A 56730-nucleotide genomic window follows, 5' to 3' on the forward strand; every position below is an offset into this window, starting at 1 on the left:
GCGCGCGGCGGCCTCGGCGGCGGCGAGCGGGGCGACGGCGGCGGCCAGCTCGTCGGCGCGGTCCCCTCCGGTGGCGGCCGCGGCCGCGGCCTGCTCGGCGCGCACCGCGGCCAGCGCCACGTCGGCCGCGGCGCGGCGCTCGTCGGCCGCGCGGTGGGCGGCCAGGGCGGCGTCCTCGGCCGCGCGGTCGACATGGCCGTCGGCCTGGGGCGTGGGGTCGGGGTGGTCGGGCGAGCCGCACACGGCGCAGGGGCGGCCCGGGACCAGCCCCGCGGCCAGCTCGGCGGCGATGCCGCGCAGCCTGCGCTCCTTGAGGTCGAGCCAGTGGGCGGCGGCGTCGGCGGCCGACTCGCGGGCGCGCAGCAGGCGTTCCTCCGCTTCGGCGACGGCGGCGGCGAGCCGGTCGCGGTGGCGCGCGGCGGCCAGGCGCTCCCGGGCGCGGGCCAGCCTCTCGGCGGCGCGCTCGGCCTCGGCGGTGGCGCGCTCGGCGCGGGCGGCGCGCTCGGTCAGGCGCGCGTGCTCATCGGGCCAGGGCGCCAGGCGCCGCTCGGCGTCGGCGAGCAGCGCGTTGTCGGCGTCGGCCTCGGCGGCGAGCCGGTCGAGCTCTGCGGTGAGGTCGGCGGCGCGCTCCTCGGCGCGGCGGGCGGCGGCGAGGGCGCCGAGCCGTTCGCGCGTGGTGCGTTCGCGCTCGGCGAGGGCGGCGCCCGGGGCCTCGGCCAGCTCGGGCGGCAGCGGGGCGCGGGCGGCGCGCTCGGCGCGTGCCGCCTCGCGGTGCTCGGCCTCGGCGCTCTCGCGCAGCGCGAGGGCGGGGGCGACCGCGTCGGCGGCGCGGGCGCGGGCCAGCAGGGCGCGGGTCTCCTCGCGCTCGGGGGCGCGTCGCGCCAGGGCGTCGGCGCGGCTTCGGGCCTCGGCGTGGGCGCGCTGGAGCCTGGCGCGCTCGGCCGTCGCGTCGTGGTGCGCCTGGGCGGCGGCGTGCCCGTCCTCGGCGGCGCGCAGGGCGAGGGCGGCGATGTCGCAAAACTCCCGCGCGGCGCAACGGGCCTGCGCCGCCCACGCCAGCACCGCGTCCGCCAGGTGCGGGTCGCCGGGGGCCAGGTCGCCGGGGGCCGGGCCGCCCGGCGCCTCGGGCCACGCGCCGCGCGGCGCCGCCTGGTGGACGCGGTGGGCGGTGGCGAGCAGCCGCTCGTCGCCCGCACGCACGCGCTGCGCGGCGGCGGCGCGCAGCTCGGCCAGGTGCGCCTCCGCCGCGGCGAACCTGCGGGTGTCGAAGAGGCGCCCGAGCAGCTTGGCGCGGTCCTCCGCGCCCGCGCGCAGAAAGCGGGCGAAGTCGCCCTGGGGCAGCAGCACGACCTGGCAGAACTGGTCGCGGCTCATGCCGAGCAGGGCGCCGAGCTCCTCGGCGATCTCCTGGTGGCTGCCGCTGAGCGCGCGCCACTCGCCTGTGGCGTGGTCGCGCTCGCGCAGGGCGCTGCGGGCGCGGTCGCGGGTGGTGCCGGTGCCTCGGCGCTTGGGGCGCTCCTGCTCGGGGCGGCGGGTGATCTCGAGCCGCCGCCCGCCGACGGTCAGGTCGAGGACGACCTCGGTGGGGGTGCCGGGGTCCGCGTGGTCGCTGCGCAGCGAGACGGCGCCGCTCTGCCTGGCGCCGGGGACGGAGGCGTAGAGGGCGTAGCAGACGGCGTCGAGGATGGAGGTCTTGCCCGCGCCCGTGGGCCCGTGCAGGAGGAAGAGCCCGGCGGCGGAGAGCCGGTCGAAGTCCACGCGTTCGGTGGCGGCGAACGGTCCGAACGCCGTGAGCGTGAGCCGGTGGAGTCGCATCCCTTCACTCCTCCCGGGGGCGCGCGGCGTGCAGGGCGGCGCGCAGCGCGGCCCGCTCGCGCGGGTCGGGGCCCTGGCCGCCGCGGACGTGGGCGACGAAGTCCTCGGCGATCTGCTGGTCGGTGCGCTCGCTCAGCCGCCGGGCGTAGGTGGCGGGCGCGGTGGGCGGGCGGTCGGGCTCGAAGACCAGGCTGAGGATGTGCGGGAAGCGGGCGGCGAGGCGCGCCATGGGTTCGTCGGGGCGGGCGGGGTCGGTGAGGGTGGCCTCGACCCACGCCGACTCGTGCGGGGCGAGCGCGGGATCGGTCAGCAGGGTGTCGATGCGTCCCCTGAGGCGCGCCAGCGGGCGGGGCACGGGGCAGTCGACGCGCTCGGCCCGCACGGCGCCCGCCCCGTCGAGGTCGACCAGCCACGTGCTCTTGCGGTGCGCGGCCTCGGAGAACGAGAACGCGAGCGGCGAACCGGAGTACCGCACGCGGTCGGTGAGGGTCTGGCAGCCGTGCAGGTGGCCGAGCGCGGCGTAGTGCGCCCCCGCGAACGTCGCCACGGGCACGGCGGCGGCGCCCCCGACGGTGATGTCCCGTTCGCTGTCGGAGCCTTGGCCGCCGGTGACGAACGCGTGGGCCAGCGTGACGGCGCGCGTGCCCTTCGGCCGACCGGCCAGGTCGGCGCGCACGCGGTCCATCGCGGCGCCGACGACGGCGGCGTGCCCCGCGGTCTCGACGCCGAACTCGTCGCGCACCAGCGTCGGTTCGAGATAGGGCAGGCCGTAGACGGCGACATCGCCGTGGCGGTCGGACAGCAGCAGGGGCGCGCCGCACGCGGCCGGGTCGGTGCGCAGATGGATGCCCGCGCGCCCGATGAGCCCGGCGCCGACGCCGAGGCGGCGGGGCGAGTCGTGGTTCCCCGAGATCATCACCGTCGGCACGCCGAGCGCGGCCAGCCGGTGCAGCGCGTCGTCGAACAACTCCACGGCGGCCAGCGGTGGTACGGCCCGGTCGTAGACGTCCCCCGCGACCAGCACCGCGTCGACCGCCTCGGAGCGCGCCGTGTCGATCAGGTGGTCGAGAAAGGCGGCCTGCGCGTCGAGCAGACTGACCCGGTGCAGGGAACGGCCCAAGTGCCAGTCGGAGGTGTGCAGGAAGCGCACCCGAACCCACCCCTCTCAGCCGCTCGCGACGTTGTCGATCAACGACGGCCATCCTGCCACCGCCCTCTGACAACGCCCCCTCAGCCGGGTCCGAACGTCTCCCCGCCCAGCTCGAACCGCGCGCCACCCGCGGTGGCCCCGGCCAACCACGCGGTGAACGCCTCGACTTCGGCCTCGGGCAGCCCGATCTCGATGGTGACATCGGCGCCGTAGGCCACGTCCCGCACGGGCCGCCCGGTCGCGCGCAGGTCGTTCTCCAGGCGCCCCGCCCTCCCGTGGTCCACGGTGATCCTGGCCAGCCGCTGCCGCTCGCGGGCCACCGTGCCGAGCGCGTCCAACGCCTCCCCGACGGCGCCGCCGTAGGCGCGGATCAGGCCGCCCGCGCCCAGCTTGGTGCCGCCGAAGTAGCGGGTGACGACGGCGACGGCGTACCGGACGTCGCGGCGCAGCAGCATCTCCAGCATGGGCAGCCCCGCGGTGCCGCCGGGCTCGCCGTCGTCGCTGCTCTTGCGCACGGCCGCGTCGGCGCCGATGACATAGGCCCAGCAGTGGTGCGACGCGGTGGGGTGCTCGGCCCTGACCCCGGCGATGAAGCCGCGCGCCTCGTCCTCGGTGGCGGCGGGCGCCAGGGCGCACAGGAAGCGCGACCGGTTGACCTCGGTCTCGTGCACGCCCACGCGCGCCACCGTTCGATACCGACCACCACCCATCGGGCCAGACTAAGCGGTCGGTGCCCTTCGGGAATGACCGGGCGGGAACGCTCGTTGACCGGGCATGTATGGAGACGACAAGACGGTCGACAAGATCCTCACCGAGCTGGGCGACACATGGGCGGTGGTGGGCCTCTCATCCAACGCCACCCGCCCGGCCTTCGGCGTCGCGGCGCGCCTCCAGGCGTTCGGCAAGCGGATCGTTCCGGTGCACCCCAAGGCGGAGGCGGTCCACGGCGAACGCGGCTACGCGAAGCTGGCCGACATCCCGTTCCCGGTCGACGTGGTCGACGTCTTCGTGCACAGCGCATGGGCGGGCGCGATCGCCGACGAGGCCGTGGCGATCGGCGCGAAGGCGGTCTGGTTCCAGCTGGACGTGATAGACGAGGCGGCCTACGCCCGCACGCGGGCGGCGGGCCTGGCGATGGTGATGAACCGCTGCCCGGCGATTGAACTTAATTCCCCACGCTACCTGTGACCTGGGACGATGCGGAAGGCTCAAGGGGGCACGCCCAGGGGCCGCCCGGTCGCTTGTTCATCGTGTCGAGCGTCGGCCAGGGAGGACCGTCGTGCAGCGCGCGCAGGAGTTCTTCCCCGAACAGCCTCCCGTTCGGGAACGCGTCGCCACGCTCCCAACGCCACGCCGCGACCATCGCGAGGACGAGCTGTCGGCACTCGTCGAGCAGCCCTTGGTCGACGTTCGGGTAGTGCTCGCAGACCGCGTCGGGAACATGGGCGAGGTCGAACTCGACGGGGCCGCGGCAGCACGTCTCAAGGCCGCAAAGAAGGCGCTGATCCCGTGACCGCCCCCCAGCGGCTGGCCGATGACGTCGCGGACCTGACGGCCACCGTCCACGGCCTGGCCGCCCAGCGACCACCCGCCTCACCGAGTCCGTCAACGGCCAGCCCCCGGCGGCGCGCGGCGTGCTCGCCCGGCACGGGGAGGAGGACGGCGGGTCATGTGGCGGGGAGGGCACGGGAGTTGCCGAGCCCTCCGGCCCCTGACCGGCAGCGGGTGAGCGCCGCACGGGCGCAGGCGTCGGCCTCGCGCAGGACCGCCGAGTCCGTCCGGGCCACCGGCGCGACGATGGTGAAGATCCGCAGCGACTCCACCGGCAGGCCCACCGCGAACAGCCGTCGGTGCGGCGAGCCGTCGGCCCGCACCACCGCGCCCGTCGCGGCGGCCACGTCGAGCCCGGGGCGCGCCAGGCCGCCCACCCGGTGCGGCCGCGCCTCACCCCGCGCGCACAGCGCGTCGAGCGGCGTGCCGGTGCCGCCGCCCAGGCCCGGCGGCGGCAGATGCGCCTCGACCACGGCGTCCACCGCCACCCGGGAGCCGGGCACCGCGTCCGACCAGACCGCCGCGCGGCCATCCGCCGTCTCCACGCGCATGCCCGGGGGCAGCAGGCGGACCACGTCGGCCCGCAGCAGCGCGAGCAGCTGGCGGACCCGGAACGCGGGCGGCACCCCGCACACGGCCCCGGCGAGCCGCAGGAACGGCAGCAGGTCGGCGTCGTAGGAGCGCGCGGTCAGCCGCCCGTCGCCCGCCGCCGCGGGCAGCAGGGGCCGCACCGCGCCGTAGCACGCGAGCGCCGCCTTCAGCGGGCTGTCGGGGCCACGTTCCGCCTCCCGCAGATCGTCCGTCAGGTAGCGCGTCGCCCAGGCCCGGTAAGCGGCCAGGCTCCGCACGTCGGGCACCGGGCGTTCGGCCGCGGCCAGGTCGAGCCGGTCCGCCGCCCTGGGCACCGCCCGGGCCACGGCGTCGCGCAGCGCGCCCTGGTCCGGCGCGTCCGGAGCGGCCAGCTGGCCGAGCAGCGCGCCCCGGTCCTCGGCGAACGCGCCGGGCGAGACGCGGGCCAGCGTCGTGTAGTAGGCGAGGGCCGCGTCGCGGCGCAGCGCAGGGAGCACGGCGGCGCTGAGGTCCGCTTCGGCGGGGGGCAGGGCGGCGATCGCCCGGCGGGTGTGGGGGAGGCCGGGACCGGCCCAAGGGCCGCGCAGCTCCGGCTGGGCGCGGAACGGCAGGCCGCGCCGCGAGCCCGCGTACACGAGCGGCTCGCCGCCCCCGCGCCGGTACACCAGGCCCCCGGCGCCATCCGCGGTGAACGAGCCGCCGCGGCCCTGGGTGAGCAGGATCAGGGTGTCGAAGAAGCTCATGCCGAGCCCCTTCAGCGCGATCGGCGCGCCGGGCGCGATCCGGTCGAGGTCCTGGTCGACGGGGCTGTCCGCGGGCACAAGGCGACCCGTTCCCGCGCGGCCCGCCCCGCCACGTCCGGACGTGCCGAGGTGCCAGCCCAGGGCCAGGATCACCGCGTCGGCCGGGAGCGCGGTGCCGTCGTCGAGCAGCACCCGCGCGCGTTCGGCGCCGCGCGCCGCGCGCACATCCACCACGCGCCGCGCGTGGTGGGCAACGCGCACCCCCGGGGGCAGCCGGGCGATCACATCCGCGAGCGCCCAGGCCAGATAGCGGCCGAACAGCGCGCGGGACGCGAAGTCCCAAGGGCGCAGCCCCGCCGCCTCGGGCGCGGCGGTCCCGAGGCAGCCGGGATCCAGCCGGTCGGCGACCTCGGCCAGCGCGGAACGCCGGGGCTCGGGCAGGGGGGCACCCGCGGCGAGTCGGGCCCACTCGTAGAGCGTCGGCGCCGGGGGGTCGGCGGGTCCGCACACCGTCGACTCGGGGCCCGTGAACACCGTTGTGGCGTCGGCCCTGGTGTTCATCACCAGGTGGGGCGACTGGTCGGTCCGCCAGATCCGTCCGGGGCCTGGCCGGTGCGGGTCCACCAGGTCCACCGTGAGCCCTTGCGCCGCGCTCGCAGGGGCGCCGCCCACCGGGTCGAGCAGGGCACGCAGCCGGTCAAGCAGGATGGTGCCCCGCACCCCGGCGCCGACCACGCACAGTCGCCGGTCGTCGCCCCCGGGCTCGTCGACGTCCACGGGCGCCTCCCTCTCCCTCTCCGAACGGGTCGGTAACGGGGTCAGTAACCGCCACGTATTTCACGCAGACGTTACAAGCGCGTTTTCAACGGGCGCTCTTAAAGGCTCGACCAGGGATATAAGGTGTGCCTTCCATCGCCGTGGATCACGGAATTGCCGCCGCGTATCACCAGCTCAACGCGGGTTCTGAAGCGCCTCCTTTCCTACCGGGAAGAAAAACGACCTACCAGGGGCGCCCGGCTTTCTGCAAATCTCTTGCCACTCTCCTCATCGCTCGGAGAGTTCACGCACCGGCAGAAGGAGTTTCCCGCTCATGACCCGCATGACCGGACGCACCGCCCTTGTCACCGGGGCATCGCAGGGCATCGGCGCGGCCATCGCCCGGCGCCTCGCGGCCGAGGGCGCCACCGTCGCCCTGACCTACGCGCACGACGCGTCGGGGCCGCTGGCCGCCGAGGTGTGCGCCGCGATCGAGGCCGAGGGCGGCAAGGCCGTCACGCTGCGTTTCGACGCGGAGAGCGACGAGCAGGTCCGCACCCTCATACCGAACGCCGTCGCCGCGCTCGGCCGTCTCGACGTCCTGGTCAACAACGCGGGCGTGGGCATCTACCGGCCCGTCGACGAGATCACCGACGAGGACGTCGCCAGGACGCTGCTGATCAACACCGCGGTGCCCTACCGGCTGGCCCGCGACGCGGCGGCCGTCATGGGGGAGGGCGGCCGCGTCATCTCGATCGGCAGCACCGTCGCCACCCGCGTGCCCAGGCGGACCTCTTCGGTGTACGCGATGAGCAAGGCCGCCCTGATCGGCATGACCAAGGGCATGGCGCGCGACCTCGCCGATCGCGGGATCACCGTCAACCTGGTCAGCCCTGGACCGACCCGCACCCGGTTCACGCCGCCCCCCGAATCGCCCGCGGCCGAGGCGATGATGCGGCTCAACGCGCTGCCCAGGTTCGCCGACCCGTCCGAGATCGCCGGGCTCGTCGCCTATGTCGCCTCGCCCGAGTCGGGCTATGTCACCGGCGCCAACCTCTGCGTGGACGGCGGCTACACGGTCTGATGAGCGACGACGCCACGCGCACGCGACGGATGGCCGACCCGCGCCCCGGTGGGGACGGCGAGCTGGCCCTGCGGGTGCGCCACGAACTCGCCGCCTACGCCTACCCCGCCGCGCCCTGGACCCGCGGCCCCGACGGCGTCCTCGACGTGCTGATCGTCGGCGCGGGCCAGGCGGGACTCGCCACCGCGCTGCGGCTGGCGCGGGAGTCGGTGCGCGACGTGCTGGTGCTCGACGCGGCGCCCGCGGGGCGCGAGGGGCCGTGGTCCACCTGGGCCAGGATGCCCACCCTGCGCACCCCCAAGGAGCTGTACGGCACCGAGGCCGGGATCCAGGCCGCGTCGTTCCGCGTCTGGTACGACCACCGGCACGGCGTCGGCGCGTTCGACCGGCTCCATCTGATACCCCGCCTCGCGTGGATGGACTACCTGTGCTGGCTGCGCGACGCGGCGGGCCTCGACGTGCGCAACGAGACCCGCGTGACCGCGGCCGAGCCGGACGGCGCGCACTGGCGCGTCACCGTCGATGGCCCCGGCGGCACCGAGGCGCTTCGCACCCGCAAGATCGTCGCCTGCACCGGCATGGCGGGCGCGGGCGGGCCGCGGATGCCCGCGTTCCTCGCGCCGCTGCGCCCCGATCGCGCCGCGCACAGCTCGGACGCCGTCGACTTCGCCGCGCTCGCGGGGCGCACCGTCGCGGTCATCGGCCTCGGCGCCTCCGCGTTCGACAACGCCGCCACCGCGCTCGAACACGGCGCGCGCCGCGTCGTCCAGCTGGGCCGCCGGGCCGAGCTGCCGACCAGGAACGCGTTCCGCCAACTGGAGCGCAAGGGGCTGTTCCGCGCCTTCCACACGCTGCCCGACCACATCAAACTCGCCTTCGCGCGCGCCGAGTTCGCCCTGCCGACCCCGCCGACGGGCCCGTCGCTCGAACGCTGCCGCGCGCACGAGGGATACGAGCTGCGGCTCGGCACCGACGTCACGGGCGCCGCCGCCGACGGCTCCGGGGTGCGGCTGCGCACCGGGCCTGGCACGCCCGATGTCGACGCCGACTTCGTCATCGCGGCCACCGGCTTCCAGGTGGACCTCGGCGCCGTCGACTGGCTCGCCCCGTTCGCCGGGCACATCCTGCGCTGGAGCGATGTGCTGCCCACCGCCGAGCGAGGCGCCGGGCCCGACCGCCTCGACCGCCCCGACCGTCTCGACCGGCTCGACCGGCTGATCGGAGCGCACCCCAAGCTCGGGCCCGGCATGGCCTGTCGGCCGCGCACCGCCGAGGCGCCCGCCGCCCTGCGCAACCTCCACCTCTTCAACCTGGCCGCGCACGTCGACCACGGCATCGCCTGCATCGGCCTCAACGGCCTGCCCCAGTCCGCGGACAACGTCACCCAAGCGGTCTGCGCCGACCTCCTGGCGGAGGACGCGCCCCGGCTGCTCGCCGGGTTCCGCGCCTTCGCCGACGGCGCGAGCGCCGCAGGCCCCCACCAGGAGGACGCCCGATGAACACGGCACTTCCGCTGCGCCCCACGCCCCGTTTCGACCCGGCGCCGTTCGAGGCGCTGACCGTCGCGGACCTCACGGCGCGGCGCAGCGACAAGTGGACCCGTTTCCCCGGCCACATCGGCGCGGGCATCGCCGAGATGGACTTCGGCACCGCCCCCGCCGTCGAGGACGCCGTCACCGAGGCCGTCAGGTCCGGGCTGCTCGGCTACCTGCCGCGCTGGCTGTCCGGCGACCTCGCCCGCGCCACCGCCGAGTGGCACCTGCGCCGCTACGGCTGGCCCGTCGACCCGGCGCACATACGGCCGATGCCCGACGTGCTGGAGATCCTGACCGTCGTCCTCAGCCAGTTCCACGACCGAAGCGCGCCGGTCGCCGTGCTCACACCCGCCTATATGCCGTTTCTCGCCATCCCCCGCCTGATGGGCCTGGCCACCGTCGAGGTGCCGATGCGCGAGGAGCACACCGGCTGGTCGGTCGACGAGGCCGCGCTCGACCGAGCGCTCGCCGCCGGGGCCCGCACCCTCATCCTCTGCAACCCGCACAACCCGCTCGGCAAGGCATACACCGCCGCCGAACTGGCCCGCGTCGCCGCCCTCGCGAACCGGCACGGCGCCCGCGTCTTCTCCGACGAGATCCACGCCCCCATCACCTTCGCCCCGAGCCGCCACGTCCCCTACGCCTCGGTGCCGGGAGCCGCGGAGCACAGCATCACCGCGGTCTCCGCCACCAAGGCGTTCAACATGCCCGGGCTCAAGTGCGCCCAGGTGATCATCCCCGACCCGGCCACCCGCGACCGCTGGGCCGAGGTCGCGCACTGGAACGAGCACAAGACCTCGACGCTCGGCGCGCTCGCCACCGTCGCCGCCTACGACCGGGGCGAGGACTGGCTCACCGACGTCCTCGCATACCTCCGCCGCAACCTCACCCTCCTCGACGAGCTCCTGCGCCACCACGCCCCCGGCGTGCGGATGCACGTCCCCGCCGCCACCTACATCGCCTGGCTCGACTGCCGCCCGCTGCTCGCCGGGACCGGGCCGATCGCGTTGGACCGGCACTTCGGCGCGTTCGGCGTCGACCTCGTCACCGGCACCGAGTGCGGCGCGGCCGGTGCCGGATTCGTCAGGTTCAACTGCGCGATGCCCCGCCCGGTCCTCGAGCAGTCGGCCGAGCGCGTCGCCGAGGCCGTCGCCGCGCTCCATCAGCCGCAGCACGATCCGGGCCGTCCCTTCCACCCGCTCGACGCCGCGGGGGGCGACCCGCCGTGACCGGGGCCAGGCCCGCCAGCCCTCGGCCCTCAGCCCTCAGCCCTCAGCCCGCTCAGGGAGGAACCATGTATCCGGAACTCGACCCGAAGCTGCTGATCACCTTTCGCGCGGTCGCCATCAAGGGGTCCCTGTCCGCCGCCGCGCGTGACCTGGGCTGGACCCAGCCCGCGCTCGGCCAGCAGATGCGGCGCCTCGAACGCTCCCTCGGCACCCGACTGCTGGACCGCAGCTCCAGGGGCGTGCGGCTGACCAGGGCGGGCGAGGTGCTGCTCAAGCACGCCGACGCCGTCGTCGGGCGGCTCAGCCTCGCCGCCTACGACGTGCGCGCCGTGCTGCGGGAGCGCGACGAGGTCGTCAGGCTGGCCTCGTTCCCCTCCGCGTGCGCCGCGCTCGTCGCGCCCGTCATCGTCGACCTCTCCCGCTCAGCCGACGGCGCCGAGATCCGGCTCACCCAGAAGGAGCCGCCCGAGGCCACCCGCGCCGTGCTGCGCGGCGAGGCGGACGCCGCGCTCGTCTTCCACTACGACGACGTGCCCGAGCCGGACCCGGACCCCGGCATGGACCGCATCAGCCTGGGCCATGACGACCTGCTCGCCCTCGTCGCGGTCGGCCATCCGCTGACCGCGGCGCCCGCCATCCGCCTCGAACAGCTCGACGCGGCCACCTGGATCAGCGGCTGCCCCCGCTGCCGCGCCCACCTGCTCACCGCCACCGCCAAGCGCGGCTTCCGCCCCGACATCCGGCACGCCACCGACGACTACATGGTGGTGCAGCAACTCGTCGCCTCGGGCGTCGGCGTCTCCCTCGTGCCGCGGCTCGCGCTGCGCGCCTACCAGCACCCCGGCGTCGCCGCACTGCCCGTCGACGCGCTGCCGCCGCGGCGCCTCTCCCTCCTGGTCCCGCACGCCAGCCAGCACCCCTTCGTCCACCGACTCGCCGACGCGCTGCGCGACGTGCTGGTGAACGCGCCCGCCGCGGCGCCGACTCCCGCCGCCCTGCGCCCCGTTCCCGCCTCCCCCGCGGACGCGCTGCCCGTCAGGAGGCCCGCGTGAGCGCCCCGAGCGTCGCCGTCGTCGGCGGCGGAGCCATCGGCTCCATGGCCGCCTGGCAGCTCGCCACCCGGGGCTTCGCCGTCACCGTCTACGAGCGCTACTGGCCGGGCCACAACGAGGGCGCGGGCGGCGGCGGCACGCGGATGTTCCGCCGCGTCTACGCCGAGGGCCCCGCCTACGGCCCGCTGCTCGACGCCTCATGGCGCCTGTGGCGCCGACTCGAACGCGCCACCAACACCGACCTGCTGCACCGCACCGGAGGGCTTGCCATCGGCCCGGCCCACCACCCCGTGCTCGCCGGTGGCATCGACGACGCCGAACGGCGCGGCATCCCCTACGAACTGCTGGACGCCGACGCGCTCACCGACCGCTACCCGCAGCACACCCCGCTCGACGGCGAGATCGCGCTGTTCGACCCCGAGGCCGGGGTGCTCCGCTCCAATCTGGCCATCCGCGCCGCCCTCGACGCGGCCGTCGCCCACGGCGCCGAGCTGCGCACCGGCACCACCGTGCACGGCGTCGCCGACGCCCCCGGCGGCCGGGTCGAGGTCGCCACCGACACCGGCGCCGAACGCCACGACCACGCCGTCGTCGCGGGCGGCCCGTGGGCCCGCGCGCTGCTGCCCACCCTCCCGCTCAAGACCCGGGCCATCTTCCACACCTGGCACTTCGTCGATGACCGCCAGTTGCTGCGCCCCGAACGCTTCCCCATCACGCTGCGCCGCAGCGGCCCCGACCTGTCCTACGGCGCGATGTCCGCCCTCGACGGCACCCGCGTCAAGCTCGCCCCGCACGCGGACTATCCACGGGAGGTCGAGGACGTCGACACCATGCGGCGGCATGTGCGCACCGACTGGCAACGGCGTTCCACCGCGCTCGTCCACGCGCTGCTGCCCGGCGTCAGCCCCGACCCGGTCGAGTCGCAGATCTACCCCGAGTCGTTCACGCCCGACGGCCACGCCGCGGTCGGCGCGCTGGACGCCGACGCCCGGGTCGTCGTGCTCGCGGGGTTCTCGGGGCACGGCTTCAAGCTCGCGCCCGGCTTCGGTCGCGCCGCCGCCGATCTCGTCGCCACCGGCGCGAGCGCGCTGCTGCCGCCCGAGGTCGCGCTCGACCGCGACTTCCGCGCCCAGGTCTCCATCCGCGACCTGGTGCTCGACTCCGACCCCGCTTGACCCCGCCCCGCCCGAACCCGACCCGCCACACCGAGGAGAACCGCCGTGCACCACCACCTCAGACGGGCCCCCGCGCTCACCGCCGCCGTCGCCGCAGCCCTCGCCCTCAGCTCCTGCGCGGGGGGCGCCGACGACCCGGACACCGGCGAATCCCCCGCTCCCGCTCCCGCCGCCGACGCCGCGCTCGCCTCGCTCGTCCCCGACGACCTGCGCGGCACAACGCTCAGCGCGGTCATCGGCGACTCCAACCCCCCGCTGTACAGCCGCACCGAGTCGGGCGACCTGACGGGCATCACCTATGACCTCGGGATCGCCGCGGCCGAGCTGCTCGGCGTCGAACTCGACGTGCAGGCCAACTCGTTCGAGTCCTCCATACCCGGCCTCCAGTCCGGCACCTACGACGTCAGCCTGTGGGGCACCGACATCACCGAGGAGCGCATGCGGGTCATCGACCAGGTGCCGGTCGGCCGCATCGGCTACACGTTCCTCACCCCCGAATCGGCCGAGCCGCTGGCCGACTCCATGGACGCGATCTGCGGCCTCACCGTCGCGGCCATCGCGGGGCAGACCACCATCGGGCTGCTCGACGAGCAGTCCGCGGCCTGCGAGGCCGCGGGCGCCGGGTCCGTCACCGTCTCCACCTTCGACGACCAGGCGTCCGCCGGGCTCGCCGTCAAGTCGGGGCGCGCCGACGCCGCCACCGTCAACAGCGTCTCCGGCATCCACATCGCCGCCCAGGACACCGAGCTCGCCCTCAGCGGGCCGACGTTCAACGAGCACCTGACCGGCATCGCCACCCCGCGCGGCTCGGGGCTCGGCGAGGCGTTCGCCGCCGCCCTCCAGCAGCTCGTCGACGACGGGGACTACGAGGAGATCATCAGCTCCTACGACGCCGACACCTTCCTCATCGACGAGATCGCCGTCAACCCGCCGACCGACGGCTGACCGCCACCCCGCGAACACCGCGCAGAGACGGAGGCCGAGCCGATGAACGCGACGCACCGCACCCCGACCACCACGAAGACCCCGACCACCCCGACCAGCACGACCAGCACGACCAGCGCCAGCGCCACGAAGACCCGCACCGCGCCCATCAGCCCCGAGGACTTCGCCCAGGCCGTCGCGGCCGAGCGCGCCGCGGGGGTGGTCCCCGTCCGCCACACCGGGCGCGTCGCGCTGGGCGCGCTCGCCGCCCTGGCCACCGCCCTCGCGACCGCGTCGGTGGCCCGCAACCCGTCGTTCCAGTGGGGCACCGTGGGCGACTACCTGTTCAGCTCCCGCATCATCGACGGGCTGATCCTGACCATCTGGCTCACCGCGCTCTCGGTGGCCCTGTCCTTTCTCATCGGCACCGTCCTCGCCGTGATGAGGCTGTCGGCCAATCCCGTGCTCCAGGCGATCTCCTGGGCCTACACGTGGTTCTTCCGCTCGGTGCCCCTGCTGGTCCAGCTGCTGTTCTGGTTCAACATCGGCTACCTGTACCCGCGGCTGAGCCTCGGCATCCCGTTCGGCCCGGCGTGGTTCTCGTTCGAGACCTCCGAGCTGATCAGCAGCGCCGCGGTCGCCGTCATCGGCCTGACCATCCACGAGTCGGCCTACGCCGCCGAGATCATCCGCGGCGGCATCCTGTCCGTGGACCGCGGCCAGCTCGAAGCCGCCGAGGCCCTGGGCATGCACCCGCGCCGCGTGCTTGGCCGGATCGTCCTGCCCCAAGCCATGCGCGTCATCCTGCCACCCGCAGGCAGCCTCCTCATCAGCACCCTCAAGTCCACCTCGATGGTCAGCGTCATCGCCGTCACCGACCTGCTCTACGCGGCCCAGCTGATCTACAACCAGAACTTCCTCGTCATCCCGCTGCTCATGGTCGCCACCGTCTGGTACCTGGTCATGACCAGCCTTCTGTCGATCGCGCAGCACTTCGTCGAGAAGCGGTACGCGCGCGGCTTCGCGCGGACATCCGGCCGCGGACCGGCGCCCGTCCCGAAGCCCGACTCCCTGTGAAGCCGCCCGTTCCCCAGCGAAGGAGCCCGTCATGGCAGCCGACGTCGTCCGCGAGCACCGGACCGCGCCACCGCCCGCCGAGGCGGCCTGTGCGGCGGGTGCCGCCGCAGGAGGCATCCTCATCCGCTCGCTCACCAAGAGCTTCGGCGGCGGCCCCCGCGTGCTCGACGGCATCGATCTCACCGTCGAACGCGGCCAGCTGATCTGCCTCGTCGGCCCGTCGGGCTCGGGCAAGAGCACGCTGCTGCGCTGCGTGAACCTGCTGGAGTCGCCCGACTCGGGGATGGTCTGGGTCAGCGGCATGCTGATGGGCCGCCACTTCGACGGCCGCACGGTCCGCGCCCTGCGGCCGTCCGAGTACCGGCGGCAGCAGTCGAGGATCGGCATGATCTTCCAGCAGTTCAACCTCTTCCCGCACCTGACCGTGCGGGAGAACATCATCGAGGCGCCGGTCTCGGTCCGCGGCGTCCCGCGCGCCGACGCGATCGCCCGCGCCGACGAGCTGGTGGCCCGCGTCGGCCTAGCGGGCCGCGAACGGGCCTACCCGCGCGAGCTGTCGGGCGGCCAGCAGCAGCGCATCGCCATCGCCCGCGCCCTGGCGATGGACCCCGATGTGCTGCTGTGCGACGAGCCGACCAGCGCGCTCGACCCCGAGCTCGTCGGCGAGGTGCTGAACGTCCTGCGCGACCTGGCCGCGAGCGGCATGACCATGGTCGTGGTCACCCACGAGATGGCGTTCGCCCGTGAGGTCGCCGACCGCGTGGTCTTCATGGCCGAGGGCCGGATCGTCGAAGAGGGCACCCCCGATGAGATGTTCTCCCGCCCCCGCGAGGAGCGGACCCGCACCTTCCTGCGCCGGGTCCTGTGACCCGGCGCACCCCTCACCCTGGAGCGACCATGCGCCACACCCGCCCCCGCAGCGCCCTCCCCCTCGCGGCCCTCGCTGCCGCCGCACTGACCCTGTCCGCCTGCGGGGCGGACGACGCCCCCGAGCCCGCGGCCGACGCGGACACCCGCGAGGGCGAGCTGGCCGGTCAACGGTTCACCGTGGCCGTCCAGAGCGCCTGGCCACCCATCGGCTTCCTCGACGAGGACGGCGAACTCACCGGCGTCGCCCTCGACGTGGCCGCCGAGCTGTCCGAACGCCTCGGCATCGAGTTCGCGTTCGAGAAGCCCGCGTTCGCCGACATGATCCCCGGCGTGCAGTCGGGCAGGTACGACTTCGGCCTGTGGGGGGCCGATGTCACCGCGGAGCGCCTGGAGATCGTCGACCAGCTCTCCTGGATGGTCAGCGGCTACTACCTCCAGGCCCCCGACGGCACCGACCACCGGGCGGGGGATGACCTGTCCGGCATCTGCGGCCTCGACGTCGCGCTGGTGAACGGCCAGACCACCGAGCCCGCGCTCCGCGCCGCGTCCGAGGAGTGCGCCGCGAACGGCGATCCTGAGATCGGCATTCTGACCTTCCCCGACCAGCCCACCGCCGAACTGGCCGTCGAGAGCGGCAGGGCCGACCTGGCCACCGTCGGCTCACAGAGCTACGCCTACGCCTCCGAGCAGGAGCCCGGCGCCTGGCGGCTGGCGAGCGACATGATCGAGCCGCACCACAACGGCATGGTCTTCACCCGGGGCGACCCCGTCGCCCCGGTGATCGCCGACGCGCTCAACGCCATGATCGCCGACGGCACCTACGCCGCCATCCTCGAGCGGTGGAACGTCACCGACTCCGCCGTGGATGAGGCCATCCTCAACCCCGAGCTCCCCTGAGACGCCCGCCCTCGGTGGCGCCCCGGCAGGGTCGGCCCCGCCCTGGCCGGCGGGGGGCCCGCCCGTCGGCGCGTACGATGGCCCTCGTGTCAGCGCTGCGTTCCCCGGTCGTCACGCCCGTCAGGGCGCGCACGGGATGGGCGCTGCTGACGCTGGCCGTTCTCCTCGGCCTGGTCGCCATGCACGGGCTCGCGCCCGGCACCGCGGCGCCGTTCACGGGGTCGGCGGCCGGCCACGGGGCGACGGCTTCGGCCCCGGCCATGGGCGTTCAGGCCGACGGCGAGCACGCGCACCCGGGGCCGGGCGGCCACGCGGAGCACGCCGACGCACAGTGCGCCGCGGGCGGCGTGGGCGGCGCCCCAGCGCTCGGCGCCCCGCAGCACGCCGCGCCGTCGTCCCCCGTCGTATGCCCCACGCCCACGCGCGTGCTCGTCGACCCGCGCGGCGGGGGACGCGCCCCTCCCTCGTTGAGCGCCCTGCAACTCCTGCGCATATAGGCGCGCCAGCGGCGCGGCCAGCCAACGGCCGCGACCGCCGTCAGGCACGTCCGTATCCACCTTCACGCAGGAAGTCGCACGACCATGAGCACCAAGCGTTTCCACCGATCTCCCCTGCGCCTGGCCGCCGTCGCGGCGAGCGCCACGGCCGCGGCGCTGCTGCTGACCGGCTGCGGGGGCGACGACGGCGACCAGGGCCACGGGGAGCACGGCCAGGACCGCCCCACGCCCGACGCCGCGAGCTCGGCTCCGGCCTCGAACGGCGAGCACAACGCGGCGGACGTCGCGTTCGCACAGGGCATGATCCCGCACCACCGACAGGCCGTCGACATGGCCGAACTCGCCCCCGAACAGGGCGCGTCCGACGAGGTCCTGGCGCTCGCCGAGCGGATCAGGGCCGCGCAGGACCCGGAGATCGAGACCCTGTCGGGCTGGCTCGCCGCATGGGGCGAGCAGGTCCCCGGCGAGGGCATGGACCACACGGGCCACGACATGGGCGGGATGATGTCGGCCCAGGAGATGGCGGAGCTTGAGAACGCCTCGGGCGCCGCCTTCGACGCCGCGTTCCTCGAGATGATGGTCGAACACCACGAGGGCGCGGTCGAGATGGCCACCGACGAGCTGGCCGACGGCTCCTACCCGCCCGCGCTCGACTTGGCCGAGGACATCGTCGCCTCCCAGTCCGCGGAGATCGAGGAGATGAACGGCATGCTCGGCGCGCGCTGACACCCCGGGCGGCGGTCGCCGGGCTCCTCCCCCGGCGGCCGCCGACGCCCGAAAGGCCCGGGACCTCAGGCCCGGCCGCGAGGACCGGGGCTATGTCCGCGTCGCCAGGGCCGTCGACGGCCCTGACCTCAGGGCCGGGCTCGCCACGGCGGCTCGGAGCGACGCCCCCTGGGCCCGGCGCCACACCGGGTATGTGCTCCGGCTCCTCGACCACCCCGAGCTGCCCAACACGCGTCATGTCCGGCGCGCCTGGACGACCGCCCACGGGTGGGGGGAAGGCGGCGGGAACGAGGGCGGGCAGGGGCACGGAAGGGAACCGGCCTGAGCGCCCCTCCGTCAGAGGGGCATGCGTATCTGGAACCCACGAGCGGAATGGGGCAGTTGGGGCACGCGGCTGCTGCCGGTGATCCTCGTCGCGGGGGTCGTGGGCTGCGGCGCGGACACGGCGGCGGAACGGGAGCCGGGGCCCGAGCCCAGCCGGGGGCCCGACCTCGGCCCCTGCCCGCCCGAGCCCGGCGCCCAGCAGGACCTCTTGGCGCGCCAGTGCGCCGTGGCGGCCGCGTGGGAGGGGTCGGACGAGGCGCGGCGTTGGGCGGAGGAGTTCCATCCGCTCGATCCCGTCATCCAGCTGCCCGAGGGCGGGCTGCGCGACGACTCCGACGCGTTGGCATTCGAGAACGGCAGCGTCAGGGCGTTGACGTCCCTGCCCGACGAGGCGGCGGAGGGCTCGATCCGGTGGGAGGACGGGGAGTCGGGGCCCGTGCCCCTGATGTCGGCCGCCGATGCCTTCGGCGAGATGGACAGCGGGATCGCCGACAGCTCCCCCGGCTTCCACGCGCTGGAGGTGACCGGCGTGGAGCGTGGCGAGATGCGGCTGCGCACGAGCAGGGGACCGGCCCAGGCCCCCGCCTGGCTGTTCACGCTCGACGGCTACGACACCCCGCTGCGGCACGCGGCCGTCGCCCTCCCCGAGCCACCGGCCGCCCCCGTCGGCCCGGTGGAGGACGGCGAAGGGGGCGGCGGCGAGGGCGAGTTGAGGGGGTTGGACGCGCTGGTGCCGACCGGCGAGGACGGCCGTGACGTCAGCGTCATGTGGCTGAAGGGCTCCTGCGACGGCCGGGACCTCGACGTGCTGGAGACGGACGCGAGCGTCGTCATCGCCGCGTCGGTCGACGCCGCGCCGCCGGACGTGGTGTGCACCGCCGAGGTGCGCCCCGTGTGGCAGACGGTCGAGCTCGAACGCCCCCTGGGGGAACGGGCGCCGCTCGACGCGTACACGGGCGAGGTGCTCCAGCCCGCGCACCCGGCCCTCGAGTAGCCGCGCGCCACGCAGGGAGCGGGGGCGGGCTCCCCGGGGTCACCAGGAGCCGCCGCCCCCGCCGCCGTCTCCGCCGCCGACCTCGCCACCGCCGCCGCCTCCGCCGCTGTCACCGCCCGACCCGTAACCCGACGAGGCGTCCGACGATGACCCCGAGCCACCGGACGACGGCGCGGTGGCGGCGGACGCGGCCGCCAGCGGAAGGTACAGGGCGAGGTGGGGCCGCACGGTGTCATCCCCGGGTATGGACGCCCCCGTTCCCGTCCCCGTTCGCGTCCGCGCCGCGTCGGCCGCGGCCGTCCATGTCTCGGCCTCGCCCAGGGCCACCGCCCACGCGGTGACGATCCCGGCGTCGTCGTGCGCCTCGCCGCCGCGCTCCGCGCGTCCCGCGAGGTGACGCCGATATCCCTCCGCCTGGCACCACAGGTCCGAGCCACGCGCGGTGAGTGACGGCAGCTCCCAGGCCCGCACGAGCACCGCGAGCCCGGCACCCGCCAGCGCGGCGCCGACGGCGAGCGGCGCCCGCCAGGCCGCCCCCACGACCGCCACATCCGTCGCCGCGATCCCCACCGCGGCCACTCCCGCGACCGCGGCCACCGCGCCGACCCACCGGGCGAACCGGCGCCGCCGCCCCCGCGGCTCCCACAGCCCCTCGCCCCCCGCGCGCCGCCACTCGTCGAGCCGTCGGCCGAGCAGCTTCCAGGCCGTGGCGAACGCCCTGTTGTACTGGCCGAGCGGGACGCGCGGCTTGCGGGCGAACACGGCCCCAAGCACCTCCGCCGTCAACGGGTCGCCCGCGCCGCCCGCGGGAGGCCCCGAAGCCTGGTGGAGCACGGGCCTCCTGTCGCCGCTGATGGTCAGGTGCCCCTTCGCCGCCGCGGTCAGCAGCCATGCCGCCAGGTGCTCTTGGCGCACCCGGTCGGTGAGCAGGATGCCTGCGTGCGCGGGAGCGAGGCCTGCGGGCGGCTCGCCCCGTGGCGTGACCGAGGCGCCCAGGCGGCGTATGTCCACCCGCCGGACCCGGCCTTTCGCCTCCTGGACCCGCTCCCGCCCGGCCCACCGCACCAACTCCGCGGCCAGGGCCGCCGCGACGAGGGCGATCGCGGTCGCCCACAGCCACCCCGTCGTCGCGCCGCCCCCTGCCTCTGCGGCGGGCGCCCGCCCGCCGGGCGCCTCCGGCAGCGCCGCGCCGCCGCCGTCCTCGTCTCCGACCCGGGCCGCCAGCGTCAGCCCCTCGTGGGCGTCGAGCCCTTCGACGGCGACGTCCAACTGCCCCGGCACGGGCTGCCGCACCCCGGCGCAGCCCTCACGGGAGCCGGACGCCCCCGCCACGCAGCTCGGATCCTCCAGGGCGAACGGGGCGGCCAGGTGCGCGTCGACATCCCCGATGGGCACGTCCCACCGCGTGCCCACGGCGTCCCAGGCCAGCCACTCCTCGTCGCCTCGGCGCGGCAGGGTGTACTCGATCCGGTACCGGTGGACCCCCGTCACCGTCGCGTCCGGGTCGCCTATCACGATGCGCGCGTCAAGACCTCCCTCGACGCGGTGCGGCACCGGCTCGCCGTCCGCCGTCACGGCCACGTCGCGGACGTCTCCCGCCTCGGTCCCCGGCACATCACGGTAGATGCCGTGCCGTTGCTCGCCGTCGAAGTCGTAGTCGATCACCTCGGTGATCCGGGCCGTCCCGTCGTCGCCCATCTCGGCGCCGATCCACATCCGGGCGATCCGCTCCCCCGGCTCCCCGAGCACCGCGCCGAGCAGCCCGACCAGGCCCACCGCCACCGCGCCCACGAGCAGCAGCACGGCATCCCGCCGCCTGCGCCACCGCACTGACGTGCCCCTCACGCCCAACCCCCGTATCCGCGCCTCGCCGTACGCCGAAAGGGTATCGGCCGGGTCTGACACGGCACGGGGCGCGCACCCCGGGCGCGCACGCCGCCCGGGGTCTCCGCGACGATGGGAGCCGTGACACCCGAACCCACCCGAGCGATCCGGGGCGAGCATGGCTGAGGCACCCCGCGCCGACGGCAGGACAGCGGGCGGCACGCGCCGTCGCGACCCCGAGCGGCGCGAGCGCATCGTCGGGGCGTGCCTCGACGTGATCGCCGAGTCCGGGGTCGCGGGCACCTCGCACCGCAAGGTGGCCGCGGCGGCCGACGTTCCCCTTGGATCGATGACCTACCACTTCTCCGGCATGGACGAGCTGCTGCACGAGGCGTTCACGCGCTTCTCCCGTTCGGCCATCGAGCGGTTCGAGCGGCGCATGTCCGCGGCCGCGGACATCGACGCGGCCAAGCGCGCGCTCGTCGCGCTCATCACCGACGACGTCTTCCACACGCAGCGCGACCTCGTCCTGACCCACGAGCTCTACACGCTCGCCGCCCGCGAACCGGCGTTCCGGGGGCTCACCAACGCCTGGATGGCCCGTAGCCGCGCCGCCCTCGAGCGCCACTTCGACCCGCCCACCGCGCGCCTGCTCGACGCGCTCATCGAGGGCCTGACCATCCACCGCGCCCTCGACACCGAGCCCCAGGACCCGGCCCTTGTCACCGCCGCCGTCGAACGGCTCACCTCGGGCCCCGCGCCCGGACGGTGACGAGCTGGTGTGCCGCCTGTGGTGGTCGGTGTGCCGCGGGTGATCCGGGCCCGGGCCGGAGTCGCCCTGGTCCTCGCGCAGGTGACGCGCGCCTCGGGCGCGGCGCACCCGGTCATGGCCCTGCCGGGCGCCGACGCCGGGGCGATGGGCGGCGCGGGGACCGTGCCGTGTCCTCATGTCCCCCCCGCGGCGGCGGCACTTCACACCCCACCGGGTGGGGCGGGCGGCTGCGCGTGCGGGCATGGATGAGTTTCGCCGACGGCCGCGGTCTGCCCCTCGACAGGAGCCGACGCCGGTGTCGGCGTCGGCGCGGGTGCAAAGAGAGTGGGACGCGGACATGGCAGTGGGAATCTTCGCGGGAGTTCCGGTGCGCGACTACGCGAGCGCGCTGGAGTGGTACAAGCGGCTGCTCGGCTCCGAGCCCGCCTTCCACCCCAACGACATCGAGGCGGTGTGGCGGCTGGCGGCTGACCGTTATGTGTACATCGTCGAGGACGCCGGGCGCGCCGGTGGCGCGGTCTGCGTGATCTGGCGGGACGACCCCGCCGCCGAGGTCGAGCGGATCGCCGCTCGCGGGCCGCGCCCCGTGGACGTGGAGAAGCACGGGAGCGTGTGGAAGTGGATCTACCGCGACGCCGACGGCAACGAGTTCGGGCTCGGCGGCGAGGTCGCGCCGCCCGGATGACCGGCGACGCGGTGTCAAGCGAGTGGCCACGCGGGGACAAGGCCACGCGCGGGCGGCGTGCCACGATCGTTCCGGTGCGGTCACGCGATCGGTCCTGGGGAGGGCCGGTGACGCATCGCAGTCATCGGATCAGGAAGTGGATCCAGGAGCCCGAAGGGAAGCGGAACATGCGAGGACGGAAGGGGCGGACGTTCGCCCGCGGCATCATCTGGGACCACCACCCGGGAACACCGGGCCCCGACAACCGCCTGGAGCGGCGCGGCAATCGCGCCTGAGCCGCCCTCAGCCCCGTGGCGGACCGATGGCGCGGTGCCGGTAGTCCCGGGGCGGTGCGCCATAGGCGGCGCGAAAGGCCCGGGTGAACGTGGCGTGGTCCCTGAACCCGCTGCGGGCCGCGATCCGGTGGACGGGCACGGCCCGCAGCGCGGGGTCGGCGAGGTCGCGCCTGGCGCGTTCGAGGCGCAGGCCGCGGATCCAGGCCGAGACCGTGGTGTCATGGGCCCGGAAGACGCGGTGCAGATGGCTCAGTGAGATGTGGTGGGCGGCCGCGACGACGGCCGGCGTCAACTGCGGGTCGTGCAGGTGCCGTTGGACGAACGCCTGGATGCGCGCGAAGAGCGCGCCCTGCCGGGAGTCCGGCGGCACCGCGCCCCCTGGCCCGGCGTGGTGGGCGAGCGCCGCGGTCAGCAGGTCGAGGGCGACGGTGCCGAGCCGGGGGACATCGGCGGGACGGTAGGCGTCGGCGCCCGTGGTCAGCCCGGCGATGAACTGCGTGAACAGCGCCCCCACGCCCTCCTCCCCCGGCAGGCGCACCGCGAGCAGCCGGTCGGCCTCGCCCTCGGGCAGCGGGAGCAGCGCCCTGGGCACATGGGCGCGGACCAGCGTGGCGGTGTCCCGGTCCGCGCCGATGCGGATGCGGAAGGGGCGCGAGCTGTCGTAGAGCGCGAAGTCGCGCCCGCCGAGCACGGCTTCGCGGTCCGCCTGGGCGACCGCGACCTCGCCGCGCAGGGGGAACACGACCGAGTACAGCTCGGGGTCGGACTCCCGGATCAGCCGCGGCGTGCGCCACACGTCGGCGGTCGAGCACGTCAGCTCGACGACGTTGACCGCTCCGAGCTCGAGCTCACGCGCCGTGGCAAGGAACTCGCCCGGGCTCTCCGACCCGATGCGCATCGCGTGGGGACTCGTCGCCTGCAACGCGTCGAAGGCGGCCAACCGCTCGGCCCGCGGCAGGTCTTCGCCGCGGAACACCGTTCTGATCACTATGCGCCCCCGGCGTTCACGTGGTCCTCGCCCTGCCCTTCGACGATACCCAAGTCGCCGCCGCGACAGGGCGGATGCCGATGGACAGCCCAGGGTGCACAGCCCGTATTGAACAGTCTGGGGTGTCGATCTACCGTGGGAGCATGAACGACCACGCCCCTGACATCTCCAGGACGGCGGCTAGGGCGGCGGGCGACGTTTGGGTGGTGTTCACCCGGCTCCGCCGCAGGATCAACGCCCTCGACGAGGCGAAGGGCCTCTCATCGGCGCAGGCTTCGGTGCTGATGCGGCTCGACAAGGCGGGCCCGGCATCGGCGAGCGACCTGGCCGCCGTCGAACGGGTCCGCCCGCAGTCGATGGCCAGGACCGTCGCCGCCCTCGAGGACGCCGGGCTCGTCGAACGCCGCCCCGACCCCGACGACGGGCGCCGCCAGCTGATCGAGCTGACCCGCACAGGCCGCGAGCGACGCCTCGACGACCGGCGGGCGCGCGAGGCATGGCTGGCGCGCAGCCTCCAGGAGCACGGCACGCGGGAGCAGCTTCAGGCCGTCATCGACGCCATGGAGCTGCTCGACGCCGTGGCGCAGTCGTGAGCCGCGCCACGGCGGCGCGGGGCCGCAGGCGGCCCGCGCGCGCCACGTCGTTCGACCCGTTACCCATCCCCGCCCCATGAGAGAGGCACCTTCATGGCCGTCACCGCCCTCGACCCGAAGACCGCCCTGGTCGCCATCGACCTCCAGAACAGCGTCCTGGCCGCGTCGGGCGCCCCGCACACCACCGCCGACGTCCTGGCCCGCACGGTGCGCCTCGCCGACGCGTTCCGCGGCCGCGGCCTGCCCGTGGTGCTGGTCCGCCTCACCTTCGCCCCCGACGGCGGCGACGCCGTGCCGGGCCGCACCGACCTCCCCCGCCACGCCGCGACCAGGCCAGAGGGCTGGGACCGGATCGTGGACGCGCTCGCCGGGCACCCCGGGGACATCGTCGTCACCAAGCGGAACTGGTCGGCGTTCCACGGCACCGACCTCGAACTCCAGCTGCGCCGCCGGGGGATCACCCAGATCGTCCTGACGGGCGCCGCGACCACCATGGGCGTGGAGTCCACCGCCCGCACCGCCCACGAGCACGGCTACCACGTCACGGTGGCCACGGACGCGGTGACCGACCTGGACGCCGAAGCGCACCACAGCAGCCTCGCCAAGGTCTTCCCCCGCATCGCCGAGACCGGCACCACCGAGGAAATCCTCGACCTGCTGGCCAAGACGCACGCCTGACCCGCGACCGCGCCCCTACCCCCTTGCGGAGGGCTCGCCGTTGCGGGTCGTGAAGCGGCGGCGGGCCTCCTCGATCTCGTCGAGGTGGCGGCGGGTCCAGGCGCACATGCCGTTGACCGTGTCGCGCAGCGCCTCGCCCGCCACGCGGACGGGGCGGGCGTCGAGTACGTCGAGTCGACCCCGGAGCTGGTGCGCGAGATCATCGGCCGTTGAGCCGCGCGGAGGGCGCGGCGTCAGCGGGCCAGCAGCGCGCGCAGCGCCTCGGCGACGGTGGCCGGGGCCTCCTCCGCCATGAAGGGGCCGCGGCCCTGGCCCGCCCCTGACCCGGCCCTGACGCCCGCGCCCCGCGGGGCGGGCCCAGCGCCCCGGACGAGGCCGGATTCTCACCCCCGCGGCCGGACGCGGGCGCGACACGGCGGGGAAACCGGCGCGTCACCCGCGCGCCCGCGGCGGCGGCGCGCTCCCGGCGTGCGCGGCGGCCAGGCCCCGACGGGATTGCGTACAACTCGGCGAACGGCCCCATATCGGTGGCCAGATTCTTACGTTCAACCCATTGACCGACCCCCATCACGCTCCCTACTGTTCCGACAACACGAACGCCGTATCGCTCACCGGAACAATCGTGACGGGATCGACGGGCGCACCGAACGAGGAGGCGCGATGGAAAGCACAGATATATCTCGCCTTTTCACGCCGTTCTCCCTGTCAGGGGTCGAGCTGCGCAACCGCGTCGTCGTGCCCGCCCACACCACCAATTTCGGCCATGCCAACCGGCCGACCCGGCGCCATGTCGACTACCACGCCGAACGCGCGAGGGGCGGCGTGGGGTTGATCGTCACCGAGGCCGTCAGGGTCCACCCGACCAGCGCGGGGCGGCACATTAGCCTCGGCTGCTTCGACGACGGCTGCGTCCCCGCCTATGCCGCGGTGACCGAGGCCGTGCACGCCCATGGGGCCCGCATCTTCGCCCAGTTGATGCACGCGGGGCGGCAGGCCAACGGCGACGCCACGCGTACCGCCGCCTGGGCGCCCACCGAGGTCCCGTGGTCGTCGGGCGCCGCCGTGCCGCACGTCATGGGCCCGAGCGACATCGCGGTCGTCGTCGACGCGTTCGGCGCCGCGGCCCGCCGCATGGCCGAGGCGCGCTTCGACGGCATCGAGGTCCACCTCGGCCATGGGCATCTGATCCAGCAGTTCCTCTCGCCGTTCACCAACCGGCGCACCGACCGCTACGGCGGCAGCCCGGAGAACCGGCTCCGCCTCGCCCGCGAGGTGCTGGCCGCCGTCACCCGCGGCGCCCCCGCGCTACCGCTCGGCATCCGGGTCAGCGCCGACGAGTTCGTGCCGGGCGGGCTCGGCCCCGACGACGTCCTGGCGATCGTCGCCGCGCTGCGCGCCGACCACGCCCTCGCCTATGTGCACGTCAGCCACTCCGCCTACCACGGCAGCCACTCGCTGGCGACGCAGATGGCCGATATGAGCTTCGGGCACGCCCCGTTCCGCCATCACGCGGCGCTGTTCAAGCGGGAGTTCCCCACGCTTCCCGTGCTGGCCGTGTGCCGCCTCGACAGCCTCGCCGAGTCGGCCGTGCTGCTCAGGGACGGGCACGCCGACCTGGTCGGGCTCGCCAGGCCGCACATCGCCGACCCCCATCTGGTCCGCAAGACGCGCGAGGGCAGGGCGCACGAGATCCGCTCCTGCCTGGCCTGCAACCAGGGGTGCGTCGGCCGCCTCGAGTCCGACCTGCCGATCTCCTGCGTCGTCAACCCCGAGGTGGGCGCCGAGCGCGAGTGGGCGGCCACCCGCGCCGCGGGCGCCGACCGCGCCGACCGCGCCACCCGCCGTGCGGCCCCGCGCCGGGTGCTCGTGGTCGGCGGCGGCCCCGCGGGTCTCGAGGCGGCGCTCTCCGCGCACCGGGCCGGGCACCTGGTCACCCTGGCCGAGGCGGGCGAACGGCTCGGCGGACAGCTCGCAAAGGCCGCCACCGTGCCGGGCCGCGAACGGCTCGGACTGCTCACCGACGAGCTGATCCGCGACCTCACCGCGGCCGGGGTGACGCTCGTGACGGGCGAGCGGATCACCGCGCCCGACGTGCTGCCGGGCGGGCGCCACGACGGCTTCGACGCCGTGCTCGTGGCCACGGGATCGCTTCAACGGCGGCGCGAACTCCCCGGCGGGCCACGGGTGTTCGACCTCGCCGAGGCAGTGGGCGAGCTGGCCGCGCCCGGACCGGCACAGGACGGCTCCGTCGTCCTCGTGCGGGACGACGTGGGCGGCTGGCCCGCGGCCTCGCTCACCGAGCGGCTCGCCCGCCGCGGCGCCACCGTTCACCTGGTCACGCCCCTCGCCGGCCTCTTCCCCCGCATCACGACCTACTCAAGGCTCGGCCTGCTCCAGCGGCTGAGCGAACTCGACGTCAAGGTCCACCTCATGCGCGCCGTCGTCGGCGCGTCGGGGGACCGGGTCACCCTGCGCGACACCCTCGCCGGTGACACCGAGGACCTGACCGGCGTCACCGCCGTGGTCGACGCCGGTCTCCCGGCCGCCGACGACCGGCTCTACCGCGCCCTCGACGGCGTGCCGGGGGCACCCCCCGTGCACGTGGTCGGCGACGCCAACTCCCCCAGGACCGCGCTCGAAGCGGTCTACGAGGGGCGCATGGCCGGAACGTTCCTCGACTCCACCGTGGCCGCCGCGCGCACCCTCGCGGCCACGGCGGACCCCCCACCGGCCTGACTCCTTCCACTCCGCCGCGACCCACCCCGCGACACACCCGCCGCGACACACCCGCCGCGGCCCACCGCACCGCGACACACCCGCCGCGACCCACCGCACCACGAGAAGCCCGCCCGCAGGGCCCGACACGTCACCTCCGACGGCGTCGCCGCGCAGCCGCGGCAGCGCGCCGCCGCCTCCCTCACCAGGATCAGCACCAAGGAGTTGTCATGATCGACATCGAGGACCAGCTCACCCTCGACGAACGCTCCCGCACCGACTACATCCTCGGCCTGCGCAAGCAGTGGTCGGCCACCGTCTACCCCGCCCTGGTCCGCGAGCACGCCGCCGCCGGGCGGCAGGCCACCACCGTCGACGAGGCGACCGAGCAGCTGCGCGAGCTGTCCCTCTACCCGTGGTTCAGCCACCTGGAGCGGGTCCAGCAGAAGATGCTCTGGCGCGCCGCGGGCGACGCGGTGCTCAGCCGCCGCGAGACCCTGACCGCCCAGCTCGAGACGGCCCCTGGGGGCGCGGGCGGCAGCCTGACGCTCGACCCCGCGCTGCCCCTGCCGTCCTGGTACACGGACTACGACATCCACATCCAGCCGGGCAGCTTCTACTCGGACGCCATGTCCGCCTACGTCTACGAGTTCGGCGCCCGCATCGTGATGCTGCGGGACAACGACGGCTACAAGTTCCACACGCTGTTCACCTCCACCGCCCTGCCCGAACTCCCGGGGGCGCGCAGGGTCGTGGACATCGGCTGCGGCTTCGGCAAGAGCACAAGGCCCCTGGCGGGCCGCTACCCCGACGCCGAGATCATCGGCGTCGACCTGGCCGCGCCCGGGCTGACCCTGGCACACGCGGAGGCCGAGGCCGAGGGCATCGCGATCGCCTACCTCCAGGCCGACGGCCGCGCGACGGGCCTTGAGTCCGGCTCGTGCGACCTGGTCACCGGCACGATGGTGCTGCACGAGATGCCCGCCGACGCCGTGCGCGAGACCCTCGCGGAGGCGGCCAGGCTGCTGCGCCCCGGCGGCGCGCTGCGCTTCCTGGAGTTCCAGGCCACCGGTGACCCGTTCCGCGACGCGACCATCATCGAGCACGCCGAGCGGAACAACGAGCCGTTCTTCCACGACCTGTTCGGCTCCGACACCCTCGCCATGTGCCGCGAGGCGGGCCTGACAGATCCGTCGTGGAGCCCCTTCGACGAGCGCCGCGACGGCGTGCGCCCCGACGGCTGGGGCGAGCGGACCGAGTGGCACTTCCCCTGGGCTGTGCTCTCCGCGACCAAGCCCGACGCCGAGCAGCCGAACGCCGAGGGAACGGAGGCCCGTTGACCATGACCGCGGAATACGACTACTTCAAGGACCCGCGCATCGGCAAGCTGCTCGACCTGATCCTCCAGCTCTCGACCGACCTGCATGTCACCGCCCAGCGCGTGCACGCCCTTGAGGCGGTGCTGGTGCGGCACGGCGCGCTCAAGGGCGGGGAGCTGGACGCGTTCGCCCCCGACGCCGCCGAGCAGCGGGTGCTCGACGGGCAGCGGGACGCGATGCTCGGCCGCCTGATCGCCATCCTCGCCGAGGCCGGGCCCGCCGAACACCCGCTGCGCGACCAGTGGGAGGCCCTTCTCGCGAGACAGCCCGGCTGATGCCCCCCGGCCCGCCGCGCCAGGCGCCCGACGACCCGCGCGCCCTGGTGGACCGCTACCTCACGCTGTGCGAGGAGCGCCGCCTCGACGAGGCGCGCCTGCTGCTCGCGCCCGACGCGGTCCTGGTGTTCCCCGGCGGCGAACGCCACGCCTCCCCCGCCGCCATGGCCGCCGCCGCCCGCGCGTCCTACCGCTGGGTGCGCAAGCGCCGCGACCGCTGGTTCACCGGCACCGCCGACGGAGGCGAAGGAGACGGGGGCGAAGGGGACGGGGGCGAAGGGGACGGCACCGGCGCGGTCACCGTCGTCTCCCTCGGCACCCTCCACGGCGAGGACCAGGCGGGCCAGCCTTTCGACGGCATCCGCTACGCGGACGTGTTCGTCCTGCGCGACGGCCTCATCCGCGAACAGCACGTCTACAACGACCTTCCCCGAACGAGGTGTCGGACATGAAACGCATTCTCAGACTGGGCTGCGCCGCGGCCCTGCTGACGGCCCTCGCGGCCACCACGGCCTGCGGCGGCAACGACGAGGGCGGCGAGGGCTCGGGCGACGGCGGGACGGCGAGCTTCGAGTTCGCCATCGCCTCCGCCGTCATCGGCCCCAAGGAGGAGGTGGCCACCTACGCGGTCGGCCAGGAGCAGGGCTTCCTCGACGAGGAGCGGATCGAGATCTCCGCCTCCAACGCCGACGGCTCGGTCGCCGCCCTCCAGGCGGTCGCCTCGGGCAGTGCCGACATCACGGCCGCCGACGCGGGGGCGATCCTCGCCGCCCGCGAGAACGGCGTCCCCGTCAAGGCGATCGGCGGCCTGGTGCAGAACTGGCCCTGGGTGATGGCCGTTCCCCCGGAGAGCGACATCGCCTCGGCCGCCGACATCGAGGGCAAGCGGATCGGCGTGATCAGCCTGGCCTCGGGCTCCGCGATGTACGCGCGCAGCTTCGTGGCCAACGCGGGCCTCGACCCCGAGCGCGACGTCGAGCTGCTGCCGGTCGGGGTGGGCGCGCAGGCCGCGACCGCGCTGGCCGACGGCCAGGTCGACGTGCTCGCCCTGTACACGCAGGCGTACACCACCATCGAGAACACCGGCACCACCTACCGCTACCTCGACAACCCCGAGGAGTTCGACGGCATCCGCTCCATCACCTTCGCCGTCCGCGAGGACGCCCTGGAGAGCCGCCGCGACGAGCTGGTCCGCTTCCTGCGGGCCTCGTACCGGTCGATGCTCTTCTCCGCCGTGAACCCCGAGGCCGCGGTCCGCGACGGGTACGCCGTCTTCCCGCAGATGCTGGCCGGGGCCGACCCGGACGCGCGCATCGAGGACGACACCAGGACGTTCGCCACCTGGATGGCGTCCGCGACGCCCGCCACCGGCGAGCCCGAGGACTTCGCCGACTGGGGCGCGATCAGCGAGGAGGAGTGGACCAAGACCGTCGCGTTCGCCCGGGAGTCGGGCCAGATCAGCGAGGACGTCGAGATCGACGACGTCTGGGACGGCAGCCTCCTGGACGAGGCCAACGACTTCGACCCGGCCGCCGTCGTCACCCTCGCCCGCGAGTCCGCGGGCTGAGCGGCCCGGACGACACGGCACCCGCGCGGCCCCCACCCATCACACGACCGCAGCAGCAAAGGAAGCCAGCATGGGCATCAGAACCCTCGGCCGCCGCCAGCCGGCGACCGCACCGGCCGCCCCGACCACGGCGGACGCGGCCTCCTGGATCGAGGTGGCAGGTCTTGAGAAGCTGTACAGGCCCCGCAAGTCGGCGCCCACGCACGCCCTGTCGGACATCGACTTCCAGGTGCGCCGCGGGGAGTTCGTCTCCATCGTGGGCCCATCGGGCTGCGGCAAGACGACCCTGCTGAAGATCCTGGCCGGTCTGCTCCCCAAGACCTCGGGGACGGTCAGGGTGGCGGGCCACGAGGTGGCGGGGCCCATGGCCGAGATCGGCATGGTCTTCCAGGCCGCCACCCTGCTCCCCTGGCGCACGATCCTCCAGAACGTCATGGTCCCGGTCGAGGTCCAGCACCTCGACCGGGCCCGCCACCGCGAACGGGCCCGCGGGCTGCTTGAGATGGTCGGCCTCCAGGACTTCGCCGACAAGTACCCGCACGAGCTGAGCGGCGGGATGCAGCAGCGGGCCGGCATCTGCCGTGCCCTGGTGCACGACCCCGCGGTGCTGCTCATGGACGAGCCGTTCGGCGCCCTCGACGCCATGACGCGCGAGTACATGAACGTCGAACTCCTGCGCATCTGGCGGGAGAGCGGCCAGACCATCGTCTTCGTCACGCACTCCATACCCGAGGCCGTGTTCCTGTCCGACCGGGTCGTCGTGATGACCCCGAGGCCGGGGCGCATCGCCGAGATCGTCGACATCACGCTGGATCGCCCCCGCGACCTGGGCGTCATGTCGTCGGACCGGGCCGGGGTCTACACCGACCGCATCCGGCGGCACTTCCAGGCCACCGGCGTCATCGGCTGAGGAGGCCAGGATGACCACGCACAAGACCGACGTCCCGGTCGGCGGCCCCGCGGACGGCACGCCCCCGGCGGCCACCCGCGCCCGCCGGCGCCTTCCCGACCCGCGCGAACGCCCCGAACTCCTGCTGGTCCCCGGCGTGTTCGTGGCCGTCATACTGTTCTGGGAGTACGCCATCAGGCCCATGGGCGTCGACGAGTACGTCCTGCCCAAGCCCTCCCAGATCGCCGACGCGCTGTGGCGGCAGCTGACCGACGACCTCTTCTGGGGGCACGTCCAAGTCACCGTGCAGGAGGCGCTGCTCGGCTTCGTCTTCGGGGTCGGCGCCGCGCTGGTGCTGGGCACCGCGATCAGCCAGGTGCGGCTGGTCGAGCGCACCCTGATGCCGTACATCGTGGCGTTCCAGACCGTTCCCAAGGTGGCGCTCGCGCCGCTCTTCGTCGTCTGGTTCGGCTTCGGCATGACGAGCAAGGTGGTGATGGCCGCGGTCATCTCCTTCTTCCCGATGCTGGTCAACGTCATCGAGGGGCTGCGCTCCGCGGACGCCGACCGCGTGCAGATGCTGACGGCGTTCCGCGCCAGCCGCTGGCAGGTGTTCCGGATGGTGCAGTTCCCGACGGCGCTGCCGTTCATCTTCGCCGGGCTCGACATCGGAATCGTGTTCGCGATCCTGGGCGCGGTAGTCGGCGAGTTCATCGGCGCCAAGGAGGGCCTTGGCTATCTGCTGCTCCAGACCAACTACAACTTCGACATCGCCGGGATGTTCGCGGTGCTGCTCGTGCTCTCCGCGCTCGGACTGCTGGCGCACTTCGTGATCCGCTCCATCCAGAAGCGCGTGGCTTTCTGGGCGCAGCAGAACACCGTGGTGGCCTCGTGACCGCGGGATCCGACGGCGTGGCCGACCCCTGCCGCTTCGACGGGCGCGTGGCCCTGGTCACCGGGGCGGCGCGGGGCATCGGCGCCGCCGTCGTGGCACGCCTCGCGGCGCTCGGCTGCCGGGTCGCGGCGGCCGACCTCGCCGACCCGGTGGGCCCCTCGGGCCGGTCGGGCTGGGAGGCGGAGCCGCCGCCTGGCGATGGCCACACCCGGCACCGGGTGGACGTCCGATCGGCCGCGTCCTGCGAGGAGTTGGTGGCCGAGGTGCTGGCCGCGCACGGGCGCGTCGACCACCTGGTGAACAACGCGGGGGTGGTCCGCCGCGGCCCCGCGGCCACCATGACGGACGAGGACTTCGCCGCGGTCGTCGACGTCAACCTCACCGGAACGTTCCGCGTCAGCCGCGCCGCCCACCCGGCGCTGCGCGTCAGCGAAGGGGCGAGCGTGGTGAACCTGGGCTCCACCAACGGCCACATCGCCGTGCCCGACACCCTCGCCTACTGCGTCAGCAAGGCGGCGGTCATGCACATGGCTCGGGTCCTCGCCCTGGAGTGGGCCGCGGACGGCATCAGGGTCAACGCGGTGGCGCCCACCATCGTCGACACCGCCATGACCGAGGACGTCAGGGCCGACGCCGCCTACATGCGGGACAAGCTCGCCTCGATCCCGCTCGGGCGGATGGCCGGGACGGCGGACGTGGCGAACGCCGTGGCCCATCTCCTCAGCCCGGCCGCGGCGATGACCACCGGCCACACCCTCTTCGTGGACGGCGGCGCGGTCATCCACTAGCGGAACGGCTCCCATCGAGACCCACGACGGACGACCGGCGGCGGCCGGCGAGTGTAAGGAGAACGACGACCATGCCCCAGCCGGACCCCTCCGCGGCGCTCGACGCGGTGGACACCCATTTCGACACGTTTGTCGAGGAGTTGCGGGCCCTGTGCCGCATCCGCAGCCGACGCCAGGAGCCGGAGAAGATGGCGCAGACCGCCGACTTCCTCGCCGCGTCGCTGCGACGCTGGGGCGGCAGCGCCGAGGTGATCCCCTGGGAGGACTCCCACCCCTATGTCCTGGGCGAGATCGAGGGCGGCGAGCGCGCCCTGCTGCACTTCAACCACTACGACGTCGAGGTCGAGCCGACCGGCGACGACGACGCCTGGATCAGCCCGCCCTACGCCGCCGAGATCCACGACGGGCGCCTCTACGCGCGCGGCGTCGCCGACGACAAGGGCGCGTTGCTCTCCCGGGTGCACGCGGCCGCCGCGTGGCGGCTCGCGGGCCTGCGGCCCCCGGTGACCAGCCGCTTCATCATGGAGGGCAAGAAGTGGCTGCACAGCCCGGGGCTCGGCTCCTTTGCCGAGGCGCACCGGGAGCGGCTCGCCGCGGACGCCGCGCTGTGGGAGAACTCCTGGCTCGACGACCGGGGCCGCCCGCTGCTCAAGCTCGGCGAGAAGGGCGTGCTGTACGTACGGCTCACGGCGCGCACCCTGGCCAGGGAGCTGACCAGCCAGAACGCCGCGCTGCTGCCCGCCGCGACGGCCCGGCTGACCGCGGCGCTCGCCTCGCTCCAACGCCCTGATGGCACCGTCACCTTCGAGGGCTTCGCCGAAGGGGTGCGCCCGCCGACCGAGCGGGAGTCGGAGCTGCTGAGGGCGCTGCCGTTCGACGCGGCGTTCCTGCGCGAACGGGCCGGGGTCGAACGTTTCACCGGCGACCTCGACGCCCCCGGGGCCGCGGTGGCGATCCGCACCCGCCCCACGCTGACCGTCACGGGTATCGAGGGCGGCGACAACAGGGACGACATCACGCTCGGCCTGCCCGCCACCGCCACCGCCAAGATCGAGATCCGGCTGATCGCCGGGCAGGACCCGGATCGCGTCCTCGCCGCGCTGACCGGCCATCTGCGGCTCGCGGGCTTCGGCGACCTCGATGTCCACGTGATGGCGTCGAGCCGCCCCCATCTGACCGACCACCGCGACCCGTTCGTCTCCCTGGTCGCCGACGCCGCCCGCCGCGTCTACGGCGTCGAGCCCGTCGTGGAGCCCTACACCCAGTGGATCGGCAACCAGGGCGCGCTGGCCGGGCCGCCGATCGTCGGCGTCGGGGTCTCCCGGGCGGACGCGGGCATCGACGGGCCCAACGAGCACATCAGGCTGGAGGACTACCGCATGGGCATCAAGCACGTCATCGAGGTGATGGCCGCCATGGCCTCGGCACCGGCGACGGCGGCAACGGCGGCCGACGCCCGGGGGACGAAGGAGGCGCGGCGATGAGCGCCCCCGCCGCCGTTCCCGAGGTGACGCACCTGCGCGGCGCCGCCGAGCGCGGCTATGTCACCCTCCCCTGGGGGCAGGTCCACCACCGCAAGGCGGGCCCCGACGACGGGCCCGTCCTGCTGATGCTGCACCAGTCCCCGCTGTCCTCCGCGACGTTCGAGCCCGCCCTCGGCCCGCTGGCCGCCCAAGGCGTGCGGGCGATCGCCGTGGACACCCCGGGGTTCGGGATGTCCGACCCGGCGCCCGAGGTGTGGTCGATCCCCCGCTACGCGGAGGCGGTGTGGCAGATCGCCGACGCGCTCGGGCTGAGCGATGTCCACCTCCTCGGCCAGCACACGGGCGCCGTGGTGGCGGCCGAGGCGGCGCTGCTGCGGCCTGAGCGGGTGCGCGGGCTGGTCTTCCAGGGGCTTCCGCTCTACTCGGAGGCGGAGCGGGCCGAGAAGTCCGCGACGTACGCGCCGGGTTACACGCTGGACGAGGACGGCGGGCACCTGGCCGTGATCTGGGAGCGCGTGCGCCGCCTCTACCCGACCATCGGCGCCGCGTCGGCCAGCAGGCAGGTCGCCGAATACCTCAGCGTCGGCCCCGACTATGCGGTGGCCTACCGGGCGGTCTTCGCCCACCGCCTCGACCCGGCGAGGCTGGCCGACGTCCCGACGCTCCTGCTGCACGGCGGCGACGACGTTCTCGACCGGATGAACGACGTGGTCGAGGCCGCGCTGCCATGGGCGGAGCTGAGGGTGATCCCGGGGGGCACGGACTTCGTCGCCGAGGAGCAGCCCGAGCGCTTCGCGGCCGAGCTGGCCGCCCATGTCCTGGCCCACGCCCGCGGCGGCCGGAAGACGCCCGAGCCAAGGGCGTTGTACACCGCGACCGTCGAGGTCGACGAGGGCAGGTCGGGCCGGGCCCGCTCCCGCACCGGCGCGCTCGACATGGCCCTGACCCGCCCGGCCGAGCGCGGCGCCGGGGACACCGGCACCGACCCCGAGGAGCTGTTCGCGGCGGGCTACGCCGCGTGCTTTCGCAGCGCCCTCGGCGTGGTGGCGAGGCGGCGGCGCGTGGCCCTGGGCGAGGCGTCCGTCACCGCGTCGGTCACCCTGACCTCGGCCGCCGACGGCGCCTACGGGCTCTCCGTCGAGCTGCGGGTGCGCGCCTCTGGGCTGCCGACCGCGCGCCTGCGCGAACTCGCCGCGGCGGCCCACCTCGTGTGCCCCTACTCACGCGCCGTGCGCGGCAACGTCCCGGTGTTGACTGAGGCGGTCGGGAGCGGATGACCGATCCGCCCCCAGCGGGCGGCCGTTGACCGCGGCCGCAGCCCCCACCCAGCGCCGCACCAGCCGGCCACGACGCAACCGAGGAACCCATGGCCACCGACGACACCCTCACCTCCCCGCCAGGACAGTCCCGCTCCGGCACCGCAAGGGCCCTGGCCGTGATCGACGCGATCGCCCGATCGCCGAAGTCCGGGGTCTCCACCGTCGCCCGGGAGACCGGGCTGTCCAAGGCGGTGGCCCACCGCATCCTGCGCGAGTTGGTGGCCGGGCAGTTCCTCAGGTTCGACGAGGAGACGAAGCTCTACGGCCTCGGCCCCGGCGCCCTGCGGATCGGCCTCGCCGCGATGCGCGAGCTCGACATCACCGCCGTGGCGCACCGCCACCTGGCCGCGCTCGCCCGGCGGACCGGCCAGACCAGCACGCTGTCCGTGCGGCAGGGCTGGACGCGGGTGTATGTGGACCAGGTGCTCTCACCGCACGAGATCCGGATGTCCGTCGCGCTCGGCACCAGCCACCCGCTGCACGCGGGCTCCTCGTCCAAGGCGATCCTCGCCTCGCTGCCCGACGCAGAGGTGACGGACTACATCGACCACCACAGGCTCGAGGGCGTCACCGAGGCCACCATCACGTCGGCGGGGGCGCTCCGCGAGGAGATCGGCCGCATCCGCAAGCTGGGTTACGCGGCCAGCTTCGGCGAGCGGCAGGCCGAGGCGGCCAGCGTGGCGGCGGCCGTCCACGGGGCCACCGGGCAGGTCGTGGGCTCGGTGTCCGTGTGCGGCACGCGCCAGATGTTCGACGACGCCAGCCAGGAGTGGCTGGGCGAGGTGGTGGCACGGGCCGCCGCCGACATCTCCGCCGACCTGGGCGCGGGCCACCGCGTCCAGGACGGCGCGGCCCGGGGCGGGCCCTGGCCACCCGCGCCACGAGAGGAGTCCCATGACTGACCCACGCGACGAGCCGCGCGCCCTCTTCCCCGAGGGGGCCGAGGGGGCCGCGGGCGAAGGGCCCGCGGCCGGGCCGCTCGCCGGTCTGACCGTCATCGACGCGGCGACCATCCTGGCCGGGCCGCTGTGCGCGCAACTGCTCGGCGACTACGGCGCCGACGTCATCAAGATCGAGCACCCGGTGGCGGGCGACGGGCTGCGCGGCCACGGCCACGCCAAGGACGGCCACCCGCTGTGGTGGAAGGAGGTCGCCCGCAACAAGCGAACGGTGGGCCTGAGCCTGTCCGACCCCGAGGGCGCCGATGTCTTCCGCAGGCTGGCCGTCCGCGCCGACGTGCTGGTGGAGAGCTTCCGCCCTGGCACGTTGGAGCGCTGGGGCATCGGCCCCGACGAGCTGCACTCGCTCAACCCGGGCCTGGTGATCGTGAGGATCAGCGGCTTCGGGCAGCGCGGCCCCTACGCGGGCCGTGCCGGGTTCGGCACGCTCGCGGAGGCCATGAGCGGCTTCGCCCATCTGACGGGCGAGCCCGAAGGCCCGCCCACGCTCCCGGCGTTCGGCCTGGCCGACAGCGTGTGCGGCATCGCGGCCTCGTCGGCGGCGATGATGGCGCTCTTCGCGCGGGAGCGCGACCCGCTGCGCCGGGGCCAGGTGGTGGATCTGAGCCTGCTCGAGCCGCTGCTCGCCGCCGTGGGCCCCTCCCCCACCGTCTACGACCAGCTCGGCGTCGTGGAACGGCGGCACGGCAACCGTTCCACCAACAACGCCCCCCGCAACACCTACCGCACGTCGGACGGCCACTGGGTCGCGGTGTCCACCAGCGCGCAGGCCATCGCGGAGCGGGTGATGCGCCTGGTCGAGCACCCCGAGGTGATCGACGAGCCGTGGTTCGCGACCGGCGGCGGCCGGGCCCAACACGCCGACCTGCTCGACGGGATGGTGGCCGGGTGGATCGGCGCGAGGACCCGTGAGGTGGTGATCGAGGAGTTCACCGCGGCGGGGGCCGCCGTCGCGCCCGTCTACGACGCCCGCGGCCTGGTCGACGACCCGCATGTACGGGAGACCGGGATGCTGACGCGGGTGCGGGACGAGGACCTGGGGCCGCTGCTGATGCACAACGTGATGTGGCGGATGTCCAGGTCGCCGGGGGCGATCCGGTTCACAGGCCGGGCGCTCGGCGCCGACACCGACGCCGTGCTGATCAAGGAGCTGGGGCTCGACCCGGCCGAGGTGGCCAGGCTGCGCGAGCGGCGGGCCGTCCGATGAGCCCGCCCCCGCCCCCGCCGCCACCCGCGCCGCCACCCGCGCCGCCACCGCCGTCCCCGTCCCGCCTCACCCCGACCAGAACGGAAGCGACCGTGAGCACTGCCACGACCCCCGCAGGACCGACGACGCCCCCGCCCGGGGACCGTCTGCTGAGCGTCGTGCGGGACGGCGTCCGGATCCACGACCTGGGCAGGCGGCTGTTCGTCGGCATGCCCCAGTCCCCCAACCACCCCGCCTACTGGCACACCCTGCCGCGCCGCCACGGCGACCGGGTGCGGGCGGACGGCGGCTCGGCCGCCAACGACATGGTGGTGATGGGGACGCACGTCGGCACCCATATCGACGCGCTCGCCCATGTCTCGCAGGACGGGCTGCTGCACGGCGGCGCCGACGCGGCGGCGGCGGGGGCGGGCGGCGTCTACGCCGAGCACGGCGTGCACACGATCGCGCCGATGGTCAGGCGCGGCGTCCTGCTCGACATCCCCGCGGTGCTGGGCGAGCCGTGCGCGCCCGGCTACGAGATCAGCCCCGCCGACCTGGAGGCGGCCCAGAGGCGGCAGGGCACCCCGGTCGGCGCGGGCGACGTCGTGCTGGTCCGCAGCGGCTGGGGGCGGCACTTCGAGAACCCCGACCCCCGGGTCTACCGGGGCGAGGAGTCGGGGGTGCCGGGCGTGAGCGAGGCGGGCGCGCGCTGGCTCGCCGAGCGCCGGGCGCACGCGGCGGGCGCCGACACCATCGCGTTCGAACGGCTCGCGCCGGGGGCGGGGCACAGCAGGCTGCCCGCGCACCGCGTACTGCTGGTGGAGTCGGGGATCTACATCATCGAGGCGCTGGCGCTCGACGAGCTGGCCGCGGCCGGGGTGCGCGAGTTCACCTTCGTGCTGGCGCCGCTTCCGCTGTTCGGCGCCACCGGCTCCCCGGTCCGCCCGCTCGCCGTGGTGTCCGTCCAGGGCGACGCCGGGGTCGGGGGCACCGATGGCTGAGCCCGCGACCGCGACCCTGGCGTCGGCGCTCGCCGCGTTCGCCGACGGCACCTCCTACGAGGCGCTGCCCGGCGACGTCACCGGGAGCGTGCGCCAACGGGTCCTCGACATCGTGGGGTTGTGCGTCGCGGCGCACCGGCTGCCGACCAGCGCGGCGATCACCGCCCACGTCGCCGAGCAGGGCGGCCGCCCGCAGGCGCACGTGATCGGCGGCGGCGCCACGGCCGTTCCCGCCCCGCTGGCCGCGCTTGCCAACGGCGTGCTCGCGCACTCGCTCGACTACGACGACACCCATCTGCCGTCCGTGCTGCACCCCTCGGCCTCCGTGGTGCCCGCGGCGCTGGCCGCGGGCGAGCTGGCCGGGGCGTCCGGGCGGGAGACCGTGCGGGCCATCGCGCTCGGCCTCGAGGTGTGCGTCAGGCTCGGCATGGCGGGCTACGACGAGGAGGCGGGCAACTCCACCTTCTTCGAGCACGGCCAGCACGCCACCTCGATCTGCGGAACGCTGGGCGGCGCGGTCGCGGCCGGGGTGCTGCTCGGCCTCGACGAGGGCGGGCTGACGGACGTGCTCGGCATCGCCGCCTCCACCGCGTCGGGCATCATCGAGTCCAACCGCACCGGGGGCACCGTCAAGCGCCTGCACTGCGGCTGGGCGGCCCAGGCCGCGGTCACCGCGGCGCAGCTGGCCGCGCGCGGCTTCACCGGGCCGCCGACCGTGCTCGAGGGCAGGTTCGGCTTCTTCCGGGCCTTTCTGCACGGCGTCTACGAACCGGCGGGGATCACACGGGGGTTGGGCTCTCAGTGGGCGGTGCCCGGCATCTTCTTCAAGCCCTACCCGGCCAACCACTTCACCCACGCCGCCGTGGACGCCGCCCTCGAGCTGCGGCGGCGGGGCCTGGACCCGGAGCGGGTCGCGTCCGTCACCCTGGGCGTTCCCGCGCCGGTGATCCGCACCATCGGCCAGCCCATCGAGCGCAAACGCGCGCCGGAGAGCGGTTACCAGGCCCAGTTCAGCGGCCCGTTCGCGGTGGCCGCCGCCCTGTACGGGGACGGCAACGGGCTGGGCGTCGGCCTGGCCGACTACACCGACGAGCTGGCCCGCGATCCCAGGCGGCGCGCGCTGATGGCCAAGGTCGAGGTGGTGCCCGACGACTGGGCCACCGCGGTCTTCCCCCACCAGTTCCCCGCCCGCCTGACCGTGGTGGACACCGAGGGCCGCACCTGGCGCGCGGAGGTGCCCGCCAACAGGGGCGGGCCGCTGCGCCCGCTCTCGGAGCGCGACCTGGAGCTGAAGTTCCGCGACAACGCGGCGGGTCGGCTCCCCGAGGCCGCCGCGCGGACCGTCATGGAACGCGTCAGGCGCCTGGACACCCTGCACAACATCCGCGAACTCCTGTGCCCGCTGGCGGAGTTCGACCACGGCTCGGCAACGGCGGGCAAGGAGAGCGGCGTTGGCCGCGCGAACGGCAGGAGGCAGCAGCGATGACCGGTTTCGATCTCGTCGTCAAGAACGCCCGCGTGGTGAGCCACGAGCACGACCGGCCCCGCGAGGCGGACATCGCGGTGCAAGGCGGCCGCATCGCCCGCGTCGCCCCGGCGATCGCCCCCGGCCCCGAGGCCGAAGTGGTGGACGCCGAGGGGAGGTTGGCGTTCCCCGGCGTCGTGGACGCCCACCAGCACTGGGGGATCTACAACGAGCTGTCCCTGGACGCCGCGAGCGAGAGCAGGGCGAGCGCGCAGGGCGGCGTGACCACCGCGCTGAGCTATATGCGCACCGGGCAGTACTACCTCAACAAGGGCGGCCCCTATGGGGAGTTCTTCCCCGAGGTGCTGGCCGCGGCCGAGGGGCGCGCGTATGTCGACTACGGCTTCCACCTGGCGCCGATGAGCCGGGGCCACATCGACGAGATCCCCGCGCTCATCGAGGACTTCGGGGTCAGCTCGTTCAAGATCTTCATGTTCTACGGCAGTCATGGCCTGCACGGCCGCTCCGCCGACCAGAGCTCGTTCCTGATGACCCCCGAGGGCGAGCGCTACGACTACGCGCACTTCGAGTTCGTGATGCGCGGCATCCAGGCCGCGAGGGAGCGCTTTCCCGAGCTGGCCGACCGGATATCGCTCTCCCTGCACTGCGAGACGGCGGAGATCATGACCGCCTACACGCGCATGGTGGAGGAGGCGGGCGACCTGTCGGGCCTCGCCGCCTACCACGCGTCGAGGCCGCCCCACTCGGAGGGCCTTGCCGTCTCCATCGCCGCCTATCTGGCGCACGAGACCGAGTTGCCGACGATCAACCTCCTCCATCTGTCATCCCGCAAGGCCGTCGACGCGGCCGTGCGGATGGGCGCCGCGTTCCCGCACATCGACTTCCGCCGCGAGGTCACCGTCGGCCACCTGCTCGCGGACATCACCACCGCGCGGGGCCCCGGCGGCAAGGTCAACCCTCCGCTGCGGCCCAGGGATGACGTCGAGGCGCTGTGGGAGTACGTGCTCGACGGCACGGTGGACTGGGTGGTCAGCGACCACGCGTGCTGCCGTGAGGAGGTGAAGTTCGGCGACCCCGCCGACGACGTGTTCCTCGCCAAGTCCGGCTTCGGCGGGGCGGAGTACCTGCTGCCCGGGCTGGTCACCGAGGGGATACCGCGCGGCCTGTCCTACGGCAGGATCGCCGCGTTGACCTCGTGGAACCCCGCGCGGCGCTACGGCCTCGGCACCAAGGGGGCCATCGCCCCCGGGCTCGACGCCGACTTCTGCCTGGTCTCCGACGACGACCCGTGGATCGTGCGCGCGGCGGACTCGGAGTCCACCCAGGAGTACACGCCGTTCGAGGGCTTCGAGCTGACCGCCCGGGTCACCGACACGTTTCTGCGCGGGCGCCGGGTGCTGCGTTCGGGGAAGGTCGTCGGCGAGCCTTCGGGCGTCTATCTCAGCCGCCCGACGGCTCACCCGTCGGCCCGGCCGTGAGCGAGCGCGCGGGGGGCGGCGGGGCGCCGCGGTCGGCGCTCTATGTCCCCGGCGACAGGCCAGGGATGCTGCGGGGTGCCGCGGGGCGCGGCGCCGACGCGCTGATCGTCGACCTGGAGGACGCCGTTCCGCCCGCGGGGAAGGACGCCGCCCGCGCGGCCGTCGCCGACTGGCTCGCCGCCCGCCCCGCCGCCCCCGCGCCCGGGCCGCGGATCTGGGTCCGCGTCAACGCCGGGGAGCGGGGCCGTGCCGACCTGCGGGCGGTGGCGGGCCCCGCGGTGACCGGCCTGTTCGTCGCCAAGGCGGGCTCCGTTCGCGAACTCACGGCGCTGGCCCGGCTGTTGGATGCCGTTCCCGGCGCGGAGCACCTGGCGCTCTGCCCGGTGCTCGAAAGCGCGGCCGCCGTTCTCGGGGCGGCGGACCTGGCCCGTTGCCCCAGGGTGGCCAGGCTCCAGCTCGGCGAGGCCGACCTCCGTGCCGACCTCGGCGTCGATCCGGGGCCTGGCGAGCCCGAGCTGCTGTGGGTCCGCTCGCATGTCGTCCTGGTCTCGGCCGCGGCCGGTCTCGCCGCCCCGCTGGCCCCGGCCTCGACCGACATCCGCGACCTGGACGCGCTGCGCCGGGGCACTCTGGCCCTCAAGCGGCTCGGCTTCCACGGCAGGACGTGCGTCCATCCGGCCCAGGTGCCGGTGGTGAACGACGTGTTCACCCCGGCGCCCGACGAGCTGGCCCGGGCCCGCGACCTGGTCGCCCGCTTCGACGCGACGGCCGAGGGGGTGATCCTCGACGACCGGGGCCGCATGGTCGACGAGGCCGTCGTCCGCAGGGCCCGCCGCCTCCTGTCCCCCTGACCCGGCGCCCTGAGCAGGCGCCCTGAGCAAGGGTCAGGCGGGAGCCCCTGTGACGGAGGTGCCGGAGCGGGTGATGTGGTAGGTCAGCGTCGTCCCGCTCCAGTAGTGGAACGTCAGCGTCACGCGCGCGCCGTCGTCGACCTCGGCGAAGAACTCGGGGGTCAGCGTCGTGGCGCCCGCGTCGTAGTCGGGGGCGAACGCGCGGTCGAACTCCTTGAAGGGCGTCCAGTCGTGGGGGCCCGCGTTGCTGCCGTCGTCGTACACGGCCTCCATCGTGGCGAGCCGGTCGCCGCGGAAGTCGGTGGGGACGGCGAACGCGCTCGTGGTCCCGCTCGCCGCGCCGAGCACCGGCGTGTCATGGGTGATCAGGTCGATCCGCCAGGGCACGCCCGAGGAGAACCGCGCGTGCAGCACCGCGTTCACGCCGTACTCGCGGTCGCCGCCGAGCCGGGTGAGCGCGGCGGCGGTGAGCGTGAGCCGGTCGCCGTCGACCGTGTAGTCGGCCCCTCGGGCCAGCTCGGTGTCGCCGTGCCAGAGCCCGGTGAACGTCGTCCCGTTGGGGTGCAGCGTGAGCGACGCGTCGGCGATGGGCGCGGAGCGGGCGCTGAAGACCTGGTCGGATGAGGCCGTGCCCGACCTGGTGGTCCAGCTGGATTCGATCTGCGCGAACAGCTCGGGGTCATTCCACCGGAATCCGGTCCGCTGGAAATGCTGGCCGTTGTCCCAGAGCATCGTGGTGATGTTCCTGGCGCGGGCTTGGTGCCCGAACAGCTCGAAGAATTTCAGCTTCTCGCCCTGCTGAATGGTGCCGGTGTGCCGGTCGAAGCCGAGCAGCCCGTATTCGCCGATGATCACCGGAATGCCGCGGGCGACAAAGGTGTCGTGGACGCGGTCGAACATCCCGGTGAGATCGGCCCGCGCGGTGTCGTCGAAACGGAATCCGCCCGCGACATTCACGCTGAACGGCCAGTATCCGTAGTAGTGCACCGTGGCGACGAGGTTCGGGTCGTCGAGGGCGTCGAACGTGGCGGCGAGCTCGTCGAGGCGCGGCTGGTCGGCCGAGGTGTGCAGGCTCGGCAGGACGAGGAGGCGGGTGGCGTTGCCGCCACCGGAGTCGCGCACGACGCGGTGGAAGGTCGTATTGAGCACATCCAGCAGCTCCGCGTTCTCGGCGTCCCCCGAACTCCCGTTGAACTGCGGCTCGTTGACGCTCTCGAACGTCAGCCGCTGGTCGGCGTCGCGGAACCTGTCGGCCAGCTGCGTCCAGATGGCCTCGTAGCGGGCGAGCACCCCGGCGCGGTCGGCTGGCATGTCCGCGATCCACTCCCACGAGTCGTGGTGGATGTTGAGCATGACGTAGAAGCCGTCGGCCAGGGCCCAGTCGACGACCTCCTCGACGCGGTCGAGGTGGGCGGCGTCGATCGTGTGGTCGGGGGCCAGGCGCTGGGTCCAGGTCACGGGGACGCGGATCGAGTTGAAGCCCTGGGCCCTGACGTTGTCGAGCAGTTCCTCGGTGATGCGGGGGTTGCCCCACGAGGTCTCGTCGCCACCGGTGGCGTCGAGCGAGTTGCCGAGGTTCCAGCCGGGCTGCATCGCCGCGACCGCCTCCCTGGCGTCCTGGGCGGCGGGGGGTGCCGCGGCGGGGGCGGCGGGGGCGGCCACCGCGCCCGGTCCGACGAGCAGCGCGAGCAGGCCGCCGACCACCAGGCCGACCCACCGGCGCATCGTTCTCGTGCCATGCCGAAAGGCCATGACGCTCCTCGAAATCACGCGAAACGGCGGAAGAAGGCCGCGCGGGAACGCCCGGCCGACGGCGGCGCGTCCCGGCACCGCACGCCGCGATATTGGCAGTAACACGTCAATCACACAAGGCCGGGAAACGACATGCCTGGGCCGCACTTTCGGCCCTCCCGCATTCCAGGGCCAGGGCCGCCGAGCCGAAACACGCCATTTCCGCAGCTCACGGCCGTCGAAGGAAATTCGACAACGGATCGTCGAATACGGTTCGGCGCGGTACGCGAAACCGGGGATCGGGACCTGGCGTGTCCGTGTCGCGGGGTTCGGACGGCGGTCGAGGTGTTACCCATGGCGGTGTCCAAGGAGCGGACCGGTGCGCCGTCAGGGCGTCGGCCCTCCCCACGCACGACGGAAGGACGACACCGATGACCGCTCCTGTGAAGGAGATGCTGGAGACCTACCCGGCCGATCTGGGCCGGATCGACCGCCAGGCCCTGGCCCGCTGCATCGAGGAGTGCTTCTCCTGCGCGCAGACGTGTACGGCCTGCGCGGACGCGTGCCTGTCGGAGGAGCGGGTGGGCGAGCTGCGCACCTGCATCCGCACGGACCTCGACTGCGCGGACATCTGCGAGACGACGGGCCGCCTGCTCTCGCGCCACACCGGCTACGACGCCAACCTCACGCGGGCCCAGCTCGAGGCGTGCGCGATGGCGTGCAGGGCGTGCGGCGACGAGTGCGCGCGGCACGCGGACGCGCACGAGCACTGCCGGGTGTGCGCACAGGCGTGTCGGCGGTGCGAGCGGGCCTGCAACGATCTCCTGCGGGCGATGGGCTGACGGGCTCGGCGCAGCCGAGCGGATGGCCCCGGGGCGCGCCGGTCCGAAGGGACGGCGCGCCCCTCGGGCCGGGGGTCTGTTCTGCAACGGGGCACGTTGTGTTCAACGCACGGTGTGCCGCGTTTCAGAAGGGCACCCCTCTTCGGCTAAGCACTGGATAAAGACGGCCCCGCCTCCCGGAGGAGGCGGCCAGGGCAGGCCCGAAGGGTGCGCGCCACCGCAACCGACCACCGGGAGAACGGCCGCCAAGTACCGTCGCGGCCGCGCCCGTTCGGCGAACGGCTCCGGCCAGCGACAAGACCGATCGGCTTACCGAGGCGTGAGGGGCCCATGACGGGCCCGTGACTACGCCGTCGTGGTGCCGAACGTGTCGAGCAGATACGGGAGTTGGTGGGCCGCGGCGGGGCGGACCAGGGGGAGGGAGACGCCCGCGGCCCGGTAGGCGGCGACGCGGGCGGTGACATCGGCGGCCGTGCCGGTGGCCGTCAGTCCGGTGACATAGCGCTCGGGGATGGCGCGGGCCAGCTCCGCCTTGCCGCCGCGTTCGAACGCCGCGCGGAGGCCCGGCAGGTCGTCGGGGTCGATCACCGGCTCGCCGACCGACATCTTGGCACGCGGCGTCGAGGCGTAGGTGAACTTGGATGCCACCTCCCAGCGCATGTGCGCGACGGCCGCGGCCGGGTCGTCCTCGATCGAGGTGTTGATCAGCTGGGCCACCGCGAGCCCGGCCGGGTCCCGCCCCGCGCGCTCGCAGCCCTGGCGCACCAGGGCGACCGCGTTGGCCGCGTACGCGGGCGAGGCGCCCGCGTCGAGCAGCACGCCGTCGCCGATGGCCCCGACGTTGAGCAGGCCCTTGCGGCTCGCGGCGGCGATCCAGATGGGGATGTCGGGGCGCGGGGGCGTGAAGTTGAGCGAGGCATTGTCCATGCGCACCACCTCGCCCTCGTAGGTGACGCTCTCGCCGCGCAGGAGCGCCCTGATGGTCTCGACGTACTCGCGCAGCGTCGTCACCGGGTCGGTGAGCGGGACGCCGTTGCGGGCGGCGTGCTTGGCGGTGAACGCGCCGACGACCAGCACGAGGCGCCCGCCGCTGAGCTCGTCGAGGGTGGCCGCGGTCTGGGCCATCACCAGCGGGCTGCGGAGCTTGACCACCTGGGTGGTGCCGAGCTCGACCCGCTCGGTGGCGGTCGAGAAGGCGCTCAGGGCGGTGACCGAGTCGCGGTTGGTGAACAGCGTCTCGGAGAAGAACGCCATGGAGAAGCCGCGCTCCTCGGCGGTCCTGGCCTGCTCGGCCATCGCGCGGACGTCCGTGTCCGGGTCGTAGCCCATGGCGAGGCCGACGGGCGGGACGGACGCGGGTGCGGTCGGGGTCATCGGGGGGAGTCCTCGCAATCGGTGCGGTCGGTCGGCCAGCGCGGGTCGCGGAACGGCGAGGGCGCGACGGCGCGCCCTGCCACAACGCGTGGCTCGCCGCCGCTGAAGACGTGGACCACGGCAGGCTCGTGCGTGGTCACCAGCACGTCGGCGGCCGCGCCGGGGGCGATGCGGCCGACATCGGGCAGGCGCAGCGCGTCGGCCGGGTGCGCGGTCACCAGGGCGAGGGCGGCGTCGAGGCCGAGCACCCCGCCGTCCACGAGGTCGCGGACGCACGTCAGCAGGCCGAGCTGGTGGGAGAACGCCTCGCGCCCGCCGTCGGGCCGCACCCGGGGAACGGAGGCGTTGCCGTCGCTTGAGAGGGTGAGCAACTCGGCGGGGACGCCCGCGGCGAGCAGGTGCCGCACGGCCGCCACGGGGCCCACGGCACCGGCCACCCGGCCAGGGTGCAGCAGGGGGTTAACGTCGACGCGGCAGCCGCGCAGCCCCAGCGCGGTGGCGGCGGCGAGGGTGTCGCGGGTGTGGTTGGCGTGGGTGAGCTGCACGCGGGCCGGGTCGGCGCCGGACTCGGCGAGCGCCCACTCCAGCGGCTCGGTGCCGCCCGGGCGGGTGCCCAGGTGGACATGGAGCAGCGCGGCCCGGCCCGTGGTGGCGGCGACCCAGGTCAACTCGCTCAGGAGCCGGGCGAGTTCGGCCCGGTCCGGCGCGGTGGCCAGGCGTTCGCCCAGCGCGATCTTGACGCCGACGAGCTGGGGCAGCGTGTGCAGGTCGCGGCGCGGGTCGCCGGTGAGGACCGGTGGCGGCCAGGCGAAGCCGCCCAGCATGGCGTGGGTCCGCAGCCCGGCCGCCGACAGGGCGGCGGCCTTGGCGAGCAGCGCCTCGACGCTCCTGGTCAGGGTGTCGACGCCCGGCATGGCCACGCAGGTGGTGATGCCCGCCTCCAGCGCGGCGTCGGCCGGGAGCTCGGGGATGCGGGACCCGTATCCGGCCGCTCCCCCGCCGCCGAGGACGTGCAGGTGGCCGTCGACGAGCCCCGGCACGACCAGCAGCCCGCGGCAGTCCCACTCCGCCGCGTCGCCCGCCCACGCCCTGACGGCGTCGGCCCCGCCGAGCGGCGCGACCGCGAGCACGCGGCCCGCGGCCATCAGCACGTCGCCGTCGGCCCAGCCCGCGGGGGTGAGCACCGAGCCGCCGCGCAGGATGGTCGTGCGCACGGGTCAGCCGACCGGTTCGCCGTTGACCGTCACGGCGTCGAGCAGCAGGTCGGAGAGGTTCCACCGCTCGCCGATCTCGGCGTAGGTGCCGTTCTCGATCAGGGTGGCCAGCGCGTCGGCCACCGCGTCGCGCAGCTCGGGGTTGTTCTTGGCGACGGCGATGCCGACCGGGATCTGGGCCAGCGGCTCGTCCACGGTGGCGTAGCGGCCGGGCTCCTGCTCGTTCATGAGGTAGGCCACGGACTCGGCGCCGCGGATCGTGGCGTCGGCGCGGCCCTGGTCGAGCTGGATCAGGGCGTCCGCGGTGCCCGAGGCGGCGACGACCTCGACGGGGTCGGCGCCCTGGCACGCCTCGTCGGCCGCGGCGGTCAGCGCGTCGCGGTAGCCGACGTCGCCGGTGTCGAGGACGACGCTGCCGCCGCACAGGTCGGCCAGGGTGCCCAGGTCGGTGCGGTCGGACGTCGTGAACAGCTGCGGGCCCGTGAGGTAGTAGTCGACGAAGTCGACCGTCTCACGCCGGTCGGGCAGGTCCTGCATCGCGGAGTGCACCAGGTCGAGGCGCCCGGTGGACAGGGACGGCAGGTACTGCTCGTACGCCTGCTGCTCGAACGTGATCCCGACGCCCAGCTCGTCGGCGATGGCGGTGGCGAGGTCCACGTCGAAGCCCTGGCGGTTAGCGGGGTCCTCGTCGCCCTCGGGCAGGAAGGACATGGGCGGGTAGACCGGGCTGTTGCCGACCCTGAGCGTGTCCAGGTCGAGCCCGGCGGACGCGTCGGGGGCGCCCGAGGCGTCGGAGTCGTCGGCGGACGAGCCGTCGCCGCCGCAGCCGGCGAGCACGGCACAGACCGCGCCGACCGCGGCCATCGCGCGCAGGTGCTTCATGAGCGGAATCCTTCCGGATAGCGGAAACGGTGCGGAAATGAGACCGAAACCACAGTGATGCGAAGTAACGGATGGGATAGGGGTGATCGCGGTGGTTGGAGTGGTCAGGGGCGGGTGTCCAACAGATTGCTCTGGCGCCACGCCGGTGTCACCCGACAAAATGTCGAGGGTTCTGGTCAGGGCTGGACCGCTGGTACACCCCTCCGCTCCCGCCTGAGAACGGAAGGTGTTCCCCATGCCCGTCACCATCGAACGCATCGTGGCACTGCCCGATCTCCGCCTCGACATCGTCGCGGGGCGCGAGGGCCGCGACCGGCAGGTCCGCTGGGTCCATGTCTCCGAGGTCGTCGACCCCACGCCCTGGCTGCGCGGCGGAGAGCTGCTGCTCACCACCGGGATGCGCGTCACCGACCCGGAGGACTTCCGCCCCTATGTGGACCGGCTGGCCGACGCGGGCCTGGCCGGTATTGGCTTCGGCGTCGGCATGGGCTACGCCGCCGTGCCCGAGCCGTTGATCGAGCAGGCCGACCTGCGCGGCATCGCCGTGCTCCGCATCCCGGTCGACGCCCCCTACATCTCCATCTCGGAGGCGGTCTCCGACATGCTGTCCGAGGAGCGTTACCACGCCATCTCCCGCGCCTTCGAGGCGCAGCAGGCCCTCACCAGGGCCGCGCTCTCCGGGTCGACCGAGACGCTGGTGCGCGAGGTCGGCAAGCAGCTCGGCGGCTGGGCGATCCAGGCCGACAGCACCGGGGCCGCCCGCGCCGCGTGGCCCGCGGCGGCCGCCTCGCGGCTGCCCGCGCTGCTGCCCGACCTCATACGGGTCAGGGAGAGCGGCGGGCGCAGCTCCTCCACGATCCTGGGCCCCGGCGAGTCGACCGTGATCCACCCGCTGAGCGTGGACGGCCTGCCGCGCGGCTTCCTGCTCGCGGGCACCGACCGCCCGCTCGGCACCTATGAGCGCCATGTGCTGTCGGGCGCGGTGGCCCTGATGACGCTGGAGATCGAACGCGCCCAGGCGGTCACATCGAGGCTGCGGCGGCTCCAGTCGGACGAGCTGGCCCAGGTGCTGCGCGGCGGGCGGCTGCCGCTGCACTGGGCGCGGCAGATCAGGGGCTGGGGCCTTGACCCGATGGACCTGCGGGCGTTTGTGATCCTGCCGCCGCCCGCGGGCCGCGGCGCGGGGGCGCCGACCGCGACGGCCAGGGCGGCGGCCGACCGGCTGCACGCGCTGCTCGACGGGCGGCGGGCGCCCGGGGTCACCACCGTCCTGCGGCACACGGGCGAGACACAGCTGGTGCTGGTCGGCGGCGGCGGGTCCGGACCGGCCGAGGCCGTCGACGAGCTGATGGCCGAGCTGCCGGGGGCCCACCTGGGCGTCGGCGAGGCGGGCGCCGTCGAGGACGTGTGCCGCTCCTACGAGGCCGCCGCGCGGGCCGCCTCGATCGGGCGCATCGAACGGCGCAGCGTGACCCGCTTCGAGGACCTGGCCGCGATGCAGCTGCTGCTGCGGTCCGAACAGCCGCAGACCGTCGCGACGTTCGTGCGGCGCGTGCTCGGGCCGCTCGCGGCCGAAGGGGCGGACGAGCGGCACCGCACCCTGCGCGCGACGCTCCAGACGTTCCTCGCGCACAACGGGCAGTGGAACGTCTCGGCCGCCGCGCTCGGCGTGCACCGGCACACGCTGCGCATGCGGATCGACAAGATCGCCGAGCTGACCGGGCGCGACCCGAACTCCTCCTACGCCCGCATGGAGCTGTGGCTGGCCCTGCTCGCCGAGGGCGCGGCCCCCGAGCCCGGCTGAGCCCCCGGGGCCGACCGGATGTCCACCCCGCGCCCTGAGGACAGGACATAAAGGCGGGTGCCGCAGCGCCCGCTGCCGTGAGGAGACTGGGCCCCGACCAGCCAACGGGCCCCTTCAGGTCGTGAAGGACCGGCCCTCGCGGGAAGGACGACATGTACGGGAACGACGCCGCCGCCGCGTTCGGCCTGCGCCCGGTGAGGCGGCGGCACTGGGGGCGCTGGGCCTCCGCCGCGATCATCGTGGCGCTGCTCGCCGCCGTGGTACGGGCGTTCGCCATGGGCGCCATCGAGTGGGACGTGGTCGGCGACTACCTCACCGCCGACATGATTCTCAAGGGACTGGCCAACACCGCCGTGATCACCGCGGCGGCCATGCTGCTCGGCGTCGTCGTCGGCATCCTGATCGCCGTGCTGCGCCTGTCGGCCAACCCCGTGGCCAACGCGGTGGCCGCGGGCTATGTGTGGTTCTTCCGCGGCGTGCCCGTCCTGCTGCAACTGCTCATCTGGTACAACCTCGCCCTCGTCTTCCCCACCATCGGCGTGCCGGGGCTGTGGGAGGGCTCGACGGTCGAGGTGATGACGCCGTTCATGGCCACCCTGCTCGGCCTCGGCCTCCACCAGAGCGCGTACACCGCCGAGATCGTGCGCGGCGGCATCCTGGCCGTCGACCGGGGCCAGACCGAGGCGGCGCTCTCCCTGGCCCTGCCGTCGGGCGCGGTCTTCGGCCGCATCGTGCTGCCGCAGGCGATGCGCGTCATCATCCCGCCGCTGGGCAACGAGTTCATCTCCACCCTCAAGACCTCCTCGCTCGCCGCCGTCGTCACCTATGGCGAGCTGCTCCAGAGCGCCCAGCTGGTCTACTACCGCAACAACCGGGTGATCGAGCTGCTGATCGTGGTGGCCGTGTGGTACCTGGCCGTCGTGTCGGTGCTCGCCGTCGGCCAGTACGCCGTCGAGCGCCGCTACGGCCGCGGCTTCACGCCCACGCGCGACGCGAGCGGCCCCGGCGCGCGCGGGGGCGCCCGCGGCGGCGTGCGCGGCGTGCGCGGCGCACGCGCCCGGAAGACGATGGGGAGCGAAGCATGACCACCGAGACCGTGCTGCGCGCCGTGGGCGTGACCAAGCGATTCGGCGACCTGCCGGTGCTGCGCGGCATCGACCTGACCGTCACCGCGGGCGAGGTGGTCTGCCTGATGGGCCCTTCGGGCTCGGGCAAGAGCACGTTCCTGCGCTGCGTCAATCAGCTCGAACGGCCCGACGGCGGCTACCTGGAGGTGCGCTCCGAGCTGCTCGGCTGGAAGCGCCGCGGCGACACCCTGCGCGAGCTGAGCCGCAGGGAGATCGCCCGCCAGCGCCGTGGCATCGGGATGGTGTTCCAGCGCTTCAACCTCTTCCCGCACCTGACCGTGCTCCAGAACGTCACCGAGGCACCGGTCCGCACCCGCGCGCTACCGCGCGCCGAGGCCGAGCGGACCGCGCGCGAGCTGCTGGGGCGGGTCGGGCTCGCGGAGAAGGCGGACGCCTACCCGGGGCAGCTCTCCGGCGGCCAGCAGCAACGGGTCGCCATCGCGCGCTCCCTGGCCACCAGCCCGTTCCTCATGCTCTTCGACGAGCCGACCTCCGCCCTCGACCCCGAACTCGTGGGCGAGGTCCTGGCCGTGATGCGCACGCTGGCCGAGCAGGGCATGACCATGATCGTGGTCACCCACGAGGCGGGCTTCGCCCGCGATGTCGCCGACCGGATCGTCTTCATGGACGGCGGCGTCATCGTCGAGGAGGGCCCGCCCGCGCGCCTCCTGGCCGCCCCTTCCCACCCGAGGACCAGGGACTTCCTGGCCCGGGTCACCGCCGCGCACGGCGATCCCCCGGGCCCGCCCACCGAGACCGTCGAGACGCCCGGGACATCCAGCACCGCCGACACCGCCGAGAAGGGACAGAGTTGACTTCCTCCCCCGCCTAAAGGCGGGGGATTCCAGCGGTCGCCCGCTGGGGTTCCTGCTTCACCGACGACTGCCCTGTCCGGGAGGACTCCCGTTGAGGTCTTACACCGTCTCCACAGGCTGCTGCCGCCAGCCCGGCGGCCAGGACGTTGCGTGCCGCGTTCACATCACGGTCATGCACCACGCCGCACTCGCACGTCCACGTCCGGACGTCCAGCGGCATCCCCGCCGCGACCGTGCCGCAGGCCCCGCACAGCTTCGAGCTGGGGAAGAAGCGGTCGATCACCACGAGGTCACGCCCGTACCAGGCGCACTTGTACTCCAGCATGGAGCGAAACTCCGTCCAGGACGCGTCCGAGATGGCGCGCGCGAGGCGCCCGTTCTTCAGCAGGCTGCGGACGGAGAGGTCCTCGATCACGACCACTTGATTCTCGTGGACGAGCCGAGTCGACAGCTGGTGGAGGAAGTCCCGGCGCCGGTCAGCGATCCGCGCATGGATGCGGGCGACCTTGCGGCGGGCCTTCTCACGGTTGGCCGAGCCCTTCTGCTTGCGGGACAACTCCCGCTGCGCGCGCGCCAGGCGCGTACGGTCACGCCGCTCGTGCCGGGGATTGGTGATCTTCTCCCCGGTGGACAGGGTCACCAGGGAGGTGATGCCCGCGTCGATTCCGACCGCCGCACCCGTGGCAGGGGCCTCGGTGATGGTGTCCTGGCACAGCAGGGACACGAACCAGCGGCCCGCCGCATCGCGGGAGACGGTCACGGTGGACGGCTCCACTCCCTGGGGCAGGGGACGCGACCAGCGGATGTCCAGGGGCTCCCTCATCTTCGCCAGCGTCAGTTGTCCATCGCGCCAGGTGAAGGCGCTGCGGGTGTACTCGGCCGACGCCCTCGATTTCTTGCGCGACTTGTAGCGCGGGTACCCGGCCCGCTTGGCGAAGAAGCTGGTGAACGCCGTCTGAAGGTGACGCAACGCCTGCTGAAGCGGGACGCAGGATACCTCCGCCAGGAACGCCAGTCCCTCGGCCTTCTTCCATCCGGTCAGCATCGCCGACGACTCCACGTAGGAGACCCGCCGCTGCTCGCCATACCAGGCGCGGGTACGTTCCTCAAGCGCCTTGTTGTACACCAGGCGCACGCAGCCGAACGTCCGCGACAGCTCAGCCGCCTGCTCGCTCGTGGGATAGAAGCGGTACCTGAACGCCCGCTTGACCTGCCGCGACATGCCTCACACCCTATCAACTCCCATGTCAGCCAAGGGTGTCGATCGGTGGCCGTAGACGCCGAATCGCCCCGGCGGCGATCCGCCTTCCCCTGCCCTGCTCCACAGGAGCTTCGTTTCCTCCCCGGCCTGAAGGCCGGAGTATCCACGAAGGAGACCAGATGATCAACCGGCAGGGGCCGCGCTCCTACGACCTGTGGGGTGTCCCCTTCGACGGCGGGTCCACGCTGGGCCGACCCGGCTCGCGTTACGCGCCTGACCGGATCCGCCAGGCGCTCGGCTGGATCACCCAGCGCGTCCAGGACGGGCGCATCTACTCGCTGGAGAGCGACACCGTCTTCGACATCGGCGACGACCTGCTGCGCGACCGCGGCGACGCCCCGGTCACGGGCCACGACCTGGCCGCGACGACGGACGCGTGCAGCGCGGTCGTGGCCGAGTCGCTGCGCGCGGGGCGGGTGCCGATCGTGCTCGGGGGCGACGACGCGCTGCTGTTCCCCGTGGCCCGCGGGGTGCATGACGCGGTGGAAGGGCGCGTGGGCATCATCCACTTCGACGCGCACCTCGACCTGCTCGACCACAACCCCCACCAGGGGAAGTTCAGCCAGTCCAGCGGCATGCGGCGCAGCCTTGAGCTGGCGCGGATCTCCGCGGCCGACTGTGTGCAGGTCGGCTCGCGGCACTTCAACTTCCCTGCGTCAGGGGAGTTCAAGCACACCCACGGGCTCTCGCACATCACAGCGGGAGAGTTCCAGGCGCTCGGCCCCGCACAGGCCGCCCGGCAGATACTCGACCATGTCTCGGGCGCCGACCACCTCTTCCTGTCCTTCGACATCGACGCCATCGACCCGGCCTACGCCCCCGGCTCGGGCGCCCACGAGCCGGGCGGCCTCACCTCGGGCGAGGCGCTCGAAGTGGTCAGGCTGCTGGCGCCGCACTGCACGGCCATGGCCCTCACCGAGGTGAACCCCATGGTCGACCTGCACGACGCGACCACCACGCTCGCCGCGTATCTCCTCTTCCACTTCGCGGTCTTCGGCTGCCGCCCCGCCCCCCGTCTCGAGCACCACTGATGACCGGCGCCTCCCCGTACGAGGGGTTCCGCGGCGCGGGCGTGCGGCTGAGCGAGGAGCAGCTGCCGCACCTGCGCACCCACCGCACCGACCTGCTGGGCGACTCGCTGCCCTGGATCCACGCGTTCGACAAGGCCCACCTGGTGATGCTCGCCGAGTGCGGCCTGCTCACCGGGCCCGACGCGGCGGCGCTGCTCGGCGCGCTGCGCGCCATGGAGGCCGAGGGCATCGCCGCGGCGCGCGACCGCGCGGGCGGCGGGATGCACTCGGCCGAGCACCACCTCATCGGCGCGCTCGGCATCGAGCTGGGCGGGCGCATCAACATGGGCCGCAGCTCGGGCGACCTGATCGAGGTCGCCAGGCGGCTGACGATCCGCGAGCACCTGACGGCCCTCACCGACGCCGCGCTCCGACTGCGCGGCACACTGCTCGACCTGGCCGCCGAACACGCCGAGACCGTGCTGCCCGGCTACACGCACGGCCAGCACGCCCAGCCGACGACGTTCGGCCACTGGGCCCTGATGTTCGAACGGGCGCTGGCCCGCGACACCCAGCGCTGCGCGAGCCTCTACGAACGGCTCAACCGCTCCCCCGCGGGCGCCGCCATCATGACCGGCACCGACTTCCCGATCAGCCGCGAACGCGTCGCCGAACTTCTGGGCTTCGACGCCCCGTTGGCCAACACCATGGACGCCATCCTCAGCCATGACCTGGAGATGGAGGTCGCCGCGGTGTACGCCACGGCCGCCGCCACCCTCTCCCGGCTCGCCGACGACCTGTTCCTGTGGTCGACCGCGGAGTTCGCGTTCGTCGAGCTGCCCGACCGCTACTGCGGCACCAGCTCGATCATGCCGCAGAAGAAGAACCCCGACGCGCTCGAGATCGTCAAGTCCGTGGCGGGGCAGGCGCTCTCCGGGCTGGTCGCGGTGGTCACGGCGGAGCGCGGCCCGACCGGCTTCCCCATCCTGGAACGCCGCCGCTCCCAGGACCTGTTGTGGGCCACGGGGCGCGAGCTGGCCGCGCGGCTCGGCGACCTCGACGGCATCCTGCGCGACCTGCGGGTGCACAGGAAGGCCATGGCCGAGGCTGCGGGCGCGCACTGGGCCCAGGTCACCGACGTGGCCTCCGCCCTGGTCACCGCGTCCGGTGCCGACTGGCGCACGTCCCACCAGGTGGTCGGGCTGTTCGTGCGGCGCAGCATCGAGCGCGGCCTCACCCCGGCCACCACCACGCTCGCGGTGCTCGACGAGGCGGCCTGCGAGGTCCAGGGCCGCCCCAGCGGCCTGGACGAGGCGGCGTTCCGCGACGTCATGGACGCCCGCGCCTTTGTGGCCCGCCGCACCCTGTACGGCGGCCCGGCCCCCAAGGCCGTCCTCCGCGAACGGGCGGCGGCACAGGCCGAGTTGGACGCCGACCGAAGCGCGGCCGCGGCCCGCACGGCAGCCCACCGCGCGGCGGCCGAGTCCCTGGAACGCGCGGTGGACGCGTTGATCGGGACCCGGCCGGACGCCTGACCCGCGGCGCCCTCGCGCGGAAGGCGGCCTCGTCGGGGTCGGCGCGGGACGGTCCTTCGGCGGTGGTCTCGATCCG

Annotated in this window: 51 protein-coding genes and 2 pseudogenes; 40 read left to right on the forward strand and 13 right to left on the reverse strand. The window is 74.2% G+C overall.

The genetic code is table 11. From position 1 onward, the window contains the following. The 3 genes from DEH69_RS03395 to DEH69_RS03405 form a co-directional block, all read right to left on the reverse strand. On the reverse strand, positions 1–1815 hold a 1815-nt coding region (locus tag DEH69_RS03395; RefSeq protein ID WP_147255358.1), incomplete at its 3' end, for an AAA family ATPase. A gap of 4 nt (positions 1816–1819) precedes the next feature. Beyond that, the gene (locus tag DEH69_RS03400; protein ID WP_113685371.1) at positions 1820–2965 is read right to left on the reverse strand and encodes an exonuclease SbcCD subunit D; all 1146 of its coding nucleotides are present in this window, start codon (positions 2963–2965) and stop codon (positions 1820–1822) included. Positions 2966–3045: 80 nt separating this feature from the next. Further along, entirely contained in the window at positions 3046–3675 is a 630-nt protein-coding gene (locus DEH69_RS03405; protein WP_113685372.1) for a YigZ family protein, read from the reverse strand. 64 nt (positions 3676–3739) lie between these two features. Between DEH69_RS03405 and DEH69_RS03410 the strand changes: the two genes are divergently transcribed. Continuing rightward, positions 3740–4153: a CoA-binding protein gene (locus DEH69_RS03410; RefSeq protein ID WP_113685373.1), complete on the forward strand. Its 414-nt coding sequence runs from the start codon at positions 3740–3742 to the stop codon at positions 4151–4153. Here the strand turns inward: DEH69_RS03410 and DEH69_RS32330 are convergent. Continuing rightward, positions 4131–4451 (reverse strand): annotated as a pseudogene (locus tag DEH69_RS32330) (hypothetical protein); the annotation flags it as partial. The gene DEH69_RS03410 and the pseudogene DEH69_RS32330 overlap by 23 nt on opposite strands. A 181-nt stretch (positions 4452–4632) precedes the next feature. Then, positions 4633–6606 (reverse strand): FAD/NAD(P)-binding domain-containing protein, encoded by a 1974-nt coding sequence (locus tag DEH69_RS03420; RefSeq protein WP_181727237.1) that lies wholly within the window; start codon positions 6604–6606, stop codon positions 4633–4635. A 313-nt stretch (positions 6607–6919) separates the two neighbouring features. Here DEH69_RS03420 and DEH69_RS03425 point away from each other — a divergent pair, with 313 nt between their 5' ends. From DEH69_RS03425 to DEH69_RS03480, 12 genes are all read left to right on the forward strand, one after another. After that, a complete protein-coding gene (locus tag DEH69_RS03425; protein WP_113685375.1) occupies positions 6920–7669 on the forward strand; it encodes an SDR family NAD(P)-dependent oxidoreductase in 750 nt (249 codons plus the stop codon). Then, on the forward strand, positions 7669–9168 hold the full coding sequence (locus tag DEH69_RS03430; protein ID WP_113685376.1) for an NAD(P)-binding domain-containing protein: 1500 nt from the start codon (positions 7669–7671) through the stop codon (positions 9166–9168). The genes DEH69_RS03425 and DEH69_RS03430 overlap by 1 nt, the downstream gene beginning before the upstream one ends. Continuing rightward, positions 9165–10433: a MalY/PatB family protein gene (locus tag DEH69_RS03435; protein WP_113685377.1), complete on the forward strand. Its 1269-nt coding sequence runs from the start codon at positions 9165–9167 to the stop codon at positions 10431–10433. Before DEH69_RS03430 ends, DEH69_RS03435 begins: the two co-directional genes overlap by 4 nt. A 65-nt stretch (positions 10434–10498) precedes the next feature. Next, positions 10499–11485 carry a LysR family transcriptional regulator gene (locus DEH69_RS03440; protein WP_113685378.1) on the forward strand — a complete coding sequence of 329 codons (987 nt, stop codon included), beginning with the start codon at positions 10499–10501 and terminating at the stop codon, positions 11483–11485. Continuing rightward, the gene (locus tag DEH69_RS03445) at positions 11482–12660 is read left to right on the forward strand and encodes an FAD-dependent oxidoreductase (protein ID WP_113685379.1); all 1179 of its coding nucleotides are present in this window, start codon (positions 11482–11484) and stop codon (positions 12658–12660) included. The genes DEH69_RS03440 and DEH69_RS03445 overlap by 4 nt, the downstream gene beginning before the upstream one ends. Positions 12661–12705: 45 nt before the next feature. Further along, positions 12706–13605: a transporter substrate-binding domain-containing protein gene (locus DEH69_RS03450; protein WP_113685380.1), complete on the forward strand. Its 900-nt coding sequence runs from the start codon at positions 12706–12708 to the stop codon at positions 13603–13605. A 42-nt stretch (positions 13606–13647) separates the two neighbouring features. Then, on the forward strand, positions 13648–14661 hold the full coding sequence (locus DEH69_RS03455; protein WP_113685381.1) for an amino acid ABC transporter permease: 1014 nt from the start codon (positions 13648–13650) through the stop codon (positions 14659–14661). 31 nt (positions 14662–14692) lie between these two features. After that, on the forward strand, positions 14693–15529 hold the full coding sequence (locus DEH69_RS03460) for an amino acid ABC transporter ATP-binding protein (protein ID WP_113685382.1): 837 nt from the start codon (positions 14693–14695) through the stop codon (positions 15527–15529). 29 nt (positions 15530–15558) lie between these two features. Further along, positions 15559–16428, forward strand: a complete 870-nt coding sequence (locus tag DEH69_RS03465; protein WP_113685383.1) for a transporter substrate-binding domain-containing protein — start codon at positions 15559–15561, stop codon at positions 16426–16428. Between the two features lie 86 nt (positions 16429–16514). Beyond that, a complete protein-coding gene (locus tag DEH69_RS03470; RefSeq protein WP_258534404.1) occupies positions 16515–16925 on the forward strand; it encodes a DUF6153 family protein in 411 nt (136 codons plus the stop codon). 84 nt (positions 16926–17009) lie between these two features. Continuing rightward, positions 17010–17651 carry a DUF305 domain-containing protein gene (locus DEH69_RS03475; protein WP_113685384.1) on the forward strand — a complete coding sequence of 214 codons (642 nt, stop codon included), beginning with the start codon at positions 17010–17012 and terminating at the stop codon, positions 17649–17651. Positions 17652–17997: 346 nt separating this feature from the next. Then, positions 17998–18969 carry a hypothetical protein gene (locus tag DEH69_RS03480; protein ID WP_147255369.1) on the forward strand — a complete coding sequence of 324 codons (972 nt, stop codon included), beginning with the start codon at positions 17998–18000 and terminating at the stop codon, positions 18967–18969. Between the two features lie 39 nt (positions 18970–19008). On the opposite strand, the gene DEH69_RS03485 is transcribed toward DEH69_RS03480, so the two are convergent. Continuing rightward, positions 19009–20814 (reverse strand): DUF2207 domain-containing protein, encoded by a 1806-nt coding sequence (locus DEH69_RS03485; RefSeq protein ID WP_181727239.1) that lies wholly within the window; start codon positions 20812–20814, stop codon positions 19009–19011. A 157-nt stretch (positions 20815–20971) separates the two neighbouring features. Between DEH69_RS03485 and DEH69_RS03490 the strand changes: the two genes are divergently transcribed. Then, on the forward strand, positions 20972–21565 hold the full coding sequence (locus DEH69_RS03490; protein WP_113685416.1) for a TetR/AcrR family transcriptional regulator: 594 nt from the start codon (positions 20972–20974) through the stop codon (positions 21563–21565). A gap of 337 nt (positions 21566–21902) precedes the next feature. After that, complete coding sequence (locus tag DEH69_RS03495; RefSeq protein ID WP_113685417.1) at positions 21903–22250, forward strand: VOC family protein; 348 nt, start codon at positions 21903–21905, stop codon at positions 22248–22250. 282 nt (positions 22251–22532) lie between these two features. Here the strand turns inward: DEH69_RS03495 and DEH69_RS03500 are convergent, their stop codons facing one another. Next, the gene (locus DEH69_RS03500) at positions 22533–23513 is read right to left on the reverse strand and encodes a helix-turn-helix domain-containing protein (RefSeq protein WP_113685387.1); all 981 of its coding nucleotides are present in this window, start codon (positions 23511–23513) and stop codon (positions 22533–22535) included. Positions 23514–23656: 143 nt separating this feature from the next. On the opposite strand from DEH69_RS03500, the gene DEH69_RS03505 reads away from it, so the two are divergent. After that, on the forward strand, positions 23657–24106 hold the full coding sequence (locus tag DEH69_RS03505) for a MarR family winged helix-turn-helix transcriptional regulator (RefSeq protein WP_113685418.1): 450 nt from the start codon (positions 23657–23659) through the stop codon (positions 24104–24106). A 93-nt stretch (positions 24107–24199) separates the two neighbouring features. Then, a complete protein-coding gene (locus DEH69_RS03510) occupies positions 24200–24784 on the forward strand; it encodes a hydrolase (RefSeq protein ID WP_113685388.1) in 585 nt (194 codons plus the stop codon). 15 nt (positions 24785–24799) lie between these two features. On the opposite strand, the gene DEH69_RS31935 is transcribed toward DEH69_RS03510, so the two are convergent. Next, positions 24800–24928: a hypothetical protein gene (locus tag DEH69_RS31935; protein ID WP_309302753.1), complete on the reverse strand. Its 129-nt coding sequence runs from the start codon at positions 24926–24928 to the stop codon at positions 24800–24802. A gap of 516 nt (positions 24929–25444) precedes the next feature. Here DEH69_RS31935 and DEH69_RS03515 point away from each other — a divergent pair. The 17 genes and pseudogenes from DEH69_RS03515 (at position 25445) to DEH69_RS03590 (ending at position 43059) form a co-directional block, all read left to right on the forward strand. Next, entirely contained in the window at positions 25445–27520 is a 2076-nt protein-coding gene (locus DEH69_RS03515) for an FAD-dependent oxidoreductase (protein ID WP_113685389.1), read from the forward strand. Positions 27521–27729: 209 nt separating this feature from the next. Next, the gene (locus DEH69_RS03520; protein WP_113685390.1) at positions 27730–28839 is read left to right on the forward strand and encodes a class I SAM-dependent methyltransferase; all 1110 of its coding nucleotides are present in this window, start codon (positions 27730–27732) and stop codon (positions 28837–28839) included. Between the two features lie 2 nt (positions 28840–28841). After that, the gene (locus DEH69_RS03525) at positions 28842–29153 is read left to right on the forward strand and encodes a hypothetical protein (RefSeq protein WP_113685391.1); all 312 of its coding nucleotides are present in this window, start codon (positions 28842–28844) and stop codon (positions 29151–29153) included. Next, on the forward strand, positions 29153–29605 hold the full coding sequence (locus tag DEH69_RS03530; protein ID WP_113685392.1) for a nuclear transport factor 2 family protein: 453 nt from the start codon (positions 29153–29155) through the stop codon (positions 29603–29605). Before DEH69_RS03525 ends, DEH69_RS03530 begins: the two co-directional genes overlap by 1 nt. Continuing rightward, positions 29602–30720, forward strand: a complete 1119-nt coding sequence (locus DEH69_RS03535; protein ID WP_113685393.1) for an ABC transporter substrate-binding protein — start codon at positions 29602–29604, stop codon at positions 30718–30720. The genes DEH69_RS03530 and DEH69_RS03535 overlap by 4 nt, the downstream gene beginning before the upstream one ends. A gap of 70 nt (positions 30721–30790) precedes the next feature. Beyond that, positions 30791–31630, forward strand: coding sequence for an ABC transporter ATP-binding protein (locus tag DEH69_RS03540; protein ID WP_113685394.1), 840 nt, complete (start codon positions 30791–30793; stop codon positions 31628–31630). A 10-nt stretch (positions 31631–31640) separates the two neighbouring features. Continuing rightward, the gene (locus tag DEH69_RS03545; RefSeq protein ID WP_113685395.1) at positions 31641–32504 is read left to right on the forward strand and encodes an ABC transporter permease; all 864 of its coding nucleotides are present in this window, start codon (positions 31641–31643) and stop codon (positions 32502–32504) included. Then, complete coding sequence (locus DEH69_RS03550) at positions 32501–33292, forward strand: SDR family NAD(P)-dependent oxidoreductase (RefSeq protein ID WP_220131171.1); 792 nt, start codon at positions 32501–32503, stop codon at positions 33290–33292. Before DEH69_RS03545 ends, DEH69_RS03550 begins: the two co-directional genes overlap by 4 nt. 71 nt (positions 33293–33363) lie before the next feature. Continuing rightward, entirely contained in the window at positions 33364–34776 is a 1413-nt protein-coding gene (locus tag DEH69_RS03555; protein ID WP_113685396.1) for a M20/M25/M40 family metallo-hydrolase, read from the forward strand. 125 nt (positions 34777–34901) lie between these two features. Further along, positions 34902–35531, forward strand: a pseudogene (locus DEH69_RS32335) (alpha/beta fold hydrolase); the annotation flags it as partial. A gap of 108 nt (positions 35532–35639) precedes the next feature. Beyond that, positions 35640–36053 carry an Ohr family peroxiredoxin gene (locus tag DEH69_RS31245; RefSeq protein ID WP_258534408.1) on the forward strand — a complete coding sequence of 138 codons (414 nt, stop codon included), beginning with the start codon at positions 35640–35642 and terminating at the stop codon, positions 36051–36053. A gap of 89 nt (positions 36054–36142) precedes the next feature. Next, positions 36143–36997 carry an IclR family transcriptional regulator gene (locus DEH69_RS03565; RefSeq protein ID WP_113685397.1) on the forward strand — a complete coding sequence of 285 codons (855 nt, stop codon included), beginning with the start codon at positions 36143–36145 and terminating at the stop codon, positions 36995–36997. Next, on the forward strand, positions 36990–38261 hold the full coding sequence (locus DEH69_RS03570) for a CaiB/BaiF CoA-transferase family protein (RefSeq protein WP_113685398.1): 1272 nt from the start codon (positions 36990–36992) through the stop codon (positions 38259–38261). The genes DEH69_RS03565 and DEH69_RS03570 overlap by 8 nt, the downstream gene beginning before the upstream one ends. Positions 38262–38353: 92 nt before the next feature. Then, positions 38354–39244, forward strand: a complete 891-nt coding sequence (locus DEH69_RS03575; RefSeq protein ID WP_258534405.1) for a cyclase family protein — start codon at positions 38354–38356, stop codon at positions 39242–39244. Then, entirely contained in the window at positions 39237–40730 is a 1494-nt protein-coding gene (locus tag DEH69_RS03580; protein WP_113685400.1) for an MmgE/PrpD family protein, read from the forward strand. Before DEH69_RS03575 ends, DEH69_RS03580 begins: the two co-directional genes overlap by 8 nt. Further along, a complete protein-coding gene (locus tag DEH69_RS03585) occupies positions 40727–42208 on the forward strand; it encodes a dihydroorotase family protein (protein ID WP_113685401.1) in 1482 nt (493 codons plus the stop codon). The genes DEH69_RS03580 and DEH69_RS03585 overlap by 4 nt, the downstream gene beginning before the upstream one ends. Then, positions 42205–43059, forward strand: coding sequence for a CoA ester lyase (locus DEH69_RS03590; RefSeq protein WP_258534406.1), 855 nt, complete (start codon positions 42205–42207; stop codon positions 43057–43059). Before DEH69_RS03585 ends, DEH69_RS03590 begins: the two co-directional genes overlap by 4 nt. Positions 43060–43092: 33 nt before the next feature. Here DEH69_RS03590 and DEH69_RS03595 read toward each other — a convergent pair whose 3' ends face one another. After that, complete coding sequence (locus DEH69_RS03595) at positions 43093–44811, reverse strand: cellulase family glycosylhydrolase (protein ID WP_113685402.1); 1719 nt, start codon at positions 44809–44811, stop codon at positions 43093–43095. A 410-nt stretch (positions 44812–45221) separates the two neighbouring features. Here DEH69_RS03595 and DEH69_RS03600 point away from each other — a divergent pair, with 410 nt between their 5' ends. After that, positions 45222–45632, forward strand: coding sequence for a four-helix bundle copper-binding protein (locus DEH69_RS03600; protein ID WP_113685403.1), 411 nt, complete (start codon positions 45222–45224; stop codon positions 45630–45632). A 345-nt stretch (positions 45633–45977) separates the two neighbouring features. Here DEH69_RS03600 and DEH69_RS03605 read toward each other — a convergent pair whose 3' ends face one another. The 3 genes from DEH69_RS03605 to DEH69_RS03615 are packed head-to-tail and all read right to left on the reverse strand — an operon-like array spanning position 45978 to position 49102. Then, positions 45978–47006 carry an LLM class flavin-dependent oxidoreductase gene (locus DEH69_RS03605; RefSeq protein WP_113685404.1) on the reverse strand — a complete coding sequence of 343 codons (1029 nt, stop codon included), beginning with the start codon at positions 47004–47006 and terminating at the stop codon, positions 45978–45980. Further along, positions 47003–48220 (reverse strand): amidohydrolase family protein, encoded by a 1218-nt coding sequence (locus DEH69_RS03610; protein WP_113685405.1) that lies wholly within the window; start codon positions 48218–48220, stop codon positions 47003–47005. Before DEH69_RS03610 ends, DEH69_RS03605 begins: the two co-directional genes overlap by 4 nt. Before the next feature lie 3 nt (positions 48221–48223). Beyond that, positions 48224–49102: a transporter substrate-binding domain-containing protein gene (locus DEH69_RS03615; RefSeq protein ID WP_113685406.1), complete on the reverse strand. Its 879-nt coding sequence runs from the start codon at positions 49100–49102 to the stop codon at positions 48224–48226. A gap of 235 nt (positions 49103–49337) precedes the next feature. Between DEH69_RS03615 and DEH69_RS03620 the strand changes: the two genes are divergently transcribed. From DEH69_RS03620 to DEH69_RS03630, 3 genes are all read left to right on the forward strand, one after another. Further along, positions 49338–50906 carry a PucR family transcriptional regulator gene (locus DEH69_RS03620; RefSeq protein WP_113685407.1) on the forward strand — a complete coding sequence of 523 codons (1569 nt, stop codon included), beginning with the start codon at positions 49338–49340 and terminating at the stop codon, positions 50904–50906. Positions 50907–51058: 152 nt separating this feature from the next. Then, on the forward strand, positions 51059–51991 hold the full coding sequence (locus DEH69_RS03625; RefSeq protein ID WP_113685408.1) for an amino acid ABC transporter permease: 933 nt from the start codon (positions 51059–51061) through the stop codon (positions 51989–51991). After that, a complete protein-coding gene (locus tag DEH69_RS03630; RefSeq protein WP_113685409.1) occupies positions 51988–52848 on the forward strand; it encodes an amino acid ABC transporter ATP-binding protein in 861 nt (286 codons plus the stop codon). The genes DEH69_RS03625 and DEH69_RS03630 overlap by 4 nt, the downstream gene beginning before the upstream one ends. A 13-nt stretch (positions 52849–52861) precedes the next feature. On the opposite strand, the gene DEH69_RS03635 is transcribed toward DEH69_RS03630, so the two are convergent. Continuing rightward, the gene (locus DEH69_RS03635) at positions 52862–54070 is read right to left on the reverse strand and encodes an RNA-guided endonuclease TnpB family protein (RefSeq protein WP_113685410.1); all 1209 of its coding nucleotides are present in this window, start codon (positions 54068–54070) and stop codon (positions 52862–52864) included. 158 nt (positions 54071–54228) lie between these two features. Between DEH69_RS03635 and DEH69_RS03640 the strand changes: the two genes are divergently transcribed. Together DEH69_RS03640 and argH are read left to right on the forward strand one after the other, a co-directional pair. After that, positions 54229–55140 (forward strand): arginase family protein, encoded by a 912-nt coding sequence (locus tag DEH69_RS03640; protein WP_113685411.1) that lies wholly within the window; start codon positions 54229–54231, stop codon positions 55138–55140. Then, positions 55140–56654: an argininosuccinate lyase gene (gene argH, locus DEH69_RS03645; protein WP_113685412.1), complete on the forward strand. Its 1515-nt coding sequence runs from the start codon at positions 55140–55142 to the stop codon at positions 56652–56654. Before DEH69_RS03640 ends, argH begins: the two co-directional genes overlap by 1 nt. Positions 56655–56730: the final 76 nt, after the last annotated feature.

Origin of the sequence: Streptomyces sp. PT12 (assembly GCF_003311645.1) — a bacterium.
In the GTDB taxonomy this organism is placed as follows: domain Bacteria; phylum Actinomycetota; class Actinomycetes; order Streptomycetales; family Streptomycetaceae; genus Streptomyces.

Coding starts and splice junctions, on each gene's coding strand:
- DEH69_RS03405 (WP_113685372.1), bottom strand. CDS start 3,675: ATGGGTGGTGGTCGGTATCGAACGGTGGCGCGCGTGGGCGTGCACGAG.
- DEH69_RS03410 (WP_113685373.1), top strand. CDS start 3,740: ATGTATGGAGACGACAAGACGGTCGACAAGATCCTCACCGAGCTGGGC.
- DEH69_RS03425 (WP_113685375.1), top strand. CDS start 6,920: ATGACCCGCATGACCGGACGCACCGCCCTTGTCACCGGGGCATCGCAG.
- DEH69_RS03430 (WP_113685376.1), top strand. CDS start 7,669: ATGAGCGACGACGCCACGCGCACGCGACGGATGGCCGACCCGCGCCCC.
- DEH69_RS03435 (WP_113685377.1), top strand. CDS start 9,165: ATGAACACGGCACTTCCGCTGCGCCCCACGCCCCGTTTCGACCCGGCG.
- DEH69_RS03440 (WP_113685378.1), top strand. CDS start 10,499: ATGTATCCGGAACTCGACCCGAAGCTGCTGATCACCTTTCGCGCGGTC.
- DEH69_RS03455 (WP_113685381.1), top strand. CDS start 13,648: ATGAACGCGACGCACCGCACCCCGACCACCACGAAGACCCCGACCACC.
- DEH69_RS03460 (WP_113685382.1), top strand. CDS start 14,693: ATGGCAGCCGACGTCGTCCGCGAGCACCGGACCGCGCCACCGCCCGCC.
- DEH69_RS03465 (WP_113685383.1), top strand. CDS start 15,559: ATGCGCCACACCCGCCCCCGCAGCGCCCTCCCCCTCGCGGCCCTCGCT.
- DEH69_RS03475 (WP_113685384.1), top strand. CDS start 17,010: ATGAGCACCAAGCGTTTCCACCGATCTCCCCTGCGCCTGGCCGCCGTC.
- DEH69_RS03480 (WP_147255369.1), top strand. CDS start 17,998: ATGCGTATCTGGAACCCACGAGCGGAATGGGGCAGTTGGGGCACGCGG.
- DEH69_RS03490 (WP_113685416.1), top strand. CDS start 20,972: ATGGCTGAGGCACCCCGCGCCGACGGCAGGACAGCGGGCGGCACGCGC.
- DEH69_RS03495 (WP_113685417.1), top strand. CDS start 21,903: ATGGCAGTGGGAATCTTCGCGGGAGTTCCGGTGCGCGACTACGCGAGC.
- DEH69_RS03505 (WP_113685418.1), top strand. CDS start 23,657: ATGAACGACCACGCCCCTGACATCTCCAGGACGGCGGCTAGGGCGGCG.
- DEH69_RS03510 (WP_113685388.1), top strand. CDS start 24,200: ATGGCCGTCACCGCCCTCGACCCGAAGACCGCCCTGGTCGCCATCGAC.
- DEH69_RS03515 (WP_113685389.1), top strand. CDS start 25,445: ATGGAAAGCACAGATATATCTCGCCTTTTCACGCCGTTCTCCCTGTCA.
- DEH69_RS03520 (WP_113685390.1), top strand. CDS start 27,730: ATGATCGACATCGAGGACCAGCTCACCCTCGACGAACGCTCCCGCACC.
- DEH69_RS03525 (WP_113685391.1), top strand. CDS start 28,842: ATGACCGCGGAATACGACTACTTCAAGGACCCGCGCATCGGCAAGCTG.
- DEH69_RS03530 (WP_113685392.1), top strand. CDS start 29,153: ATGCCCCCCGGCCCGCCGCGCCAGGCGCCCGACGACCCGCGCGCCCTG.
- DEH69_RS03535 (WP_113685393.1), top strand. CDS start 29,602: ATGAAACGCATTCTCAGACTGGGCTGCGCCGCGGCCCTGCTGACGGCC.
- DEH69_RS03540 (WP_113685394.1), top strand. CDS start 30,791: ATGGGCATCAGAACCCTCGGCCGCCGCCAGCCGGCGACCGCACCGGCC.
- DEH69_RS03545 (WP_113685395.1), top strand. CDS start 31,641: ATGACCACGCACAAGACCGACGTCCCGGTCGGCGGCCCCGCGGACGGC.
- DEH69_RS03555 (WP_113685396.1), top strand. CDS start 33,364: ATGCCCCAGCCGGACCCCTCCGCGGCGCTCGACGCGGTGGACACCCAT.
- DEH69_RS03565 (WP_113685397.1), top strand. CDS start 36,143: ATGGCCACCGACGACACCCTCACCTCCCCGCCAGGACAGTCCCGCTCC.
- DEH69_RS03570 (WP_113685398.1), top strand. CDS start 36,990: ATGACTGACCCACGCGACGAGCCGCGCGCCCTCTTCCCCGAGGGGGCC.
- DEH69_RS03580 (WP_113685400.1), top strand. CDS start 39,237: ATGGCTGAGCCCGCGACCGCGACCCTGGCGTCGGCGCTCGCCGCGTTC.
- DEH69_RS03585 (WP_113685401.1), top strand. CDS start 40,727: ATGACCGGTTTCGATCTCGTCGTCAAGAACGCCCGCGTGGTGAGCCAC.
- DEH69_RS03595 (WP_113685402.1), bottom strand. CDS start 44,811: ATGGCCTTTCGGCATGGCACGAGAACGATGCGCCGGTGGGTCGGCCTG.
- DEH69_RS03600 (WP_113685403.1), top strand. CDS start 45,222: ATGACCGCTCCTGTGAAGGAGATGCTGGAGACCTACCCGGCCGATCTG.
- DEH69_RS03605 (WP_113685404.1), bottom strand. CDS start 47,006: ATGACCCCGACCGCACCCGCGTCCGTCCCGCCCGTCGGCCTCGCCATG.
- DEH69_RS03615 (WP_113685406.1), bottom strand. CDS start 49,102: ATGAAGCACCTGCGCGCGATGGCCGCGGTCGGCGCGGTCTGTGCCGTG.
- DEH69_RS03620 (WP_113685407.1), top strand. CDS start 49,338: ATGCCCGTCACCATCGAACGCATCGTGGCACTGCCCGATCTCCGCCTC.
- DEH69_RS03625 (WP_113685408.1), top strand. CDS start 51,059: ATGTACGGGAACGACGCCGCCGCCGCGTTCGGCCTGCGCCCGGTGAGG.
- DEH69_RS03630 (WP_113685409.1), top strand. CDS start 51,988: ATGACCACCGAGACCGTGCTGCGCGCCGTGGGCGTGACCAAGCGATTC.
- DEH69_RS03635 (WP_113685410.1), bottom strand. CDS start 54,070: ATGTCGCGGCAGGTCAAGCGGGCGTTCAGGTACCGCTTCTATCCCACG.
- DEH69_RS03640 (WP_113685411.1), top strand. CDS start 54,229: ATGATCAACCGGCAGGGGCCGCGCTCCTACGACCTGTGGGGTGTCCCC.
- argH (WP_113685412.1), top strand. CDS start 55,140: ATGACCGGCGCCTCCCCGTACGAGGGGTTCCGCGGCGCGGGCGTGCGG.